At 61.3% G+C, this 56930-nt stretch carries 48 protein-coding genes (1 of these 48 running past the window's edge); 31 read left to right on the top strand and 17 right to left on the bottom strand.

Features of this window, described 5'->3' with window-relative positions:
- On the bottom strand, positions 1-843 hold the start of the coding sequence (locus PRZ01_RS15360) for an L-glutamate gamma-semialdehyde dehydrogenase (protein WP_409993859.1). Its footprint begins 2829 nt before the window's first position; only the first 843 of its 3672 coding nucleotides appear in the window; it begins with the start codon at positions 841-843; the stop codon falls past the left edge of the window.
- 100 nt (positions 844-943) lie between these two features.
- Between PRZ01_RS15360 and PRZ01_RS15355 the strand changes: the two genes are divergently transcribed.
- Positions 944-1414: an Lrp/AsnC ligand binding domain-containing protein gene (locus tag PRZ01_RS15355; RefSeq protein ID WP_273597680.1), complete on the top strand. Its 471-nt coding sequence runs from the start codon at positions 944-946 to the stop codon at positions 1412-1414.
- Positions 1415-1461: 47 nt separating this feature from the next.
- Here PRZ01_RS15355 and PRZ01_RS15350 read toward each other — a convergent pair whose 3' ends face one another.
- Positions 1462-2118: a phosphatase PAP2 family protein gene (locus tag PRZ01_RS15350; RefSeq protein ID WP_273597679.1), complete on the bottom strand. Its 657-nt coding sequence runs from the start codon at positions 2116-2118 to the stop codon at positions 1462-1464.
- 71 nt (positions 2119-2189) lie between these two features.
- Positions 2190-3074, bottom strand: coding sequence for a polyphosphate kinase 2 (ppk2, locus tag PRZ01_RS15345; RefSeq protein ID WP_409993862.1), 885 nt, complete (start codon positions 3072-3074; stop codon positions 2190-2192).
- A gap of 173 nt (positions 3075-3247) precedes the next feature.
- On the opposite strand from ppk2, the gene PRZ01_RS15340 reads away from it, so the two are divergent.
- Entirely contained in the window at positions 3248-5131 is a 1884-nt protein-coding gene (locus PRZ01_RS15340) for a DUF885 domain-containing protein (protein WP_273597677.1), read from the top strand.
- Between the two features lie 127 nt (positions 5132-5258).
- Positions 5259-6092: an HDOD domain-containing protein gene (locus PRZ01_RS15335; RefSeq protein WP_273597676.1), complete on the top strand. Its 834-nt coding sequence runs from the start codon at positions 5259-5261 to the stop codon at positions 6090-6092.
- A 70-nt stretch (positions 6093-6162) separates the two neighbouring features.
- On the opposite strand, the gene PRZ01_RS15330 is transcribed toward PRZ01_RS15335, so the two are convergent.
- On the bottom strand, positions 6163-8493 hold the full coding sequence (locus PRZ01_RS15330; RefSeq protein ID WP_273597675.1) for a putative bifunctional diguanylate cyclase/phosphodiesterase: 2331 nt from the start codon (positions 8491-8493) through the stop codon (positions 6163-6165).
- 255 nt (positions 8494-8748) lie between these two features.
- The gene (locus PRZ01_RS15325; protein ID WP_273597674.1) at positions 8749-10812 is read right to left on the bottom strand and encodes an NADPH-dependent 2,4-dienoyl-CoA reductase; all 2064 of its coding nucleotides are present in this window, start codon (positions 10810-10812) and stop codon (positions 8749-8751) included.
- A 192-nt stretch (positions 10813-11004) separates the two neighbouring features.
- On the opposite strand from PRZ01_RS15325, the gene PRZ01_RS15320 reads away from it, so the two are divergent.
- From PRZ01_RS15320 to PRZ01_RS15305, 4 genes are all read left to right on the top strand, one after another.
- On the top strand, positions 11005-12339 hold the full coding sequence (locus tag PRZ01_RS15320; RefSeq protein ID WP_273597673.1) for a DUF4397 domain-containing protein: 1335 nt from the start codon (positions 11005-11007) through the stop codon (positions 12337-12339).
- A gap of 375 nt (positions 12340-12714) precedes the next feature.
- Positions 12715-15729 (top strand): response regulator, encoded by a 3015-nt coding sequence (locus PRZ01_RS15315; RefSeq protein WP_273597672.1) that lies wholly within the window; start codon positions 12715-12717, stop codon positions 15727-15729.
- On the top strand, positions 15726-17342 hold the full coding sequence (locus PRZ01_RS15310) for a thioredoxin family protein (protein WP_273597671.1): 1617 nt from the start codon (positions 15726-15728) through the stop codon (positions 17340-17342). The genes PRZ01_RS15315 and PRZ01_RS15310 overlap by 4 nt, the downstream gene beginning before the upstream one ends.
- 88 nt (positions 17343-17430) lie before the next feature.
- Positions 17431-17883: a MaoC family dehydratase gene (locus PRZ01_RS15305; protein WP_273597670.1), complete on the top strand. Its 453-nt coding sequence runs from the start codon at positions 17431-17433 to the stop codon at positions 17881-17883.
- 39 nt (positions 17884-17922) lie between these two features.
- On the opposite strand, the gene PRZ01_RS15300 is transcribed toward PRZ01_RS15305, so the two are convergent.
- Positions 17923-18279 (bottom strand): PspC domain-containing protein, encoded by a 357-nt coding sequence (locus PRZ01_RS15300; protein ID WP_273597669.1) that lies wholly within the window; start codon positions 18277-18279, stop codon positions 17923-17925.
- Positions 18280-18524: 245 nt separating this feature from the next.
- Between PRZ01_RS15300 and PRZ01_RS15295 the strand changes: the two genes are divergently transcribed.
- Genes PRZ01_RS15295 through PRZ01_RS15285 form a run of 3 tightly spaced genes read left to right on the top strand, consistent with a single transcriptional unit; the run spans position 18525 to position 22125 of the window.
- Entirely contained in the window at positions 18525-20054 is a 1530-nt protein-coding gene (locus PRZ01_RS15295; RefSeq protein ID WP_273597668.1) for an alpha/beta hydrolase, read from the top strand.
- The gene (locus PRZ01_RS15290; RefSeq protein ID WP_273597667.1) at positions 20051-20899 is read left to right on the top strand and encodes an ABC transporter ATP-binding protein; all 849 of its coding nucleotides are present in this window, start codon (positions 20051-20053) and stop codon (positions 20897-20899) included. The genes PRZ01_RS15295 and PRZ01_RS15290 overlap by 4 nt, the downstream gene beginning before the upstream one ends.
- On the top strand, positions 20896-22125 hold the full coding sequence (locus PRZ01_RS15285; protein WP_273597666.1) for an ABC transporter permease: 1230 nt from the start codon (positions 20896-20898) through the stop codon (positions 22123-22125). Before PRZ01_RS15290 ends, PRZ01_RS15285 begins: the two co-directional genes overlap by 4 nt.
- A gap of 111 nt (positions 22126-22236) precedes the next feature.
- Here PRZ01_RS15285 and PRZ01_RS15280 read toward each other — a convergent pair whose 3' ends face one another.
- Positions 22237-22527: a hypothetical protein gene (locus tag PRZ01_RS15280; protein WP_273597665.1), complete on the bottom strand. Its 291-nt coding sequence runs from the start codon at positions 22525-22527 to the stop codon at positions 22237-22239.
- Positions 22528-22748: 221 nt separating this feature from the next.
- Here PRZ01_RS15280 and PRZ01_RS15275 point away from each other — a divergent pair, with 221 nt between their 5' ends.
- The 4 genes from PRZ01_RS15275 (at position 22749) to PRZ01_RS15260 (ending at position 27311) form a co-directional block, all read left to right on the top strand.
- Positions 22749-23486 (top strand): autoinducer binding domain-containing protein, encoded by a 738-nt coding sequence (locus PRZ01_RS15275; RefSeq protein ID WP_273597664.1) that lies wholly within the window; start codon positions 22749-22751, stop codon positions 23484-23486.
- A 130-nt stretch (positions 23487-23616) separates the two neighbouring features.
- Complete coding sequence (locus tag PRZ01_RS15270; RefSeq protein ID WP_273597663.1) at positions 23617-23802, top strand: hypothetical protein; 186 nt, start codon at positions 23617-23619, stop codon at positions 23800-23802.
- A gap of 72 nt (positions 23803-23874) precedes the next feature.
- Positions 23875-25125 (top strand): HlyD family secretion protein, encoded by a 1251-nt coding sequence (locus PRZ01_RS15265; protein WP_273597662.1) that lies wholly within the window; start codon positions 23875-23877, stop codon positions 25123-25125.
- Complete coding sequence (locus tag PRZ01_RS15260; RefSeq protein WP_273597661.1) at positions 25125-27311, top strand: peptidase domain-containing ABC transporter; 2187 nt, start codon at positions 25125-25127, stop codon at positions 27309-27311. Before PRZ01_RS15265 ends, PRZ01_RS15260 begins: the two co-directional genes overlap by 1 nt.
- A gap of 26 nt (positions 27312-27337) precedes the next feature.
- Here PRZ01_RS15260 and PRZ01_RS15255 read toward each other — a convergent pair whose 3' ends face one another.
- Complete coding sequence (locus PRZ01_RS15255; RefSeq protein ID WP_273597660.1) at positions 27338-27610, bottom strand: YkgJ family cysteine cluster protein; 273 nt, start codon at positions 27608-27610, stop codon at positions 27338-27340.
- A 165-nt stretch (positions 27611-27775) separates the two neighbouring features.
- On the opposite strand from PRZ01_RS15255, the gene mnmG reads away from it, so the two are divergent.
- The 4 genes from mnmG to PRZ01_RS15235 all read left to right on the top strand — a co-directional run bounded on the left by mnmG (position 27776) and on the right by PRZ01_RS15235 (position 32140).
- Positions 27776-29812, top strand: coding sequence for a tRNA uridine-5-carboxymethylaminomethyl(34) synthesis enzyme MnmG (mnmG, locus tag PRZ01_RS15250; protein WP_273597659.1), 2037 nt, complete (start codon positions 27776-27778; stop codon positions 29810-29812).
- A complete protein-coding gene (rsmG, locus tag PRZ01_RS15245) occupies positions 29812-30483 on the top strand; it encodes a 16S rRNA (guanine(527)-N(7))-methyltransferase RsmG (RefSeq protein WP_273597658.1) in 672 nt (223 codons plus the stop codon). The genes mnmG and rsmG overlap by 1 nt, the downstream gene beginning before the upstream one ends.
- Before the next feature lie 65 nt (positions 30484-30548).
- Entirely contained in the window at positions 30549-31319 is a 771-nt protein-coding gene (locus tag PRZ01_RS15240; protein ID WP_273597657.1) for a ParA family protein, read from the top strand.
- A complete protein-coding gene (locus PRZ01_RS15235) occupies positions 31319-32140 on the top strand; it encodes a GNAT family N-acetyltransferase (protein ID WP_273597656.1) in 822 nt (273 codons plus the stop codon). The genes PRZ01_RS15240 and PRZ01_RS15235 overlap by 1 nt, the downstream gene beginning before the upstream one ends.
- A 21-nt stretch (positions 32141-32161) precedes the next feature.
- Here the strand turns inward: PRZ01_RS15235 and argC are convergent, their stop codons facing one another.
- Positions 32162-33103, bottom strand: coding sequence for an N-acetyl-gamma-glutamyl-phosphate reductase (gene argC / locus PRZ01_RS15230; protein ID WP_273597655.1), 942 nt, complete (start codon positions 33101-33103; stop codon positions 32162-32164).
- 57 nt (positions 33104-33160) lie between these two features.
- On the opposite strand from argC, the gene PRZ01_RS15225 reads away from it, so the two are divergent.
- From PRZ01_RS15225 to PRZ01_RS15205, 5 genes are all read left to right on the top strand, one after another.
- Entirely contained in the window at positions 33161-33742 is a 582-nt protein-coding gene (locus PRZ01_RS15225; protein WP_273597654.1) for an RBBP9/YdeN family alpha/beta hydrolase, read from the top strand.
- Positions 33743-33806: 64 nt separating this feature from the next.
- Positions 33807-34709, top strand: a complete 903-nt coding sequence (locus PRZ01_RS15220; protein WP_273597653.1) for a ParB/RepB/Spo0J family partition protein — start codon at positions 33807-33809, stop codon at positions 34707-34709.
- A 528-nt stretch (positions 34710-35237) separates the two neighbouring features.
- Complete coding sequence (locus PRZ01_RS15215; protein WP_273597652.1) at positions 35238-37160, top strand: PrkA family serine protein kinase; 1923 nt, start codon at positions 35238-35240, stop codon at positions 37158-37160.
- Between the two features lie 118 nt (positions 37161-37278).
- Entirely contained in the window at positions 37279-38559 is a 1281-nt protein-coding gene (locus PRZ01_RS15210) for a YeaH/YhbH family protein (protein WP_273597651.1), read from the top strand.
- A gap of 83 nt (positions 38560-38642) precedes the next feature.
- Positions 38643-40187 carry a SpoVR family protein gene (locus PRZ01_RS15205; protein ID WP_409993861.1) on the top strand — a complete coding sequence of 515 codons (1545 nt, stop codon included), beginning with the start codon at positions 38643-38645 and terminating at the stop codon, positions 40185-40187.
- Between the two features lie 30 nt (positions 40188-40217).
- On the opposite strand, the gene PRZ01_RS15200 is transcribed toward PRZ01_RS15205, so the two are convergent.
- Positions 40218-41579 (bottom strand): FAD-binding oxidoreductase, encoded by a 1362-nt coding sequence (locus PRZ01_RS15200; protein WP_273597757.1) that lies wholly within the window; start codon positions 41577-41579, stop codon positions 40218-40220.
- Positions 41580-41613: 34 nt separating this feature from the next.
- Positions 41614-44109, bottom strand: a complete 2496-nt coding sequence (locus PRZ01_RS15195) for a penicillin acylase family protein (RefSeq protein ID WP_273597650.1) — start codon at positions 44107-44109, stop codon at positions 41614-41616.
- 162 nt (positions 44110-44271) lie between these two features.
- Between PRZ01_RS15195 and PRZ01_RS15190 the strand changes: the two genes are divergently transcribed.
- The 4 genes from PRZ01_RS15190 (at position 44272) to PRZ01_RS15175 (ending at position 47362) form a co-directional block, all read left to right on the top strand.
- On the top strand, positions 44272-45765 hold the full coding sequence (locus PRZ01_RS15190; protein WP_273597649.1) for an OmpP1/FadL family transporter: 1494 nt from the start codon (positions 44272-44274) through the stop codon (positions 45763-45765).
- Positions 45766-45884: 119 nt separating this feature from the next.
- Positions 45885-46115 carry a hypothetical protein gene (locus tag PRZ01_RS15185; protein ID WP_273597648.1) on the top strand — a complete coding sequence of 77 codons (231 nt, stop codon included), beginning with the start codon at positions 45885-45887 and terminating at the stop codon, positions 46113-46115.
- 127 nt (positions 46116-46242) lie between these two features.
- Complete coding sequence (locus PRZ01_RS15180) at positions 46243-46836, top strand: cob(I)yrinic acid a,c-diamide adenosyltransferase (protein ID WP_273597647.1); 594 nt, start codon at positions 46243-46245, stop codon at positions 46834-46836.
- A gap of 109 nt (positions 46837-46945) precedes the next feature.
- Positions 46946-47362, top strand: a complete 417-nt coding sequence (locus tag PRZ01_RS15175) for a DUF3597 domain-containing protein (protein WP_273597646.1) — start codon at positions 46946-46948, stop codon at positions 47360-47362.
- A 94-nt stretch (positions 47363-47456) separates the two neighbouring features.
- On the opposite strand, the gene PRZ01_RS15170 is transcribed toward PRZ01_RS15175, so the two are convergent.
- Positions 47457-48440: a helix-turn-helix transcriptional regulator gene (locus PRZ01_RS15170; protein WP_273597645.1), complete on the bottom strand. Its 984-nt coding sequence runs from the start codon at positions 48438-48440 to the stop codon at positions 47457-47459.
- Positions 48441-48560: 120 nt separating this feature from the next.
- On the opposite strand from PRZ01_RS15170, the gene PRZ01_RS15165 reads away from it, so the two are divergent.
- A complete protein-coding gene (locus PRZ01_RS15165; protein WP_273597644.1) occupies positions 48561-49664 on the top strand; it encodes a hypothetical protein in 1104 nt (367 codons plus the stop codon).
- 313 nt (positions 49665-49977) lie between these two features.
- Here PRZ01_RS15165 and PRZ01_RS15160 read toward each other — a convergent pair whose 3' ends face one another.
- From PRZ01_RS15160 to PRZ01_RS15140, 5 genes are all read right to left on the bottom strand, one after another.
- Positions 49978-50466 (bottom strand): PIN domain-containing protein, encoded by a 489-nt coding sequence (locus tag PRZ01_RS15160; protein WP_273597643.1) that lies wholly within the window; start codon positions 50464-50466, stop codon positions 49978-49980.
- Positions 50463-50972 carry a hypothetical protein gene (locus PRZ01_RS15155; protein ID WP_273597642.1) on the bottom strand — a complete coding sequence of 170 codons (510 nt, stop codon included), beginning with the start codon at positions 50970-50972 and terminating at the stop codon, positions 50463-50465. The genes PRZ01_RS15160 and PRZ01_RS15155 overlap by 4 nt, the downstream gene beginning before the upstream one ends.
- A 359-nt stretch (positions 50973-51331) precedes the next feature.
- Complete coding sequence (locus PRZ01_RS15150) at positions 51332-51850, bottom strand: GNAT family N-acetyltransferase (protein ID WP_273597641.1); 519 nt, start codon at positions 51848-51850, stop codon at positions 51332-51334.
- 145 nt (positions 51851-51995) lie between these two features.
- Positions 51996-52694 (bottom strand): 3'-5' exonuclease, encoded by a 699-nt coding sequence (locus tag PRZ01_RS15145; RefSeq protein ID WP_273597640.1) that lies wholly within the window; start codon positions 52692-52694, stop codon positions 51996-51998.
- 14 nt (positions 52695-52708) lie between these two features.
- Positions 52709-53023 (bottom strand): nucleotide pyrophosphohydrolase, encoded by a 315-nt coding sequence (locus PRZ01_RS15140; RefSeq protein WP_273597756.1) that lies wholly within the window; start codon positions 53021-53023, stop codon positions 52709-52711.
- A 518-nt stretch (positions 53024-53541) separates the two neighbouring features.
- Here PRZ01_RS15140 and PRZ01_RS15135 point away from each other — a divergent pair.
- The 3 genes from PRZ01_RS15135 (at position 53542) to PRZ01_RS15125 (ending at position 56812) form a co-directional block, all read left to right on the top strand.
- Positions 53542-54678 (top strand): SGNH/GDSL hydrolase family protein, encoded by a 1137-nt coding sequence (locus tag PRZ01_RS15135; protein WP_273597639.1) that lies wholly within the window; start codon positions 53542-53544, stop codon positions 54676-54678.
- 26 nt (positions 54679-54704) lie between these two features.
- Positions 54705-55376, top strand: a complete 672-nt coding sequence (locus tag PRZ01_RS15130; RefSeq protein WP_273597638.1) for an OmpW/AlkL family protein — start codon at positions 54705-54707, stop codon at positions 55374-55376.
- Positions 55377-55519: 143 nt separating this feature from the next.
- Positions 55520-56812 carry a dicarboxylate/amino acid:cation symporter gene (locus PRZ01_RS15125; protein WP_273597637.1) on the top strand — a complete coding sequence of 431 codons (1293 nt, stop codon included), beginning with the start codon at positions 55520-55522 and terminating at the stop codon, positions 56810-56812.
- The last annotated feature ends 118 nt before the right edge of the window (positions 56813-56930 follow it).

Here is a 56930-nt window from a genome sequence, read left to right as displayed (position 1 = left end):
CAATTCAATCAACTGCCAGACCCGGGGCAACAGCTCGGCAAAGACACGCTCGCGCTGCAACACTTCATAGCGTGAGAACAAAGCGCTCAGCTTGATGGAGATGCCGTCAGAGGATTCTGGCCCAGCGGCCTCTTCTTCACCCTTCTTGCCCAGCGTGCCCAGCTGCACCTTGGCACGGGCGGCAATCGCCTGGATGGCCCCGACGTAGGCGGCTTGATAGCGCTCGGCGTCGGCTTCGGTGCGAGCACCTTCGCCCAGCATGTCGTAAGAAAAGCGCAGCACGGGCAGCATCTTGCGGGCCGCGGCCGCTTCGTCCATGGCTTCGCGAATATTGCGCCCCAGCACGAATTGCCGCCCCAGCAACTGAATTGCGCGCACCGTGGCGGCCACCACGGTTTGCGCGCCCAACCGCGACATCAGGCCACCTTGGCCCTCCGCGTCAGGCAGGAATTTTTTGGACAGAGAAATCGCCGTGGCCGACAAGCCGGCCAGCATCTTGTGCGGGCCGTCAGAGCCGCCGTCGAACTGGCCACGTCCCAATTGGTCCGCCGTCAAGGCGATGGCAGTGGGCGCATCGGGCACGCGCAGCAGTGCCTCGGCCAAGCGCATCAGGGCCAGGCCTTCCGTGCTGGTAATTGGGTATTCGCGCAGCAGCGACTCCATCGCCCAGAACGGTGCCGGATTGGCTCTCACCTGCTGAACCCAGGGCGCCGCGAGCTGAATCACCTGAGGCCAGTCCAGTTGCTTGCGCAAGGCTTGCACCAAGGCGCTGACAACGGCCGGCTCCTCACGGTAGGGGCTGGGCAGGCGGGCGGCTTCGGGCGGAATGATGAATGTGCTCATGGGCGTATCTCTGGGTCAAGCTAGCGAGTAGACGGACTTTAGAGGCCTTCGCAATGAATTAAATTCGCAACATCGCACCGTTTGCAGCAGAAAATCCGGCATGACTGAAGAATTTCAACTCGACAAGATAGACGCTCGCATCTTGCGCGCCCTCCAGGCCGATGGCCGGATCTCCAACCTGAAGCTGGCCGAGGCGGTGCATCTCTCGCCCACCGCCGTGCTGGAACGCGTCAAGCGCCTGACGCGAGACGGCTTCATCCTGGGGTACGAGGCGCGCCTGAACCCCGAAAAGCTGGGCGCAGGCATGCTGGTGTTCATTGAGATCTTGCTGGACCGGACAGTACAGGACGTGATGGACAACTTCAAGGCCGCCGTGCAGTCCCGCCCCGAAATCCTGGAATGCCATCTGGTGGCTGGCGGCTTCGACTACCTGCTCAAGATTCGCGTGGCCGACATGAACGCCTACCGGCACTTCATCGGCAGCGCCATCTGGAGCCTGCCCGGCGTGCGAGAAACCCGCACTTACGCCGTGATGGAAGAAGTCAAAAGCACCACGGCGCTGCCTTTTTGAGGCGGAGAAGTGGCGCTGGATGAAATGGGAGGGTCGTCAACGAGTACTCAATCAGCCCAGTCTGCGGGCACCGGCCGGGCCAGCAGGTCAGCCCGGGTAAAGGCGCGTGCATGCCCGGAGAGCTTGAGCGCCAGGCGGGTGACCGCATCGTGGCTGCGCGAGGGGGGTGCACCGCCGGGGGATATCGCCAAGGCGAGGGCCACGCTCACTGGCAGCCACAGCGGAGGGCGCCGGTTCAAAGCTGGAGCCCGGCGCAGCACCATGCCACTGGCCCAGGCCCCCAGCACAAAGCCCAGCAGTGCTTCACTGAATGAGTGTGCACTCACCTCAACTCTTGAATAGGCAATCAGCGCCGCTGCGCCATAGGCCATCAGCACGCCCAAAGTCTGGCTGCGCGGCGCGTGCCCGCGCAGAACCACCCAGGCCAGCACCGGCAGCACTGCCGCTGCAAACATCGAATGGCCGGAGATGCCGGTGAAGTTCAAAGCCGCAACACCAACACCCCAGCCAATGAAGGCCAATTTGGTGGCCGTGGTGAGCGCGACAGCGAAGCCGAGCCAGCCCAGCCAGCGCCGAGCCAGCACATGCTCCCCAGCGGCCAGGGCCAGCCACAATATCGCGGCCAAGGCCAGGGGGAGAAGAATCTGGGCTTCACCCAGGCGGGTGAACCAGTGCCAGAAGGCGTGGAGCGTGAAAGCGGGCATGCCCGCCATGCTACTGGACGGCTGTGACGAGCACCGGGCCGCCGGAATGGGCACCCGAATTGGCAACCCGCTCAATACAACTCAGGCACCAGCATCTGCTCTGGCACCGGTTGGCGCGCATAGTCTTCATGCCGCTCGCGCGAGGGCAACACCACAGGCGCGTGCGGCACCTCGTGATAGGGCATCTGCGAGAGCAAATGGTTCATGCAGTTGAGACGCGCCTTTTTCTTGTCATCGGCCTGCACCACCCACCAAGGCGCCTCGGGGATGTGGGTGCGTTCCATCATCACCTCTTTGGCGCGGGTGTAGTCTTCCCAGCGACGGCGGGATTCAAGGTCCATGGGGCTCAGCTTCCACTGCTTCAACGGGTCATGGATGCGGCCCAAAAAGCGGGTGTGCTGCTCGTCATCACTGATCGAGAACCAGTACTTGATGACTTGAATGCCCGCGCGGGCCAGCATCTTTTCAAACTCCGGCACCGAGCGGAAGAATTCTTCATATTCGTCGTCAGAGCAAAATCCCATCACCCGCTCAACGCCGGCGCGGTTGTACCAACTGCGGTCAAACAGCACGATTTCGCCCCCCGCGGGCAGATGCGAGACATAGCGCTGAAAGTACCACTGCGTACGCTCGCGGTCGTTGGGCGCCGGCAAGGCCGCCACGCGGCAGACGCGCGGATTCAGCCGCTGGGTGATGCGCTTGATCACGCCGCCCTTACCCGCCGCGTCGCGTCCTTCGAAAATGATCACGGCCTTGTGGCGCGTCTCCACCACCCAGTCCTGCAACTTGACCAACTCGCCCTGCAGGCGAAACAGCTCCTGGAAGTAGGCCCGGCGCTGCTGACGCTGCTCCGGGGTGAAGCAACCTTCGGCCAAGGTGTCGGCCCGGTCGTCGATTTCCATCTCCAGTTCTTCGTCGTAGCTGTCGATCAAATCGGCTTGCATACGCTGCATCATGCGTTGATGGGCTTCGGCGCTATCAGGAGCATCGCGATCATTCGGGTTCATGGCGGAAACGGGGCGTGGAGTCAGTGTCGCCTGAGCCTGCTCGCACATTGTGACAAGGTCATGACGAATGGCGTTGAGCTCGCTTGGGCGCAAAATCCGGCTTTTTCAGCGCCCCTCTTTTCATGAAAAACATGACCACCCTGCCCGTGAAACTCAAAGCCCTGCCCACCCGCCTGGCCTTGTTGCTGTGCCTGGGCGCGAGCCTGACGGCCTCAGCGTTGGCAGCCCCCGTGAAAACGCCCGAAGCGCAAGCCCGCCACGCCGAGCGGGACCGTGCGGCGCAGGTGCAGCACACCTTCGACGCAGAAGTGGACGCCTTCTTGACGGCGTACTGGCAACTGCTGCCCGAGGCCGCGTCCGTGGCCGGCCGCTACGAGGCCTCCGCCCATCTGCCAGCACCCACCGAGGCGCGCCGCCAAGGCTTGATCCGCTTCGCGCAGCAGTGGCTGAGTCGCCTGCAAGCCCTGCCCGCCCGACTTCAGCTGGACGAGGGTCAAACCGGTGATCTGGCCTTGTTGGTCAACCATCTGCAAAACTTGCGCTGGTCACAGGAGCGCTTTCGCAGCGAGGTTTGGGATCCGACCGGCTACAACGTGGCCGACGGCTTCAGCGATTTGTTGAACAAGGGCGACTTCACGCCCGCGCAACGCGTGCAGATGATTGACCGGCGGCTGCAGCAGGTGCCGGCGTTCTACCGCGCCGCCCTGCAACAAATCAAAGACCCAGCGGCACCCTTGCTGAAGATGGCAATCTCGCAAAACAAGGGCGGCCTGGAACTCTTCAGCCATGACATTGCAGACTTGCTCCAGCGCACCGACCTTGAGCCGTCGAACCGTGCTCGGGTGCTGCAGCACCGCGATACGGCGGTTCGCGCCATCCAGCAATTTGTCACCGCGTTGGAAGCCATTGACGCCCGCCAGACCCGCGACGGCAGCGGCCGCTCTTTCCGCATCGGGCGTGAGGCTTATGCGCAGAAATTTGCCTACGAAATTCAAGCCACCGTTGACGCCCCCACGCTGTACCAACGCGCCCTGAACGAAAAGGCCCGCCTGCAGCAAGCCATGAGCGAGCTGGCCGATGGCCTGTGGCCTCAGTTGTTCCCCGGTGAAGCCCCTGCCACCAACCGACTGGACAAGATTGCCCGGGTGATCGACAAGCTGGCGGAAAACCATGTCAGCCCAGCAGGCTACATCGACGACATCCGCGCCCAACTGCCCGCCCTGGCCGCCTGGGTCCAAAGCCACGATCTGCTCGACCTCGACCCCAGCAAGCCCCTGCAGGTGCGTGAAACGCCAGCCTATATGCGCGGCCTGGCGGGTGCCTCCATCAGCGCCCCGGGCCCGCTGGACCCGCAAGGCGTCACCTATTACAACGTGGACCCCCTGGACCCGGCGCAGACAGAAAAAACCGAGTCGTATCTGCGTGAGTACAACCACTGGGCGCTGCAGGTTCTGAGCATCCACGAGGCCATTCCTGGCCATTACGTGCAGCTGCTGCATGCCAACAAATCGCCGTCCAAGGTCAAGTCATTGTTCGGCAACGGCGCCATGGTCGAGGGCTGGGCCGTCTACTCCGAGCGCATGATGATGGAAAGCGGCTGGGGCCAGGTGGACGGCAAACCCAGCCCCGAAATGGGCCTGATGTACGCCAAGTGGAACCTGCGCGTGGTCTGCAACACCCTTCTCGACTACAGCGTGCATGTGCTGGGCATGAGCGAGGCCGACGCGCTGCATTTGCTTGAAAAAGAGGCCTTTCAATCGCACACCGAGGCGACCGAAAAGTGGCATCGGGTGCAAGTTAGCTCCGTTCAGCTGACGAGTTACTTTGCCGGCTTCTCGGAGATCCTGGCACTGCGCGATCAGCTCAAGGCCATTCAGGGCCCGGCCTTCAACCTGAAGGCCTTCCATGAGGAGTTCCTCAGCTACGGCAGCGCGCCCGTTGCCATGGTGGCGCGTCAAATGCTGGCTCGGGCGCAAGGCACGTCGCTGCCAACTTCGTCACGCTGAACCTCGCTTCAAACCCTTGCCCCGCCTGGCTGCGGCCGTTTATGCCGGGGGGGCCTTTCATTTTTTTCACAGACCGCCGATATTGCGCTAACAGATCCCTGGATCAGCGGAATAGCGGAACAGCGGCATGCCACCCAATTTTCTGGAACAACCCAAAACCACCTTGAACGGTTGGGTGGAATTCTTTCGCCAAATCGACATTCCGGTGCAGGTTGACACCGCACAGCAGATCGATGCCCTCGCACAAGACGAGGACAGCGTGGACATGAACGATCTGGCCGCGCTGATCAACAACGACCCCTTGATGCTGCTGCGCCTGTTGCGGCACGCGGGCAGCCAGGCCCGCAACAAGGCCAACTTGCCCAAGACGGTGAGTTCACTGGAAACCCTGATCCTGATGGGTGTCAGCCCCTTCTTCAGAGCCTTCACCGGCTTGCCCGTGACCGACGATTGGCTGGCGCAACGCCTTGACGCCCTGTCGGGCCTGGAACGGGTTCTGGACCTGAGCCATCGCGCGGCGCGCTTTGCCCACGGCTTCGCCACCCAACTTGATGATCCGAATGCGCCGTTGATCCATGAGGCGGCCCTGCTGCACCATTTCGTCGAAATGATGATGTGGCTGCACGCCCCCACGCTGGCGCAGCGCATCGACATGCTGCAAGCCACCACGCCGGGACTGCGTACCCGCCAAGCCTGCCGCACGGTGCTGGGGATTGATCTGCTGGACTTGCGCCGGGCACTGATCAAGGCGTGGCAACTGCCTGACGTGCTGGCTCAGCTGACCGACGACGACCACGCCCACCGGCCACAGGTGCGCTGTGTCATCCTGGCCATTCGCCTGGCCCGCCACACACGCAATGGTTGGGAGCACCCGGCGCTGGAGCAAGATGTTCAGGACATCGCCGATTTGCTGCACCTGGGCGTGGAGCCCACGCTGCGCCTGCTGCCGCAGTTGGCCTGAGCACAGCCGCCGCGCCTGCCAATCGCTCGCGGGCTCAGCCCTGCCGCCCGCACAACGCGTATAGACGATCTCAGGCTGATAGCAACTCCGTGGCCGGGGTCTTGCGCACGATATCGAGCTGCGGTTTATACATGGGGCCTTGGTGAATATCAGCAGGCGCCATGGGTCGGCCAAAGTGCCAGCCCTGGGCCCAATCGCAGCCTTCACGGCGCAGCCAGGCGGCTTGTTCGGCGGTTTCAACGCCCTCGGCCAAGACATCGAGATTCAAGCTGCGGGCCAACACAATGACGGTGCGGGCAATCGCCGCCACATTGGCATCGCTGCCCAACTCGCTGACGAAACTGCGGTCGATCTTGAGGGTCTGGATGGGCATGCGGCGCAGGTAGGACAAAGAGCTGTAACCCGTGCCGAAATCATCAATCGCCACCCGCACGCCGCGCTGGCTCAAGGCCCCCAGCAATTCAATGGCGCCCTCGGCATCCTCCAGCAGCAGACTCTCCGTGACTTCCAATTCAAGCGCATGCGGCGGGCAGCCACTGGCGGCCAGCGTGGCGTCCACCAACTGGACAAATCCGGGTTGACGCAGCTGCCGTGCCGACACATTGACGGCCACTTGCTGCGGCTTGCCAGCAACGCCCTGCCAAGCCGCCGCCTGGGCGCAGGCCGTCTCAAGCACCCATTGGCCGATTTGTACGATCAAGCCGGTGTCTTCCGCCAAGGGTATGAATTCCACCGGCGAAATCGCGCCCCGCACCGGATGGCGCCAGCGTAGCAGCGCCTCAGCGCCGATCAGCGCGCCATCGGACAAGCGCACCTGCGGTTGGTACTCGAGGCGGAACTGCGCCAACTCATTGGCATGGCGCAAGGCATGGGTCAGCTCGAAGCGCAGTTGCACCGCTGCCGTCAATTCAGGGCGATACGCCTGCACAGTATTGCGCGCATGGGCCTTGGCACGGCACATGGCGGCCTCGGCATTGCGCAGCAGATCATCCACCGTCGTGCCGTCGGTCGGGAACAGCGCCAGGCCAATACTGGCGCCCAGCATGAAGCGCTGCATTTTGTCGGCCACCTGCAACTGCATGGGTTCGCGCATCGAATCGATCAGGCGTTCACCCAGGCGCATGGCGGTTTCCTCGTCCACCAGGCCCGACAACACAACCACAAATTCATCGGCCCCCACACGGGCCACCGAGTCGCTGACCCGCACCACTTTGAGGAAGCGATCTGCGGCTTCCTTCAGCACCGCGTCGCCCGCCGTGTGCCCGGCAATGTCATTGACCTCCCGGAAGCCGTCGAGATCGATGTACAGCACCGCCACACTGGTACGGTCGCGCTCGGCCACGCTGATCTGCCGGCTGATGCGGTCCCGCAGCAACGCCGCGTTAGGCAGGCCGGTGAGCCGGTCGTGCAACTCCTGGTGCAGCAGCTCGGCCTCGGTCTGCTTGATGCGGGAGATATCCGTCAACACGGCCAGGTAGTGCTGCTCGCCGCCCAGTTCGGCGGGCGGCACGCACACGATGGTGGCCCAAAGCGGAACGGCCAGCCCGGCCTTGTTGCGCTCCAGCAATTCGCCGCTCCATTTGCCCTTGGCAGCCACTTCGGCCCACAGATCCTGCAAAAAGTCAGGAGTCTGCCCGCCGATCTGCAGGTACTGCGGCATGCTGCCCAGCAACTCTTCGCAGCTGTAGCCGGTAATGGCGCACAGGGCGGGATTGACGTCGCGGATCAGCAGGTCGGCGTCCAGCACCATGATGCCTTCACCGCAATGCTCGAACACGGTCACGGCACGGTGCAACTGAGTCATCGCCTCACGCAGGCGGGTCACGTCCCGCGCCACGCCGACCGACCCCAGGTTTTCACCATCCACCATCACCGGTGCCTGCACCACGTCCAGGCACACCCGCTGGCCGTCAGGCCGGGTGGTCCAGCTGAGCGTGCGTTGAGGTGCAGGCGTCGTCAAAGCAAGGCTGGCAGCGCGCAGTGACTCCGGAAGGTCCGCCCACTCCAAACCCGCCACACCCTGTACGCCGCCCAGCGCGCGGAGCTGCAACTCACTCAAGCCGGTGCATTGCTCAAAGGCGGGGTTGCAAACCTCAAACGCCCCCTGCTGATCCCGAAAATACACGGGGTCCGGGATGGCATTGAGCAACGCGCTGAGTTTGCTCCGCTCACGCCGTACCGCCAGCAACTCCAGGCGGCGGCGACGCAAACGCAAACGCAATACCAGCAACAAGCGCAGCGCCAAACCCATGATCAGGATGGCGATCAGGCCCAAGCCGACCATCCATGCCCCAACCCCGCTCAGCGTCCACCGGTCCGCAGCCCAGGCAGGCTGAAGCCCGCTCAGCGCAGCCAGAAACACCGCCAGCGGTCTGGCCCGCTGAAAAAGTTGTTGTCCCATGCCTCACCCAAATTATGACGACAGCGTCGGCCAGTCCGGGCGGTTCACTCCCCCGAACGGGACGCCGTTCCGCACATCAATCGCCCAAAACACCGGGCGACCCCTCATGCATTCAAATGCCCTCGTATCTTTGACAAGATTTGGGTGGAGCCCCCCTCAGCCCACGTGCCGCTGCCGCGATATCGCGTCACCAGGACAAACCCATGCAATCAAAGTTTCGACAGTGTCAGTGCAGGGCTTGAGTCAGGGCCTGCCCTATAGGGTGCTGCCGAGGCGGGTTCCCTGCAAAATTGCACGTTTTGCGTCCAATTCTCCGGCTTCCAGGGCGCCGCCAATGAGATGAACCTGGGCGCCCGCGGCCCGCAGCGCGGCCTCCAGCGCGCGCACTGGCTCCTGGCCCGCGCACAACACGATGCTGTCCGCCGGAATCAGCTGGGTGTCCGCATGCTTTTCGCCGTAGCTGACCCACAGCCCTTCAGTCGTGATGGCTTCGTAGTTGACGCCAGAGAGCATTTCGACCTGCTTCATCTTCAGCGCCGCACGGTGAATCCACCCGGTCGTTTTGCCCAGGCCCGCGCCAAGCTTGCCGGATTTGCGCTGCAACAGCGTGATCTGACGCGCCGGTGCGGCGGGCTGCGGGCGAGCCAGACCACCGCGCACCGTTTGCGGATCAGTCACGCCCCACTCGCGGCGCCAGGCCTCAGCATCCAGCGCCAGCGAATGTCCGGCGTGCTCCACCAAAAATTCCGCCACATCGAAGCCGATGCCGCCGGCCCCCACAATCGCCACGCGCTGGCCCACCTTGGCACGGCCCAGCAACACGTCGGCATAACTGTGTACCTTGTCGGCGACAGCAGGATCATCCTGGCCCTTGATGTGCGGGTTGCGTGGCATCACGCCGCTGGCCAGCACCACCTCATCAAAGCCCAGCAGATCGGCCGCTTCGGCACGGTGATTCAAGCGCAGTTGCACCCCTGTGATCTGAATGCGGCGGGTGAAATAACGCAAGGTCTCGCTGAATTCCTCCTTGCCCGGAATGCGCCGTGCCAGATTGAACTGGCCGCCAATCTCCGCAGCGGCCTCGAACAGATGCACCTCATGCCCGCGCTCCGCCAGCGTGGTGGCCGCCGCCAAGCCCGCCGGACCGGCTCCGACCACCGCAATGCGCTTACGCTTGTGCTGGCTGGTGCTCAGAGGAATGATGGGGATTTCTTGCTCATAAGCAGCACGCGGGTTGACCAGACAGGTGGAAATCTTCTGTGCAAAAGTGTGATCCAGGCAAGCTTGGTTGCAAGCAATGCAGGTGTTGATCTCGTCCGCGCGGCTTTGCCGGGCCTTTTTGACAAATTCGGGGTCCGCCAAAAAGGGTCGCGCCATGCTCACCATGTCGGCAGATCCTTCGGCCAACACGTTCTCGGCCACCTCGGGGGTGTTGATGCGGTTGCTGGTGATCACCGGGATATGGATGCCCTCCGCGCGCAGTTGGGTGCGCAGTTTGTGCGTCACCCAGGCAAACCCGGCGCGCGGCACCGAGGTGGCGATGGTGGGCACCCGCGCTTCATGCCAGCCAATGCCGGTATTGATGATCGTGGCGCCGGCTTTGACCACGGCGCGAGCCAACTCCAGCACCTCGTCCCAGCTGCTGCCGTTCGGGATCAGATCCAGCATGGAGAGGCGGTAGATGATGATGAAGTCCGGCCCCACAGCCTCCCGCATGCGCGTGAGAATCTCGAGGGCCAGCCGCATGCGGTTGGCATAGCTGCCGCCCCACTCGTCGGTGCGCTGATTGGTGTGGGCCACCAGGAATTGATTGATGAAGTAGCCCTCCGACCCCATCACCTCGACACCGTCATACCCGGCTTCGCGGGCCAGCTTCGCGCAACGGACAAAGGCGCGGATCTGCCGCTCCACCCCGCGGGCCGACAACTCACGCGGCGTGAACGGCGAGATTGGCGACTGAATGCGCGAAGGCGCCACGCACAAGGGTTGATAGCCGTAGCGCCCTGTATGCAGGATTTGCATGGCGATCTTGCCGCCCTCGGCGTGAACCGCCTGGGTGATGGTCTGGTGGCGCCGCGCCGCGCCCGAGGTGGCCAGTGTTCCTGCAAAAGGCTTCGCCCAACCCTCGATATTGGGGGCAAAGCCGCCCGTGACGATCAAGCCGACTTCACCGCGCGCGCGCTCCGCGAAATACACAGCCATGCGCTCGAAATGCTTGCGCCCGTCTTCCAGCCCAGTGTGCATGCTGCCCATCAGCACACGGTTTTTCAGGGTGGTGAACCCCAGGTCCAGAGGTGCAAAAAGATGCGGATAATTCATGCTGGCAGCTTTCAAGCGAAGGTGCGGGGCATGCTAGCAGTGCCTTCCAAATAGTTTTTAGAGCCGCCTCCTGTAATATGAAGGCTTGTGCAGCTCCCGCACCTGCGGCTTCACAATAGCGAAACCTGAGCCACATGCCCCAGCAACAGGGGCTTGGCCCAATCGCGCAACACCATTCAACGGAGCTTTTCAATGCGATTCAAACCCTGGGCGCTTGGCCTGACCTTGGCCGGCGCCGCCCTTCTCTCCGCTTGCGGTGGTGGTGGGAGCAGCAATCACACCAATGTACGACTGCTGAATGCCAGCGTCTCTTATTCCTCGCTCGACTTTGCGGTCAACAGCACGACCATCAACTCCAAGGTGGCCTATGGCGCCGTGGGCGCTTACGGCAGCGTGGACACCGGCTCGACCTCCTCGCAACTGCTGGACAGCGTCAACGGCAGCGCCGTGCTGTCCTGGACCCCGACCCTGGCGGGCAACAGCAACTACACCGTGATTGCCTACGGCTGGGCCGGTGCCGTCAAGCAGACCCTGCTGCAAGAAACCGAATCCACGCCTGATGCCAACAAAGCCAAGCTGCTGCTGTTGAACCTGGCTGCCGATGCCGGCGCACTGGACCTCTATGTCACGGCTGCCAACAACACCGACAGCCTGAGCACCTACACCCCGGTTGCCACCAACATCCTGGGCAGCAGCGGCTACAACCTGATGACCAGCGGCACCTACCGCCTGACCCTCACGGGCACGGGCAAGCCGGCTGACGTTCGCCTCGACATCCCCAGCGTAGCCCTGGCCTCCACCTCGATTCAAACCCTGGTGTCCACCTCCACCGTGGGTGGCAAGTTGGTCAACGGCATGGTGTTGGTCCAGCAAGGCAGCGCCACCAACTATCCCACCACCTCGGCCCGTGCCCGGGTGGTGAACGGCGTGGCCTCGGCAACGCCTGCGAGCAACGGTGTCGCCTCCTCGGCCAATACCTTTGTCACGTCCACGCTCAACGGCAAGTCCTTGATGAGCGCCTCGCTGGCCCCCGCCATCGGTCAGTACGTCACCACCACAGCCGGCGCTGCCACCAGCTTCAGCGTGATGGTCAATGGCTCGCCCGTGACGGTGACCGCGCCGACCTTGGCCGCCGGTGGTGACTACACGGTGCTGGTCTATGGCCCGGCCGCAGCGCCCATGGTGTCGGTGATCATCGATGACAACCGCCTGCCCACCACCTCGGGTTACACCAAGGTCCGTTTGATGAACGGCGTGGCCAGCTCGGTCGGTGCCGGCATGCAGGTCGACTTCACCAACCAGGCCAGCAATGTGATGCCCGGTACGGCATCGACACCGCAGACCGTGGCCGGCCTGACCGCCGGTTCGCGCGTGTCCGTGACCCTGCCCACGGCCAACCCGGCCTTGTCGGCCCTGACCGGTGTGAACCTGGCCGCCAATACCGTGTTCTCAGTCTTCGTGCTGGGTGACTCGGTGGTGCCTTACACCGTGCAGATCAACCGCGACGACCTCGCGCCGCTGCAATAAGCTGCGCACTTGGATCAGCAACAAGGCCACCTTCGGGTGGCCTTTTTTTGTGCCCAAACATAACTGCAAACCCGTACATAAGAATGTGTTGCAGCGCCAGCGGCAAAGGCCGGCCGTCGCGGCAAACCGGTGGAAACAATGAGCCCCGCTCCAGGCGACCTGCCTATACTGAAGCCACATCAATGCCTGACACGGCACCGATGCGAAGTGATTGAACAGGTGGTGATCCCATGCCGTTGATACCGTGCCAACAGCGTGTTCCTGAAATGCTTGGCCGAAGTCCAAATCAACACCGATGCAGAGACAGACGCACAACGCCAAGGTGGCCGGGGCATCTCGCTTCCTTGCCGGCTGTCTGCTGGCAGGGTCACTGAGATGACCGGCCCCTCTGCGCGCGAAGTCGCCTACTACCGAGAGGCTCACAAACTACTGTTGGGCCTGGCGACCCTGCATGGCTTGTGGAGTTTGTACCAGGCACCGGCAACCCACACCGTGGCACTGGTGCTGGGCCTGGGACTGCCCGCGCTGCTGATACCCGCATGGCTATGCTGGCGGCGGCCCGAGGCGCTGATTGCGCGCATGGCCGTGGCGCTGTCCTTCGTGGTGTTTGTGAGCCTGGCGATCGAACAAAGTGGCGACAACCCGAACACACACCTGGGCTTTTTCGTGTTGCTGGGTGCCTTGGCTATTTACTGCGACTGGCGCCCCATCGTCGGCGCCGCAGCGATGATCTTGCTACACCATGCCCTGTTCGCGGAGCATTCCAGGCTGTTGGTGGGCACAGCGCTCCAGCCTGAAAACCATTCCACGGCGGCGATGCACGCGTTCTACATCTGCCTGCACGCCGGGGTGCTTTCATTCATTGCCATCCGCATGAAAAAGTTGGTGGCGGAATCGCATGCGGTGGCCGATGCCGTGCTGCGCATTGCCGCTGGCAACTGGGCGCTGCAGCTGCCGGACGCGGCCCAGCAAAAGTACGACACCCTGGCCGCTGTTGCAACCATGCAAGAGCAACTCACCCAGACCATGGCCGACCTCAACGCCGCCCGCGTCCGCGCCGAAGAAGCCACCGCGGCGAAGAGTGCCTTTCTGGCCGCGATGAGCCACGAAATCCGCACACCGATGAACGCCATCATCGGCCTCTCCCATCTGGCCAGCCGCACTGAAATGAGCGTGCAGCAGCGCGACTACGTCGACAAGATCAAGCTCGCCGGGCAGCATCTGCTGGGCATCCTGAACGACATCCTGGACTTTTCCAAGGTGGAGGCGGGCATGCTGTCCATTGAGCACACGCCCTTCGAACTCGATGCCATGCTGCAAAACGTGGCCAATGTGATCGCCGAAAAAGCCAGCGATAAAGGACTGGAGTTGATGTTCCAGGTGGCGCAGGACGTGCCGCCCTACCTGGTAGGCGATCCCTTGCGGCTCGGTCAAGTGCTGATCAACTTTGCCAACAACGCCATCAAGTTCACCGCGCAAGGGGAAGTCAGTGTCCATGTGACGCTGGATCAGTCCCTGGAGCCGACGCCTCACGCCACCTATGTCAAGCTGAAATTCGACGTCAAAGACACCGGCATCGGTTTGTCGCCGGAGCAAATGAGCCGCTTGTTCAGAGAATTCTCGCAAGCCGAAGACGCAACCGCCCGCCACTACGGCGGCTCGGGATTGGGGCTGGTCATCAGCAAAGGCCTGGCCGCGTTGATGGGCGGCGACGTTGGCGTTGACAGCACCTTGGGCCAGGGCTCGACCTTCTGGTTTACGGCCCGAGTCGAAGTCGGGCGCATGACCGCACGCCCCTTGCTGCCCGAAATCCAGCTGCGCGACCGTCGCGTCCTGGTGGTCGACGACAACCCCCATGCCGCCGCCGTCCTGGTTGACATACTCAGCAGCCAGGGCTTTGCCGTCGCAACAGTCAACACAGGCCCCTTGGCCATTCAGGCGGTGCACATTGCGGATGCCGGCGATCAAGCCTTCGACATCGTGATGGTCGACTGGCAAATGCCCCATATGGACGGTCTGGAAACCACCCGCCGCATTCGGGAGCTGACGCTCAAACATCGGCCGCTCCAGATCATGGTGACCGCCCACGGCCGGGAAGAAGCCGTCCGGGGCGCCGAATACTCCGGGGTGGACGACGTCTTGCTGAAGCCCGTCAACGCCTCGCTGCTGTTCAACACATTGATCCGGCTGCTCAGCGAGCGGCAAGGTGCGTCTGACGCCGTGCAAGGCACCGGCGCGCCCTCGGGCCCCGGCGAGCCGGCCATTGAAATTCCCAGCCGGTTGCGTCATCTGCGCGGCGCCCGCATTCTGCTGGTCGAAGACAACGACTTGAACCAGCAAATCGCACAAGAGTTGCTGAGCGATGCCGGTTTGCACGTCGACGTGGTGGAGAACGGCCAAGCCGCGCTGGCTCAAATCGAACAGCAGCCCTACGACCTGGTGCTGATGGACATGCAAATGCCGGTGATGGACGGCCTGGAAGCCACCTTGCAACTGCGCAAAAATCCCCGTCACGCGCTCTTGCCTGTCATTGCGATGACTGCCAACGCGCTGCCCAGCGACCGCCAACGTTGCTTGTTGGCGGGCATGAATGACTATGTATCCAAACCCATCGCCCCCGACGAACTGTGGGACGCCCTGGCACGCTGGATTCAACCCCGTGCCGGCTTGGGCGATAGTGCAAATGCTCAGCGGGTCGAGACCTCGCCCACGGTGTTCAAGTCCCCGCTGAAGTTCTCGCGGCAAGCGCAACAGTCCGTCCAGCTACCCGACCAGATCGACGGACTGGACTTGGCCCTGGGCCTGCGGCGCACAGCGGGCAGGGCTGCGTTCTACCTGGACTTGCTGCACCAATTCACAGCCACCCGCCGCACCGCGCTGCACGAAGTGCGCGACGCCCTGAACACCGAAGACCGCCCTCGGGCCGAGCGCCTGACCCACAGCCTCAAAGGGCTGGCCGGCACCCTCGGCGCGACGCCGCTGCACGAGCGCCTGCGTGCGCTGGAACAAACCCTGCAAGGGCAAATCAAAACTGCCCCCCTGAACGAAGCCCTGGACGAGGCTGAAGCAGCCCTAAACCATTTGATTCAATCCTTGAGCCTCCACCTGCCTGACCGTCGCAGCCACGAGCACGACGTCGCCCCTGCCGCTTCAGCCGAACGCAAGCCCGCCCTGAACGCCGTACAACTTCAAGCCTTGGTAGAACAGATCGACACCGCGTTGGCCCGGGACGACCCCGAAGCGCTGGACCTGCTGGCCTTGCATCACACCGCCTTACAGACAGCAGGTGAAGCTGATTTTGGCGCTTTACAGGCGGCAATTCAGCAGTTCCAATTCGACAGGGCACGCCAAATCCTGGCGCGCTTTCTCCGCCCACAGGATTTGCTTTGAACTTGAATCCCCCGCGCCGTCACCACATCCGGGCCCGGGCCCTCGGCGCAGCCTGTGCTTGTGCCGTCGCCGTCTGGACGGCCTGGCCAACGATTTGCACTGCCGCCGCTGCCCCAAGCACCCTCAGCGTGGCCTGGACCGACGCCAACGGAGATGCTGATATCGACCGCGCCTTTCAACAAGCCCGCAGCGGCAAAAAGCCCCTGCTGCTGTATTGGGGCGCCCAATGGTGCCCACCCTGCAATCAGCTCAAGGCGACCTTGTTCAACCGGCAAGACTTCATCGAGCAGACCCGCGCCTTCGTCACGGTCCACATCGACGGCGACTCACCCGGCGCCCAAAAGCTGGGCGCCCGCTTCAAGGTGCGCGGCTATCCCACGCTGATTCTCTTCAATCCCGATGGCGCGGAGCTGACTCGGCTGCCCGGTGAAATCGACGCCCCCCAAGTCATGCAAGTGATGCAGTTGGGGCTGGCCAGTGGTCGCCCTGTCAAAGCCGTGTTGGCGGACGCCCGTGCCGGCCGCCCGTTGACCGCCAATGAATGGCGCCTGCTGGGCTTCTATGCCTGGGACGTGGACCAAGGCCAGTTGATCGCTCCCGCCGATTTACCCAAACTGCTGAGCCAGCTGGCCACCCAAGCCCAGTCGGTCGACCCTGGGGCTGCCACCCGACTGTGGCTCAAGGCCCTGGTCGCCAACGCGGCGATCGACACCCAGCACAGCGCACCTGAGTCCACGGCCCAAAGCCGGTTGACCCAAGTCCTCGGCGATGCCCTCAGCACACGCGCCCTGGCCGACGTGCTCAGCAATGGCGCAGACGACATCGTGCGCACCCTCGCCCCGCAAGCTGGCCCAGCGCGCAAGGCCTTGCTAAGCCCGTTTGAGAGCGCCCTGATGCGCCTGGAAGCCGACACCACCCTCTCACGCGCCGACCGCCTGCAAGCCCTTCAAGCCCGGGTCGATCTGGCCCGACTGGACTTGCCCAAAAATGAACGCCATCCACGGCTCAGCCCCGCCTTGGTGGCCGATGTGAAAGAACAAACCGCCAAGGCTGACCGAGACATCGTGGACGGCTACGAGCGGCAGGCCGTCATCAGCGCCGCCGCCCACCTGCTGAGCCAAGTCGGGCTGTGGGCCGACAGCGACGCCCTGCTCAAAGCCAATATCGCCAAGAGCCACTCGCCCTACTACCTGTTGAGCGGCCTGGCCAACAACGCCCGCCAACAAGGCCGCACAGACGAAGCCCTGCGCTGGTCAGAAGCCGCCTTTAAGCAAAGCGAAGGCCCCGCCACGCGCTTGCAATGGGGCGCCAATTACCTGGCTGCGCTGGTTGAACTGAATCCGAAGGACAGCGCCCGCATCGAAAAAACCGCCGCGCAACTCTTCACCGAGGCGGGCCAAGACAAGGGCGCCTTTTACGAACGCAGCGCCCGTTCACTGCAAAAAATCAGCGCCAGCCTGAGGCAATGGCAGGCCCTGGGCCAAAGCACAGGCCAAAGCAGCGACCCGCGCACCGCCGCACTGAAGCGATTGAAAAATCAGCTCAACGCGCTGTGCCCCCAGGTCGACACCGCTGGCGGCCAACGCGCCACCTGCCAGGCCTTGATGTCCTGACGCTTTAGGGGCCCGAAAGCGCCCCGACATCCCGTAAAAGTCACCTGCGCGATACTGCGCTGACCCCATCTCTTGCAACAGTTCGCCCATGCCCACCTACGCCTTTGAAGACTTCACTCCCGGCCGTGTGTTCGAATTCGGCGGCCTGACGGTTGACCGGGAAGAAGGCTTGCGCTTTGCGGCCGCCTACGACCCGCAGCCCCTGCATCTTGATGAAGCAGCGGCCGACGCCTCGGTGCTGGGGGGGCTTTCGGTGAGCGGGTGGCACACCTGCGCCATGGTGATGCGCATGATGTGCGATGCCTATCTGCTCGACTCCACCAGCCAAGGCTCACCGGGCATTGACAAGCTGCGCTGGCTCAAGCCCGTTCGGCCGGGCGACACCTTGCGCGTGCGCATGACCGTGCAAGAAGCACGCGGCAGCCAAAGCCGCCCACAGATCGGTCTGGTCTTGTCCACCTGGGCGGTGTTCAATCAGCACGACGAGCAAGTGATGAGCATGGAAGGCTGGGGCATGTTCGGCCGCCGCGCTGCGGCCTGACGCTGCAGCCCTGCCCTGTCGGTATCAATCCGCCGTACTTCAATCTGCTTCAGGCACAAAAATCCACAGCAGCAGATAAACCAGCACGCCGCTGCCTGCGCAAACCACCAGCAGCGTGAACATCAGCCGCCACAACCAGGTGGGCGTGGCGGTGAGCTCGGCGATGCCGCCGCACACCCCACCCAACCAACGGTCGTCGCGGCTGCGCTTGAACTCGTTGAGGGACGGCTCCTCAGACGTGGCCCGCGCCGCATCGGCCGTGGCGCCGCCCTGTTGCGCACCTGGTGATCCACCATCACCCAGCACCCGCCCCTTTGCGCGCGCAAACTCTTCGTCCGACAACACGCCACGCTGATGCAATTCGGCCAGTTTGGCCAACTCGTCGCTGTACGACATGAACACTCCTTTGAAATGATGCCGGGCCGAAGCGTAACCTTTTGAATTCGCCTGACCAAGCCCGTGCGACCAAGCGCACCATGACATGGACAGAAAGAACGCATGGCAGACAAGTCGCTGATTCAAGGGGCAGCTTCAAAGGCCGTTCGTGCCCGCGTTCCTTCCCGTCGCCGCCTTTCTCATTAGCTAGGCGCAACAGGTCTCCATAATCCGCGTCACAGCAAAACTGAGGACGGACAAACGGCATGCATGCACCAGGAAGTCGATCGATCCGCAAGGACAACAGTCGCCGCCAGCGGAGGGGCGCCGTCAGCCTCAGCCTCGCGGCACTGTCCTGCACGGCTGCGTCGGCCGGCACCTCACCGGCCCATCCCTGCCGGGTTGAAGGCATCCCGACCGAGCTGCTGTGCGGCGCCCTGCAGCGGCCCCTGGACCCCAGCCGGCCGCAGGGCACGCAAATCGACATCCACTACCTGGTGGTACCCGCCCTGGCACGCAACAAACAGCCTGAGCCGGTCCTGATGTTGGCAGGCGGGCCCGGCCAAAGCGCATTGGCCGTAGCGCCCGCCGTGCTGCCCGCTTTGTCGCGCTTGAACAACCGGCGCGATCTGGTCTTCATCGACCAACGCGGCACGGGCCAGTCCGCCCCCCTGCAATGCGCGGACGACAGCGCGCTGCCCTTGGCACAAGCCCTGGATCTGCAAGCCACCCAGCAGCGCATTGACCAATGCCGCATCGACCTGGAAATGCTGCCGCACGGCAACCTGCGCATGTACACCACCACGCTGGCCATGCAAGATTTTGATGCTGTGCGTGAGGCCCTGGGCGCACCGCGCTGGAACCTCATTGGCGGCTCCTACGGCACGCGAGCTGCGCTGGAGTACCTGCGCTTGTTTCCGGGCAAAGTCAGGCGGACGGTGATCGACGGTGTGGCACCACCTGACATGGTGTTGCCCGCCAGCCTGTCCACCGACGCCCAGTCCGCCTGGGACGCTACTTTGCGCTTTTGCGACACCGATCCGCAATGCCAGCGGCAATTTCCACAGCTGCGGCAAGACTGGCGCCGGCTGCTGCAAAGCCTGCCGCAATCCATCACCGTGAATCATCCCCTGACGGGCAAGCCAGAGACCCTCACCCTGACCCGTGACCAGCTCCTGCGCACCGTGCGAGTACCGCTTTATGCCCCCGTACTGAGCGCCGCACTGCCCGCCGCCATGCATGCCGCCAGCGAAGGCCATTTTGAAGGCCTGCTGGGCCTGTCAAGCGTCATGGCATCCAGCAAGGGCAGCAAGCTGGCCGAGGGCATGCACTTCTCGGTGGTGTGCGCGGAAGATATGCCGCGCCTGTCTGACGCTGCAACTGCACAAGCCCTACAAAACGTTCCAGGCGCCGACTTTGGCCAAGGCGACGCGCAGTTCTACCAACAAGCCTGTAAAAACTGGCCGCGCGGCGCGGTGCCACCGGCCTTCTACAACGTGGCGGCCAGCGCATCGCCGGTGCTCTTGCTGAGCGGTGGCGCTGACCCCGTTACACCACCGCGCCACGCGGCGCGGGTGGCCAAGGCCCTTGGCGCAAGGGCGCAACACATCGTCGTGCCCGAAGCCGGCCACGGCGTGATGGCCTTGGGCTGCATGCGCGAGGTGATCTACCGCTTCATCGACACCCCGGACGACAGCACTGCCCTGCCCCAGGATGCCAGCTGCGCCAGCAAAATTCCTCACCCCACCGTCTTTGTGCCGGTGCAGGCCGGCCCTCAAAACAAGCGTGCGCCATGATTCAGATTGAACACGTCAGCAAACAATTTGTCGCCCGCTCCGCCGGGCTCGGCGGCCTGTTCAAGCGCCATGCTCCGCGCGCCAAGCAGGTGGTGCATGCCGTCAGCGATGTCAGTGTGCACGCTGCCAGTGGCTGCATCACCGGCCTGCTGGGTGCCAACGGGGCCGGCAAGACAACCACCTTACGCATGCTGGGCGGTCTCTTTCAACCGGACGCAGGGCGCATCACTGTGGATGGCCTGGCCGTTGCCACCCAAGGCCGTGAAGCGTTGGCCCGCATGGGCATTCTCGGCGATGCCCACGGGCTCTACCCACGCCTCTCGGCCCGTGAAAACATCATCTATTTCGGCCGCCTGCAGGGCATGGAGGCCGACCAAGCCAACGCCCGGGCGATCGAGCTGGCACGCTTGCTGGACATGAACGCGATCCTCGACCGGCGGGCCGAAGGCTTCAGCCAAGGCGAACGCATGAAAACCGCGCTGGCTCGCGCCCTGGTGCACGACCCCGCCAACATCGTCCTCGACGAGCCCACCAACGGCCTCGACGTGCTGGCCACCCGCGCGCTGCGCGAAGCCCTGCGCCACCTGCGCTCACCCGCCGGGGGCAGCAAAACCATCATCTTCTCCACCCACATCATGCAAGAGGTAGAACAACTGTGCGAACACGTGGTGCTGGTGTCCCAAGGCCGCAGCGTGGCTGAAGGCTCGGTGCCTGAATTGCTAGAGCTGGCCGGTGAGTCCCGCTTTGAAGACGCCTTCGTGAAGCTGGCTTACCCCGCTTCGCCCGCCTCGCCGCACACCCCTGTCGACAGCATTGCACTTGGCGGCCACAAGGGAGCTGCATGAACAAGCCGATCGCCCCTGGCAAGCGCCACGCAAACACCAACCCCCAAACTCAGCGCAAGGGCTGGCGCAACTTTCGCACCGTGTTCACCAAGGAAATCATCGAAGCGCTGCGCGACCGCCGCACCCTGCTGCGCATGAGCTTTTCAGCCGTGTTGATGGGCCCTTTGCTGCTGCTGGCCCTGTCAGGCCTGATCTCCTCGCTGGAGACACGGGCCGAACAGCGCGAGATCCTGGTTGCCGGCATTGAGCACGCCCCCACGCTGCGCAACTTCATCGAGCGGCAAACCTACACCCTCAAAACTGCGCCCGCCGACTACGAAGCTCGCCTGCGCAACAACACCCTGCTGGAGCCCGTGTTGGTCATTGGCAAAGACTTTGAAAACGCCTTGCTGAGCGGCCAGCAACCCGCGGTCGAAGTGGTCAGCGACAGCGCCAACCAACGCGCCAGCGCCGGCGTGGGGTCGATTCAACACCTGCTGTACAACTTCAACCGCGAACGCACCACGCTCAGCCTCGCCCTGCGTGGCGTCTCGGGTGCCTTGCTGCAACCCGTGCTCATCGAAGAGCGTGACCTGGCCAGCGCGCAGGCGCGTGCCGCACGCATCACCGGCATGATCCCGATGTTCATCATCATGGCGGTACTTTACGGCGCGCTAACGGCCGCACTCGACAGCACCGCCGGTGAACGCGAGCGGGGCTCGCTGGAGCCCCTGCTGATGAACCCGGTACCGTCCTTCGCGCTGGTGCTGGGCAAATGGGGCGCCGTGGCGTGTTTGGGCCTGTGCATGGCGCTGCTGTCCAGCCTCAGTTTCGTGCCAGCCCAATGGCTGCTCAAGAGCGATAGCTTGCAAGCCATGTTCCAGTTTGGCGGGCGCGAGGTGCTGGCGTTCATCCTGCTGCAGCTCCCCTTGGCTGCGGGCGCCAGCGCCCTGCTGATGGCCTTGGCGATTCGCACCCGCAGCATCAAAGAAGCGCAGGCCAGCAGCACCCTGGTGATCACCTTGATGGCGCTGGCCCCGATGGTCAGCCTGCTCAACCCCGGTGGCGACGCGCCCTGGTATTTGTGGGTGCCCGGACTCGCACAGAACACCTTGATGCTGTGGGTGCTAAAAGGTGAGGCGCTGACCCTGGCGCAAGTGTTGCCGGGCATTTTGGTGGGCGCGCTGCTGACGGTGGCCAGTCTGGCCGTTGTCGCCCGGTCCATGAGGGGTGCGGTGGCGCGATAGGCGCCGGGGCGGGTGTTCAACTTGTGCGCACTGAACACGTGCAGCTGACCCGTTAGTTGCGCGCTTGCATAGATCAGCAAATGTGCGGATGAACAGCGCGCAAAATCACCCTCAATGCAAGCCTGAAAGTGCCCGCTGCACCTCGTACTGCCACGGCAGGGTGTGGACGATTTCGTTAAGTTGGCGGGCCGACTCGAACGGCGCCAACACCTCCCCTTCAGCCGTGAGAAATTGAACATTGGTGATCAAAGCCATGGGGTCGACCATCGCCACCACGCCCGCTGGCATGCTGACCCAATCCCAGGCCACGCCAGCCCGTGTAAATCCGTCGTCACCTTGCCACAAGGTTTGCCCCAGCGCCGGATGTTTGGCGTCACCAGGAACCAACACTTGCGTGCTCAAATGCGCGAACTGCAAACGCTGAACGTGCAATGCTTTACACAAAACGCGGGGCCACGCATACACAATCCAAGCTGGGGTCATAAAAAACAATTTAAATTGCCAAGGAACAGCGCGAACGCTCGAAGAGCGCCCAGTGTGCAGATGCTGGCAACTTTCGGGTAGCTGTAAACCTTGTCAGGGATGCAACAGATTTGTCACTCGCTACATCGCGAGCGACACGCTTGAATTGGACGATAGCGATGCTGCAGGGAGGATACCAATCGGTACTCGAGGCGAAGTCTCGGGATCAGTTTCGAAGCGAAATCGTTCACTTCGCGCAGGGGCTTGGCTTTTCGACGGTGTCGGCGACCGCCGTGGTGGACCGTACGCCGGGAGTTTCTGATTTTGAAACGGTGGACAACACGCCGGCAGCCTATATTGCCCACTTTCAGGACAAAGAGACTTGGCGGAAGTGCCCAGTCATGCAGCACTGCAAGCGACAAAGTATCCCCATCGTATGGAATCAAGACACATACGTTGCTAGTGGCCAGGGTGACCTCTGGGAGGATCAAGCCAAATTTGGTTATCAGACAGGAATGGCGTTAGCCCTTCATATGCCTGACGGGCGTCATTTCATGCTGGGCATGGAAAGCAGCAGGCCATTGCCTACTGAATCAACAGTATTGACGCGCATGCTTGCTGATCTGCAGCTTTTTGCAGTCTACGCTCAAGAAGCAGCATGGCGCGTCATGCTACCTTCACCGCTGGGAACCTTTGGCCCCACACAACGCCTTACGCCGCGTGAATTAGAAGCTTTGCGTTGGACGATGGACGGCAAAACTGCGTGGGAAGTCGGCGTCATTCTTAGTATTTCTGAAAGAACAGCCGTTCTCCATATCAGCAACGCCATGCGCAAACTTGAATGCAATACGAAGCACCAAGCTGTCTTGAAGGCTCTTCGCCTAGGCCTCATCCGTTAACAACAACAGGCTATACATACTACGCTGACAACCCACAAGTGTCAGAGTTGACAGTTCCCGAACTAATCACCTTTTGTTGAAATTCGACCCAAGCACTCATTTGAGTGTGTTCAACAAACGGATGCTCAAAATGAACACTCAGACCCAATCCAAAGTCGTTACTCTCGAGATCACCGAAACTGCCCGCACTAGCGCGCCCGTTGAACTCAGCCTGGATCAACTGCAACAAGTGGGCGGGGGCATGCCTCGCGGCGGCTGGACCGACGAAACCGCCCTGGCTGTCGCAGCGACCACCACGGCCGCCAGCGCCCTGTAAATTCACAGCCCCGCGCTCTGCCGCCTCGGGCGGATGGGCGCGGAAGACGGCTGCTCCCGAGACCCGCAACGCATGCTGTTTCGCCCCGAAGCCTTGGCCGGTCAGCAAAAAAGCTGGCTCGGGCAGGTGCAGGTTTTGCCACCGCTGTCTCTCAAACTGCTCACCGCTGCGGCCGTGGGCAGTTTGTGTTTGGTCGCTGTCTTTCTGTGTACCGCTGAGTACACCCGCAAAGCCCGGGTGAGCGGCTATCTGGTGCCTGACCAAGGTGTGCTTCGCATCAGCACCCCTCAAACGGCAACGGTATTGACTCGCCTTGCAAGTGAGGGCCAACTTGTCAAGCAGGGTGATGTGCTGTTCGTGCTCAGTCTGGACAGTGCCAGCCAAACCCCCGAGGGCATTGCCCGCAATCTGAGTGCGCGCCAGCAAAGCCTGCAAGGGACTGCTGTGCAGCAACAGCAGTTGTTGCAAACCCAGTTGCAGGCGCTGAGTCAACGCCGCAGTGGCCTGCAGCGGGAGCTGGCCCAGTTGCAGGCCGAAAGCGCGTTGCATGCCGAGCGCCTGGCTTTGGCGGGCGAAGCGCTGGCGCGGCTGGAGTCGCTGAGCCGGGATCAATTCATTTCTGCAGCCCAAGTGCAGGCCAAGCGTGAAGAGGTGTTGGGCCTGCGCGGACAAGCCCAAGCCTTGGAGCGTCAGCATGAGGCCTTGCAGCGCGACCTGGAGGCCAGCGACGCCCAGGCCCGGGAGTTGCCGCTGCGGGCCCAGGTGCAGCAAGATGAAATTGGCCGCGATCTGGCTGCCCTGCAGCAGCAAGGTCTTGAAACTGAAGGCCGCCGCCGGCTGGTGTTGCGCGCCCCCAGCGACGGCGTCGTGTCCACCCTGCAGGCCGAGCCCGGCCAAAGTGTGAGCAGCGGCACGGTTTTGGCCAACGTGTTGCCGGCCCGCACGCAGATGTTGGCGCAGTTGTTTGCACCCTCCAGCGCGGTCGGATTTTTGCGCGCCCAGCAGCCGGTGCAACTGCGTTACCAGGCGTTTCCGTATCAAAAGTTCGGCCAGCAAAGCGGCCATGTGATGCAAATTTCCCGCACGCCATTGAGCCCAACGGAGTTGTCGGCACTGAATCTACCGCTCGTCTTGAGCCAGGGCGTGGCCAGCGAGCCGCTGTACCGCATCACCGTGCAGTTGGACCAGCAAACCGTCTCAGCCTATGGGCAGGCGCAGCCACTGGCAGCGGGCATGCAATTGGATGCCGATGTGATGCTTGAGCGGCGGCGTTTGATCGAGTGGATCTTCGAGCCCATTCTGAGCCTGGCACAGCGCGTCTGATGAATACCCTCAACACCGGCCTTTTGAAGCGCCTGAGCCTGGGTTGGCGGGGCGCACGGGGCGTGCCTGTGATTTTGCAGACCGAGGGTGCCGAGTGTGGCTTGGCCTGCCTGGCCATGATCGCGAGCGCCTTGGGCCACCATTGCGATTTGCGTCAGTTGCGCAGCCAGTTTTCCTTGTCGCTCAAGGGTGCCACCATGGCAGATTTGGTGCGCATGGCGGCGCAGTTGGGCATGAGCAGCCGCGCCTTGCGCGCCGAGCCAGAACAACTCGCGCAGCTGAACTTGCCCTGCATCTTGCACTGGGATTTCAACCATTTCGTGGTGCTGGACGCCGTGCGCGGCGATGTCGTCGAGTTGATCGACCCAGCGCACGGCCGCCGGCGTTTGCCCATGGCGGCGCTGTCACGCCATTTCACCGGCGTTGCTCTTGAGTTGAGGGCGAGCGCTGACTTCGCACCGCAGCCACGACCCGAGCCGCTGCACTGGCGGCAGCTGCTGGGGCGCATCACGGGGCTGCGGCGCTCGATGAGTTTGGTGCTGGGCCTGGCGCTGACCTTGGAGCTGCTGAATCTGCTGTCGCCCTTCTTGCTGCAATGGGTGGTGGACGGGGTGCTGGTGAGTGCCGACCACGATCTGCTGGTCACGCTGTGCATGGGCTTTGGCCTGTTGGTGCTGCTGCAGGTGGGCGTAGGTGCACTGCGCTCCTGGGCGGTGCTTTTTCTGTCTGCCACTTTGAACGTGCAATGGCTGAGCCAGGTGTTTGCCCATTTGCTGCGCTTGCCGCTGGCCTGGTTTGAGAAGCGCCAGATCGGTGACATTTGGTCCCGGTTCGGCAGCGTGCAGACCATTCAACGCGCCCTTTCTACCCAGTTTGCCGAGGCCTTGCTGGACGGCGCCATGGTGCTGGTCACGCTGGCCATGATGGCGGTGTACAGCTTGCGCTTGAGCGCGGTGGCCTTGGGTGCAGTCGCGTGCTACGCGCTGCTGCGGTGGTCTTTCTTCAAGCCGCTGCGCGAGGCGTCGGAAGAAGCTTTGGTGCATGAGGCACGCCAAAACGGCCACTTTCTGGAGTCGCTGCGCGGGGCGCAGGCGATCAAGCTCTTCAACGCCCAAGCGGAGCGCAGCGCCCGCTATGCCAATCTTGTGGTGGAGCAAATGAACGCGGCCATCGCCATTCGCCGCCTTGATTTGTGGATGGGGGTGGGCAACAAGCTGTTGTTCGGCCTGGAGCGCGTGGCCATCATCGGGCTGGGTGCCAGCCTGGTGCTGAGCCGCGAGCTGTCGGTTGGCATGTTGTTCGCCTTTCTCGCCTACAAAGAACAGTTCAGCCTGCGCCTGGCCAACCTGATCGACAAGACCGTGGAGTTGAGCATGTTGCGCTTGCAAGGCGAGCGCTTGGCCGACATTGTGCTGACCCCGCCCGAAGCCGCCGAGCAGGCCCTGGGCACGCAAGGGACGCTGCCGGGACAAGGGGCGCACCCAGTGACCGTGGTCGCCGCCAGCCTGGAGCTGCGCCAGCTGGCCTTTCGCTATGCCGACGGCGAGCCCTGGGTGATCCATGACTGCAACCTGCTGATCGAAGCGGGCGACTCCGTGGCCATCATCGGCCCCTCCGGTTGCGGCAAAACCAGCTTGTTGAAATTGATGCTGGGGATTCACGCGCCCCAGTCTGGTGAAATTTTGGTGGGCGGACAGCCCCTGCAAAAAATGGGGACCACCGCTTGGCGCAACTGCATCGGCACCGTGATGCAAGACGACCAGCTGTTTGCCGGCAGCATTGCGGACAACATCAGCTTTTTTGACCCCGACGCCGACCCCGCCTGGGTGCAAGAATGTGCCCGCATGGCCTGCGTGGCCGAAGAAATTCAGGCCATGCCCATGGGCTTTCAGAGCTTGATTGGCGACATGGGCCACAGCCTCTCGGGCGGCCAGCGACAGCGCGTGCTATTGGCACGGGCCCTCTACAAGAAGCCGCAGTTCCTGTTTCTGGATGAAGCCACCAGCGCGCTGGATGTGGAAAAAGAACGCCAGGTCAACGCCTCCCTGCGGGGCTTGAACCTCACCCGTATCGTGATCGCCCATCGGCCGGAAACCATTGCCGCAGCACGGCGGGTGATCGCACTACAAGGCGGCCGGGTGGCCCAGGATCTGCGCAGCGTGCCACCCACGGGCTTTCAGGCCTGAGGGGCCATGCCGTCTGCAGAGTGGGTTCAAGGCCCTGGCGCTGTCTCCCGCTCCATCCAACCCAGCCAATGCAGGGCTTGCTCGCGGCTGTCTCCGCACATCATTGCTGACGGCTGCAAAGAGCCGCACACAGCCGGCCGCTCCGGCTGACCAAAGATTTTGCAACGGTCATTCGCGTCGAGTTGTACACAGCGCACCCCGGCCGGCTTGGACACCCCATTGACCACCGGCATGCCCGGAATGGGGGAACTGATCGAAGGGGCGATACAACAAGCTGCGCAATGGTCACGGCATTTCATGGCGGTATTGTCTATGGCACAGGCCTTCAGCCGCCCGGAATTGACACTGCACGCGGCAATGACTTGCATCGGGCGGTGACTTATGACCCCCCGCGCCGTAAAATTCAAGGTTTGCCCGCGCAGCACTTTGCGCCCACCTGACCCAGCCGGCAACGGCCCGCACCCATGCTCTACCCCAAGGAATTCGACGTCATCGTGGTTGGCGGCGGCCATGCCGGCACCGAGGCCGCCCTGGCTGCGGCCCGCATGGGCTGCACCACCCTCTTGCTCAGCCACAACATCGAGACCCTGGGGCAGATGAGTTGCAACCCGTCGATCGGCGGGATCGGCAAGGGCCATCTGGTCAAAGAGGTCGATGCGCTAGGAGGCGCCATGGCGGCGGCCACCGATGAGTCGGGCATTCAGTTCCGCATCCTCAACGGCTCCAAGGGCCCGGCCGTGCGGGCCACACGGGCCCAGGCCGATCGTGTCTTGTACAAGGCAGCCATCCGTCATCGGCTGGAGAATCAAGCCAATCTGTGGCTGTTCCAGCAAGCGGTTGATGATTTGATGGTGGAGTCCGACGGCGTGCATGAGCGCGTGGTGGGCGCCGTTACGCAGATGGGCCTGCAATTCCGCAGCCGAGCGGTGGTACTGACCGCGGGCACCTTTCTCGATGGCCGCATCCATGTGGGCCTTGAAAACTATGCGGCCGGCCGCGCTGGCGATCCGCCCGCGGTGAGCTTGTCGGCCCGGCTGAAAGAATTGAAGCTGCCGCAGGGCCGACTCAAAACCGGCACCCCGCCGCGCATCGATGGGCGCAGCATCGATTTTTCCAAATGCGAAGAGCAGGCGGGTGACCTCTCTCCGGTGCCGGTGTTCAGCTTTCTGGGCAACGCGGCGCAGCACCCGCGTCAAGTGCCATGCTGGATCACCCACACCAATAGCCGCACCCACGACATCATCCGTTCGGGTTTCGACCGCAGCCCCATGTTCACCGGCGTGATCGAAGGCGTGGGGCCACGCTACTGCCCCAGCATCGAAGACAAGGTGAACCGCTTTGCCGACAAGGACAGCCACCAGATTTTTCTGGAACCCGAAGGGCTGACCACCCACGAGTACTACCCCAACGGCATCTCCACCTCCCTGCCCTTCGACATCCAGTTGGCCGCCGTGCGCTCCATTCCGGGCCTGGAAGACGCCCACATCTTGCGGCCCGGCTATGCCATTGAGTACGACTACTTCGATCCCCGGGGTTTGAAGTCTTCGTTCGAAACACGCGCTATCCAGGGCCTGTTCTTCGCCGGCCAGATCAACGGCACCACAGGCTATGAAGAGGCAGCCGCCCAAGGTTTGTTTGCCGGCCTCAACGCAGGCCTGCAGGTGCAGGGGCGCGACGCGTGGTTGCCTGGGCGCGATCAGGCCTATCTGGGCGTGCTGGTGGACGATCTCATCACCAAAGGCGTGACCGAGCCTTACCGCATGTTCACCAGCCGCGCCGAGTTTCGCCTGCAGCTACGGGAGGACAACGCCGACATGCGCTTGACTGAAATGGGCCGTGAATTGGGTTTGGTGGACGACATCCGCTGGGCCGCCTTCAATCGCAAACGCGACGCTGTTTCACGTGAAACAGAACGACTCAAATCAACTTGGGTGCACCCCAGCATCCTGCCCGCAGCGGATGCTGAACGATTGGTGGGCAAAGCGCTGGAGCGCGAATACAACCTGATCGACCTGCTCCGCCGCCCCGGCGTGGTGTTTGATACCGTGGCCGAGGTAGCAGCCCTTGCCAAGCCAGAGGCAGGTGTTTCACGTGAAACACTGATTCAAGAATTGGGCGACAACATGGCCGAAGCCGTGATCGAGCAAATTGAAACCGCCGTCAAATACGCCGGCTACATCAACAAACAAACCGAAGACGTGGCGCGCGCGGCCCACTACGAGAACCTGCGCCTCCCGGCCGAATTGGACTACAGCCAGGTGACCGCCCTCTCCTTCGAGGCTCGCCAGAAGCTGGCCAAACACCTGCCCGAAACCCTGGGCCAGGCATCCCGCATCTCGGGCGTGACGCCAGCCACCATCTCCTTGCTGCTGGTTTATTTGAAGAAAAAGCGCTTTAAGGGCTTCACTGAAAACACCTCGGCCTCTGCCCCTGCGGCTGTTTCGCCCCCCTCAACAGACATGCCCCCACACCTTCAACAACAGCCTGAAGGCGACTCTTGATGACTTCACACACCGCCTTGCGTGCACCCTTGTGCGCTGCAGCAGCCACCCTGAGCCTGAACCTCAGCGACGCGCAGATCGATCAATTGCTGGCCTATCTGGCCATGATCGAGAAATGGAACAAGGTCTACAACCTGACTGCCGTGCGCGACCCGCAGGCCATGCTCACCCAACACCTGGTGGACAGCCTCAGCCTCCTGCCCGCGCTGCGTCGCCATATCGCGGGCCAGCCCTTGCCACAATTGCGCCTGATGGATGTGGGCAGCGGTGGCGGCCTGCCCGGCGTGGTGGTGGCGATCTGTGAGCCCAACATTGACGTCACCTGTGTGGACGCAGTGGCCAAAAAGGCAACCTTCATCAAACAGGTGGCCGCCGAATTGCGCCTGCCCAACCTGCACGGCGAGCATTCACGCGTCGAGCAGTTGAAGACCCCGCCCTTTGACCTCATCACCTCGCGGGCCTTTGCCTCTCTGCTGGACTTCACCACCCTCACCCGCCAGCACCTCAAACCGAGCGCCATCTGGTTGGCCATGAAGGGCCAGCATCCGGCTGACGAGTTGGCCACCTTGGCTCAACTCAGCACTGACCTGGATGTGTTTCACGTGGAACAACTGCAGGTACCCGGCCTGGACGCCCAGCGTTGTTTGATCTGGATTCGCCCCAAAGCATGAGCTTCGCCGCCGCTCAGAAAGCGGATTCACCCGCTAATATTGCGAGTCACTAAAAAAACTATTCCATGGCCAAAATTTTCTGCATTGCCAATCAAAAAGGCGGCGTTGGCAAAACCACCACCACGGTCAATCTGGCGGCCGGTCTGGCCAAGGTGGGGCAGCGTGTGCTGGTGGTCGATCTTGACCCGCAGGGCAATGCCACCATGGGATCAGGCATCGACAAACGCGCGCTGGAGCTGAGCGTCTACGACGTGCTGCTGGAATCGTCCTCCGTGGCCGAAGCTAAGCAACACAGCGCCAAGGCGGGCTATGACGTACTGGGCGCCAACCGTGAACTGGCCGGTGCTGAAGTGGAGTTGGTGGAGTTGGAGCGCCGCGAGCGCCGCCTCAAAGCCGCGCTGGCTGTTGTCGACAAAGATTACGACTTCATCCTCATCGACTGCCCGCCCTCGCTGTCGATGCTCACACTCAACGGCCTGTGCTGTGCCCATGGCGTGATCGTGCCCATGCAGTGCGAATATTTTGCGCTGGAAGGTTTGTCGGACCTGGTCAACACCATCAAGCAGGTGCACGCCAACTTGAATGCCGATCTGCAAATCATCGGCCTGCTGCGCGTCATGTTCGACCCACGCATCACCTTGCAGAACCAGGTCAGCGACCAGCTCAAAGGCCATTTCGGCGACAAGGTGTTCGACACCGTGATCCCGCGCAATGTGCGCTTGGCCGAGGCACCCAGCTACGGTCTGCCGGGCGTGGTGTTCGACCCCTCATCCAAAGGCGCGCAGGCCTTTGTGGAGTTCGCCCGCGAAATGGTGCGCCGCATCGCCGCCATGTGATGCGCAAGCCGGACGCCACGCCTGACATGGCCCTCGCCCGCCGCGCCGAAGCGGCCGGACTCAACGCCAGCGCCCCGCCTCAACAAGCGTCCGTTGAGGGCTGGCTGATCCGCCTCTCGCCGGGCAAGGCCAAACGCTCGCGTTGCGTCAACGCCCTGGCCCAAGGCAGCCTTCCTCTGGATGATTTGCTGGCACGTTGCCAGGCCAGCTTCGACCACGCGGGCTTGCCTTTGATTGTGCGGCTGACGCCGTTCAGCCAACCGCTAGATCTGGACGCACGCCTGGCCGCCAAAGGCTGGCCCGCCTTTGATGCAGCGGATGTGATGGTGTTGGCTGATCTGCAAGCCTTCGGGCAAGCAACGGTGCTGCCTGCCGGCCAGCGCCTGCTTGCGGTGGATGCGCCGACCTATGCGGCGGCGGTCGGAGCCTTGCGCGGCTCCAGCGCCCGCGCTATTGAAGCGCATGCTGAGCGGTTGGCCGCCTCACCGGTGCCGTACCAGGGGTTTTTTCTGCAGCAAGTGGCAGAGCAGGCCGACCCGCGAACCGAACAACCAGCCGCTTTACTGGCCTGCGGCCAAATCGCCCAGGAAGGCCCGATAGCGGGCCTCTACGACATTTTTACGCCGCCGGAAGGGCGTGGCCAAGGTCACGCAAAAAACCTCTGCGCAGCGCTTCTGGCGCAAGCTCGCCGGCAAGGTGCCAGCGAAGCTTATCTGCAAGTGGGTTCAGACAACCTCACGGCCCAGCGCGTGTATGAGCGCCTGGGTTTTGTGTTTGCCTACCGCTACCACTACCGCAGCCCTCACGGCGTGGTGGACTGAACCCGTTGATACGCTGAGGCCTTACAAGCCCAGGCCTTCGTCCAGGCCCAGGTGCACATTCATGGCCTGCACGGCGGCACCGCTGGCGCCCTTGCCCAGGTTGTCCAGGCGGGCCATCACCAGAATTTGCGTGCCGCTGCCAAACACGAACAGGTCCACCCGATTGCTGTCATTGCAGGCCTGTACATCGAAGAAGCCTTCATTCAAAGTATCCGCATCCCGCAGCGGCATGACACGGATGAAGCGCTCACCCGCGTAATGCGCCACCAGCGCCGCCTGCACCTGCTCGGGCGTGGTGCCCGCGCGCAACTGGCTCAAATGCAAGGGCACGGTCACCGCCAGGCCTTTGTAGAAATTGCCGACGATGGGCATGAACACCGGGGCCATGCGCAGCCCCGTGTGCGCCATCATTTCCGGCAGATGCTTGTGGGCCAGGCCCAGCGCATAGGGTCGCGGCGACATCAGCCGGGCGTCACCGCCTGCCTCGTACTGCGCAATCATGGATTTACCGCCACCGGAGTAGCCGGTGATGGAGGTGGCCGTCACCCCTGCATCGGCACTCAACAAGCCGGCGTCCACCAAGGGCCGTACCGCCAGGATGAAGGCGCTCGCATGGCAGCCGGGGTTGGCAATGCGCTTGGCGGCGCGGATCTTGTCACGTTGGCCGGGCGCCAACTCGGGCAGGCCGAAGGCCCAGCCGGGCACCGTGCGATGCGCGGTGCTGGCGTCGATCAAACAGGTGTTGGGGTTGGTGATCATCGCGGCGGCTTCACGTGAAGCGTCGTCCGGCAAGCACAGAAAAGCCACATCGGCGGCGTTGAGCAAACGCGCACGTTCAGCTGCATCCTTGCGCTTGTCGGCATCGATGCGCAGCACTTCAACATCGTTGCGTGCTGCCAGATACTCGTTGATACGCAGGCCTGTCGTGCCTTCCTGGCCGTCCACAAACACCTTGAAACTCATCTTCACTTCTCCCGCACAATCGGCGCCAAATCAAATCAGCACGAAGCATACCAAGCGATGAAAACCCCACCCATTTATCTGCTTCCCGGTTGGCTCAACTCCGATCCCGATCACTGGCAAAGCCGCTGGGAAACCGCGCTGGGACACAGCCGGGTCGAACAAAGCGACTGGGAATGGCCACGGCGCGGCGACTGGATGGCACGCCTCGACGAAGTGCTGCTGGGCGACGCCCGCTTGAACGAAACGCCCGCCGTGCTGGTGGCCCATAGCCTGGGCTGCCAACTGGTGGCCAGCTGGGCCGCACACTCCCAGCACACCGCACGCGTGGCGGGCGCCCTGCTCGTGGCCCCGCCAGACAGCGAGCACCCACAGATGCCGCCCCAGCTGCACAACTGGCGCCCGATCGCGCGGCAACGCCTGCCCTTCCCCAGCGTGGCAGTCATCAGCACCGACGATCCCTTTTGCGCACCTGACCGCGCAGCGGAGATGGCCGCCGCCTGGGGCGCCAAGCTACTCGTCGCCGGGCCGCTGGGGCATTTGAACAGCGCCTCCGGCCTGGGCGACTGGCCAGAGGGTCAGGCCTTGCTGGCGGAGCTTTCGCAAAGCGCCGGCCCTGTGCACCGTGCAGGGCCGGCCTGAGCCCTGGCCGCCAATACCGCCGCAATACGGCCCCCACACCGCGAGTAAGAGACAATCGACGCTTATGGTCACAAAAAAACCCAAAGGCCTCGGCATGGGCCTGGAAGCCTTGCTAGGCCCCAAAGTCAGCGACACCCCGGCAACTGCCCGCGACGGTGAACCCAGCACCCTGCGCCTGGAGCAGATGCAGGCCGGCAAATACCAGCCGCGCACCCGCATGGATGAAGGCTCGCTGTACGAACTGGCCGAAAGCATCAAGGCGCAAGGCATCATGCAGCCTATCCTGGTGCGCCCGGTCACGCCCGACGGCCCAATCCGCTACGAAATCATTGCGGGTGAGCGCCGCTTCCGCGCTGCCAAACTGGCCGGCCTGCGCGAGGTGCCGGTGCTGGTCAAGGCGGTACCCGATGAAGCCGCGGCCGCCATGGCCCTGATCGAAAACATCCAGCGTGAAGACCTCAACCCGCTGGAAGAAGCCCAAGGCCTCAAGCGCCTGACCGAAGAATTTGGGCTGACGCACGAGCAGGCGGCGCAAGCCGTGGGCCGCTCGCGCAGCGCCGCCAGCAATCTGCTGCGCCTGCTGCAATTGGCCAGCCCCGTGCAGAACATGTTGATGGCCGGCGATATCGACATGGGTCACGCCCGCGCCCTGCTGCCGCTGGACGGCGCGCATCAAATCACCTGCGCCACTGAAATTGCCTCGAAAAAGCTGAGCGTGCGCGAAGCCGAGAAATTGGTGTCGCGCCAAGGCGCCGGCCGCCAAACCCCGCTGCTGCGCGTCAAAAACGACAAAAGTCGCGACGTGTTGCGGCTGGAAGAAGAGCTGTCCGACCTGCTGACCACGGTGGTGGAGGTGCGGGTGAAGAAGCGCACCAAGCGCGGCGAACAAGGCGAGTTGTCCATCCAATTCAGTTCGCTGGATGAACTCAACGGTTTGATCGACAAGTTAAGAGCACCGTCGACATAACCCGTCAGTCACCTACCCCCAAAAAGCCGTGAACCAAGACACGGCTTTTTCATTTGCGCGTGCAAACAACAAGACCACACGGCGCCGAGCTGATCAAGAATAGACTGCAAGCAAGGCCTGAGTGATGGGCCGTTGACGCGGCTGGCGAAGGGCCCGTCAGCAAGTTTTCAAAGTTACTCGTAGGATGATGTCAACCTGATGCGGGGCTCGAAGGTTGAAGAACCACAGAGAAGCCCAAGCTTATCAAGGCATGACAGCGCACGATCAGGATCAAGCTTTCAAGCAAGACACCTCTCAAATCGTCAGAACACCAAAACCAAGGAGAAGCCGCTACCCGTTCAGACCCTCACGAATCAGGCATTGATTCAGGTGCAGTTTCAGCTTCGCTGAAATTCGGAAAGCTCTGATGACGCCCTCTGGCCCAAGCCTTGCTAGGGATACATAGGACGCCATCAGAACTTCCCAGACGTTAGCGCCGGACTCTGCCGAGTACGCCGCGTGACGCCAGGGACCTTACAGGAGGTCAACATGGACGTGATCAGCAGTTTCGCCGCTCGCTACGAGCGGACCCGGGTCGAAGAGATGTCGCTGGAGGACTACCTTGCCGAGTGCAAGCGCTCACCTCTGGCCTACGCGACAGCGGCTGAGCGCATGCTCAAGGCGATTGGCGAGCCGCAGATGATCGACACGCGCAACGACACCCGCCTGTCGCGCCTGTTCGCCAACAAGACCATCAAAATCTATCCAGCCTTTGCCGAGTTCTACGGCTTGGAAGAGGCCATTGAGCAGGTGGTCAGCTACTTCCGCCACGCCGCGCAAGGGCTGGAAGAAAAGAAGCAAATCCTCTATTTGCTGGGACCGGTCGGCGGCGGCAAAAGCTCTATCGCCGAACGGCTCAAGCAGTTGATGGAGCAGGTGCCCTTCTATGCCCTGGCAGGTTCGCCGGTGAATGAATCGCCCCTGGGCTTGTTCGACACCGCCGAAGACGGCCCGCTGCTTGAGCAAGAGTACGGCATCCCGCGCCGTTATCTCAACCGCATCCTGAGCCCCTGGGCGGTCAAGCGCCTGGAGGAGTTCGGGGGCGACATCCGCCGCTTCAAGGTGGTCAAGCGCTACCCCAGCGTGCTCAAGCAAGTGGGCGTGGCCAAGACCGAGCCGGGCGACGAGAACAACCAGGACATCTCCTCCCTGGTGGGCAAGGTAGACATCCGCAAGCTCGAGACCTTCTCGCAGGACGACCCCGATGCCTACAGCTATTCCGGCGGTCTCTGCCTAGCCAATCAGGGCTTGCTGGAGTTCGTGGAGATGTTCAAGGCACCCATCAAGGTGCTGCATCCTCTGCTGACCGCCACGCAGGAAGGCAACTACAAGGGTACGGAAGGTTTTGGGGCGATTCCCTTCGACGGCATCGTGCTGGCGCACAGCAATGAGAGCGAGTGGAAGACCTTTCGCAACAACAAGAACAACGAGGCTTTTCTCGACCGTATCTACATCGTCAAAGTACCGTATTGCCTGCGCGTTAGCGAAGAGGTGAAGATCTATGAGAAGCTGATCCGCAGCAGCTCGCTGGCCGAGGCCAAGTGCGCCCCCGGCACGCTCAAGATCATGAGCCAGTTCGCGGTGCTGACGCGCTTGAAGGAGCCTGAGAATTCATCGCTGTACTCCAAGATGCTGGTGTACGACGGTGAGAACCTCAAAGACACCGACCCGCGGGCCAAGAGCTACCAGGAGTACCGCGATTACGCGGGCGTGGACGAAGGAATGAGCGGCATTTCCACCCGCTTCGCCTACAAAATTTTGTCGCGGGTTTTCAACTTCGACAGTGCCGAAGTGGCCGCCAATCCGGTGCACCTGATGTATGTGCTGGAGCAGCAAATCGAGCGCGAACAATTTCCGCCCGAGACCGAGCAGAAGTACATCGGCTTCATCAAGGAGGCGATTTCGCCGCGCTACGCCGAGTTCATCGGCAAAGAAATCCAGACCGCTTATCTGGAGAGTTATAGCGAATACGGGCAGAACATTTTCGACCGCTACGTCACCTACGCCGACTACTGGATTCAAGACCAGGAGTACCGCGACACCGACACCGGCGAGGTGTTCGACCGCGTGGCCCTGAATGCCGAGTTGGAGAAGATCGAAAAGCCAGCGGGCATCAGCAACCCGAAAGACTTCCGCAACGAGATCGTCAACTTCGTGCTGCGCGCGCGTGCCAACAACGCGGGCAAGAACCCGGCATGGACCAGCTATGAAAAGCTGCGCACGGTGATCGAGAAGAAGATGTTCTCCAACACCGAGGAGTTGCTGCCCGTCATCAGCTTCAATGCCAAGGCCAGCGCCGACGAGGCCAAGAAGCACGAGGATTTCGTCAACCGCATGGTGGGCAAGGGCTACACCGCCAAGCAGGTCAGGCTGCTGTGCGAGTGGTATTTGCGTGTGCGCAAGAGCTCCTGATCAGGCGCTGGAAAAGGCCGGCAGGGCTCACTGAGGACGGCGGAGCACCCCTGACATGGGCTCTGCACCTCAGTGCCACCGTGCTTGCATTTCAAATCGAGCCTCATGAGGTCAGCCCATGCTTCAGCAAATCATCGATCGACGGCTCTCCGGCAAGAACAAATCGATAGGCAATCGGGAGCGCTTTTTGCAGCGCCACAAAGAGCAGATCCGCGAGGCGGTGCGGCGCGCGGTGGACGGCCGCGGCATTCGCGACCTGAACCGCGGCGAAGATGTGCACATCCCCAAGAAAGACCTCAACGAGCCCGTCTTCGGCCATGGTGACGGCGGCCGCCGGGAAGTGGTGCGCCCAGGCAATACCGAGCATGTGAAGGGCGACCGCCTGCCCAAGCCCAAAGGCGGCGGCCAGGGCCAGGGTGGCGGGCAGGCCAGCGACTCCGGCGAGGGTGATGACGACTTTGTCTTCCACCTCAGCCGCGAAGAGTTCATGCAAGTGTTTTTCGACGATCTGGCGCTGCCCAATCTGGAGCGCACCCAGCTCGCCGACACGCCGGAATGGAAGAGCCACCGCGCCGGCTTCACCAGCGACGGCACACCCACCAACCTGCACGTGATTCGCAGCATGCGTGGCGCTCTGGGCCGCCGCATCGCCCTGGGCACGGGCAAGCGCCGTGAGTTGCATGAGTTGGAAGAACGCCTCGCCCTGCTGAAAAAAGAAGACAACCGCGACCCCGAAGTCTTGCATCTGCGCAAAGAGACCGAGGAGCGCATCCAACTGCTGCGAGGCCGCATCGAGGCCATTCCGTTTCTCGACCCCATCGATCTGCGTTTTCGCAACCGCGTGCGGGTGCCCGTGCCCACCAGCCGCGCTGTGATGTTCTGCCTGATGGATGTGTCGGGCTCCATGGACGAGAGCCGCAAAGACCTGGCCAAACGTTTTTTCATCCTGCTCTATCTGTTTTTGACCCGGCATTACGAGAAGATCGACGTGGTCTTCATCCGCCATCACACGCAGGCCCAGGAGGTGGATGAGCAGAACTTTTTCCACGCCACCGAAACCGGCGGCACCGTGGTCTCCAGCGCCCTGGTGCTGATGGAAGACATCATCCGCGAGCGCTACCCGCGCAGCGAATGGAACATATACGGCGCCCAAGCCAGCGACGGCGACAACTGGCACCACGACAGCGGCAAATGCCGCGAACTGTTGGCCACCCAGATCCTGCCGCAATGCCGCTACTTTGCTTATGTGCAAGTGGCCGAGCAAGAGCAAAACCTGTGGGAAGAGTACGAAAAACTCAGTGAGGAGGTCAGCCACTTCGCCATGCGCAAAGCCACCGAGGCCGCGCAAATCTACCCGGTCTTTCGCGAACTATTCAAGAAGGAAGGGGCCCAACCATGAACGCCTCCACCCGTACCCATCACACCCACACGCCGGCAGACAGCAGTAGCCACGCCTCGCCGCCACTGCACGCCGATGAGCAAATGCGCGAATTGCGCAACAAACCCGCCCTGCGCCAGATGCTGCCGCTTGAAAAGCGGCCCGAACAGCCCCTGCCCTCGCCCAGCGACTGGACCTTCGAGTTGATCGAGGATTACCACGAAGTGATCCGCAACACCGCCCGGCGCTATGGCCTGGACACCTATCCCAACCAGTTGGAGATCATCACCGCTGAGCAGATGATGGATGCCTATGCCTCAGTAGGTATGCCGGTGAACTACCGCCACTGGAGCTACGGCAAGGAGTTCATCGCCACAGAGCGCAACTACAAGCGTGGCCAGATGGGGTTGGCCTACGAGATCGTCATCAACTCCGACCCCTGCATCGCTTATCTGATGGAAGAAAACACCATGGCCATGCAGGCGCTGGTGATTGCCCACGCCAGCTATGGCCACAACAGCTTCTTCAAGGGGAACTATCTGTTCCGCATGTGGACCGATGCCTCGTCCATCATCGATTACCTGGTCTACGCCAAGAACTTCGTGGCCGAATGCGAAGAGCGCCACGGCCTGGCGCGGGTGGAGGCCCTGCTCGACTCCTGCCACTCCTTGATGTCCTACGGCGTGGACCGTTACCGTCGTCCTGCAAAGTTATCCCTGGCGCAAGAGCGCAGCCGCCTGATGGAACGTGAAGCCCACGCGCAACAGCAAGTCAACGACCTGTGGCGCACCCTGCCCAAGCGTGCCGGCAAGGCCGACGATCCCGCAGCGGCGCGCCGGTTTCCCGAAGAGCCGCAAGAAAACATCCTCTACTTCGTTGAAAAGAATGCACCTCTGCTGGAGCCCTGGGAGCGTGAAATCGTACGCATCGTGCGCAAGATCGCTCAGTACTTCTACCCGCAGCGCCAAACCCAGGTGATGAACGAGGGCTGGGCCACCTTCTGGCACCACCGCCTGTTGAACCAGATGTATGACGATGGATATTTGAGCGACGGCATGATGATCGAATGGCTCAAGTCGCACACCAATGTGGTGGCCCAGCAGCCCATGGCAAACTTGAACCCCTATGCGCTCGGTTTTGCGATGTACACCGACATCAAACGCATCTGCGAGCACCCGACCGAAGAAGACCGCCGCTGGTTCCCGGACATTGCCGGTGCAGACTGGCTGCCCACCCTGGACCATGCGATGCGCAATTTCAAGGATGAGAGCTTCATTGGTCAATACCTCAGCCCGCACCTGATGCGGGAGTTTCGGCTGTTCTCCATCGTCGATGACGAGGCACTGAGCGAATACGAAATCTCCGCCATCCATGACGATGCGGGCTACCAGCACGTGCGCGAGGCACTCTCCCGCCAATACGACCTCAGCACCCGGGAGCCCAATATCCAGGTCTGGAACGTCAACCTGCGCGGCGACCGTTCACTGACCCTGCGCCATACGCAGCACCAAAACAGACCCCTGCATGAAAGCGCGCAAGAAGTGCTCAAGCACGTGGCACGTCTGTGGGGTTTCGGCGTTCATTTGGAGAGCGCCAACGACAAAGGCGATATCACCCAGCGCTGGCAAGTGCCGGCGCCGCCGCATTGAGGCCCGCCATCTGAACGGCAAGGTGGCGGATCAAGGCTGGGTGAATATCTTGCCCGGATTCATGATGTTGTGCGGGTCAAGCGCCTGCTTGAGTTGGCGCATCACGTCCACCGCCGCCTCCCCTGCCTCTTCAATCAGGTAGGTCTGCTTGTGCAGGCCAATGCCGTGCTCGCCCGTGCAGGTACCGTCCATCGTCAGGGCGCGCCGGACCATCTGGTGGCTCAGGCGTTCCGCCGCTTCACGTTCGGCCGGCACGGTGGGATCGATCAGGTAGCCCAGATGAAAGTTACCGTCCCCCACATGCCCGACGATGAAGTAGGGCAAGCCTGCTGCTTCCACCTCGGCCACGGCGGCATTGATGCTCTCGGCCAAGCGGGATATCGGCACGCAGATGTCAGTGGTGACGCAGCGGCAGCCCGGCCGTGTCTGCAAGGCCGACAGGTAGGCGTGATGCCGGGCCGTCCAGAGCTTGCTGCGGGCCTCCGGCGTGGTGGCCCAATCGAAATCCGCACCCCCCAACTCCCGCACGATCTCCTGCACGGCTTGCGCCTGCTCGGCCACCCCGGCCGGGCTGCCGTGAAACTCCATCAACAACATGGGTGCTTCACGCAAACCCAGATGGTCATGCTGATTCACGGCGCGGACCGCATGAACGTCCAAAAGCTCGCAGCGCGCAATCGGCACCCCCATCTGAATGATTTGGATGGTGGCCTGCACCGCCGCGTCCACGCTGCCAAAAAAGCACACCGCCGCTGACACCGCTTCTGGCAGAGGATAGACGCGCAGGCACAGGTCAGTGATGACGCCCAGCGTGCCTTCACTCCCGACAAACAAGCGCGTCAGGTCGTAGCCGGCGCTGCTCTTGCGCGCCCGCGTACCCGTGCGCAAGACCTTGCCCTGGGCGGACACCACGGTCATCCCCAGCACGTTTTCCCGCATGGTGCCGTAACGCACCGCATTCGTTCCACTGGCCCGCGTGGCCGCCATGCCGCCCAAGGAAGCATCCGCACCCGGATCGATCGGAAAAAACAGGCCTTGATGACGTAACTCGGCATTCAGCTGGTTGCGGGTCACGCCGGTCTGCACCGTGACGGTGAGATCCTCGGCATTGATCTGCTGGATCAGATTCATGCGAGATACGTCCAGGCACACGCCGCCCTGCACCGCCAAAATGTGCCCTTCAAGAGAAGTCCCCGTACCGTACGGAATGACCGGCACCCGGTGCTGATGCGCCAAACCCAGCACCTCCACCACGTCATCCACCGATTCGGCAAACACCACGGCCTCAGGGGGCGGCATGTCAAAGGGCGATTCATCCCGGCCATGCTGCTCGCGCACCGCCTGGCGGGTGCTCAAGCGCGGCCCGCAGTACTGCCGCAAAGCCGTGAGCATCTCTGCGGGAATCGCCCGTCGCTTACTCACCGCTTCACTCGCTGATCTTGACGCTCTTGTAAGCGGTATCGGCCTGAATTTCGGCGTCGCTGAAGGGCAGTTTGATCCATGAGGTACCTTTCAAATAGATGTCGGAATAAGCCCGGGTCTGATCCGCGTTATGGGCTGAAAAAACATGGCTCGATTGCGAGTACGTCAGCATGCCTTGCGCAACCGGCCCGTTGGCATCAAAGGTGACGAACTGCATATAGCTGTTGCCATACACCGGATCACCGTACAAGCCACCGCTCCAACTGCCCCGCACATTGTTGAAGGTGTAGCGGCCGCCCGGCAAGACCACCGGGGCGCTGCCACGCACCACCACCTGGCGCTTGGCATTGATTTCCGCCAAGGCCATGTTCTGCGCCGCAAACCAGCCCACCGCATCGGCCAGCGAGGTGGCAGCCTGGGTGTTGCTGGTGTTGAAGCCCTTGGGCGTGTAGATCGGGTCCGCCGGGTCAAAGGGCACGCGCCAATAGCTGGCAGCCTTCAACTCACCCGACAACTCATAGAGCTTGCGAAACAGCAGTGCGCCGGGATCGGCCAGGCCTTCCGTCTTCTTCCAACCGGCCAGCACCGCGCAAGCCGCCGTCAAATCGGTGATCACGCCCGAGCTGTTTGCGGCTTTGGGGGCAGCGCCAGTGCAAGTTGCGGCGAGGAATTCATCCAACCACATCTCGGCCTTGAAGAAGCGGCTCTTCTGATAAACCTGCTGCAAGTTGGCCAGCGTAAACCCCGTGCCCGGCAGCCCATCGGCCCCGCTCATACGGTCCAGCACCTGCACGTGGCCGGTACGCGTGCGTTCACCCTGCACGCTGCCCTCGGCGTCAGGCCCGGTTGCAATGATCTTCGGGTAGCCCGTCAGCCGTGTGTTTTGGTTGGGAAACCAGTGGCTGTCATTGGCGTTGACGATGTAGTCGTCGCGCAGCACATAAGGCCGCTGCGCCGCCGGGAGCGACCCCGTCCAATTGCAACTGGATTGGCTGCCATCCATCAGCACCACACCATTGCTCGCCATCAGGTAACGCGCCATGGGGCTGTTGACGCAGGCACCCAGCTTCGCATCACTGACATTGGCGGCCACCGAGTAGTTGGCAAACAAGGCCTTGCCCGTGCGGTCCGCCGCCATGGTATTCACCCAGGGCATGGCGTTGTAGGTTGCCAGCGCCTGGCGCAAGCCATCCGCACTGCTGGCCTTGCCGTTGAGCAGGGCCTGATCCAACAACTGGTAGTTGCTGTAGTTGGCATCGCGAATCGCGAACGCAGCAGCGCTGGTCCAGCCGAAGGTAGCGCCATCGCTGAGCAAGGGGCCAAAATCGGTGCCATACATGGTGCGCTGCACCACCGCCAAGCTGCCGTCTGCCTGCAAGACCTGCACGCTCAGCGGGGTCTGCGTCATTGCCTTGTAAATACCGTCCACCTGATAACGCGTGGCATCCGCGGGGTCAAGCTTGAGTTGGAACAAGGTGAAACGGTTATCCGTCGAAAACGTGTGGGTCCAAGCCACGTCTTTGTTGAAACCAATCAGCGGTACGACCGTGCCCAGCAGGGTAGCTCCCATCACGTCGTATTTGCCCGGCACCGTGATATGCAATTGATGCAGGCGCAGCGCGCCCCACCACGGAAAGTGCGGATTGCCCAGCACCATGCCCGCCCCACTTTGCGTCACGCCCTTGCCCAAGCCATAACCGTTAGAACCGATGGCGTGCTCCTGCAACCAGCGGGTGTTTTGCATCAGCGGCGAATTCAACAAGGCCAGCTGGGTCGACTTTTTCGTCAGTGCTATGGCGCTGAACTTCACCGGGCTGGCCGCTGCGGGCTTGGCCAACGGCGGTTGCGCGCTGCCGATCGCATTGATGAACTGCATGGAGCTGCCAGCCATGGCCGCCTGGCTGAAGCGGTAGTAGGCGTCGTCTTCCGTCATCGGTTTGACCCAGGCGGCGCCCTTGCACTCGGTGGGCAAACCATTCACGCCCTGGTCGCGCAGATAGCGGTTGTAGCCCGCCACGAAGCCGGTGACCATGTCGCGCACCTCTGCCCCGGTTGCGGTCCGCATCGCCTGCGCCAGCGCCGGCGTCATCAGCGCCTTGTAGAAAAAGTCGGATGACAGATTGGGCGTGAAGTCCCCAAACTGACCCAGGTAGGTGATGGGCACGCCGTTGGCATCCGTGGCACCGAAGTAACGTGAACGTTCCCCGTGCAGGGTCACCAGTTCCTGTGCAAACAAGCAGATGTGATCGGTGGCAAAAGCAAAACCGTAACCGTAGCCGGCGCCCTTGAAGTCGTCCGCCTTCACATGCGGCACACCATAGCTCGTGTAGCGAATTTCGGCCGAAAACGCGGGACTCGCCGGCGCGCTTGGCGCGTTGGGGTTGCTGTCGCTCGATCCGCCACAGGCGGCCAAACACAACAAAACCGCCCATACAGCGACCCTCGGCACGCACGCAACGCAAGCCGTCCAAGCACCCTCAAGAGAATCAGACTTCAGCATCAAGGTCTCCAAGTGTTGTGTACGTTTAACGCCGCACGTCTATTTGCACCGTTTGGAATGCATCGCACGGCTTATTCGTTCATCTTCAATTACCAGCGCAGGCTATCATCAAACCAACCTTGTCCACCACCGTGGGCAACCCCCAAACATACGGAGAAATGAATGCGATTCGCACTTTCCGTGCTGAGCCTTGCGCTGTTCGGCACACTCAGTCCTGCCCATGCTTCGGGCTACCACTTCGGCTCACAGTCTGCCGCTTCGCAAGGCACCGCCAACGCCAACGGCGCTGAAGCTGTCGACGCCTCGGCCCTGTTCTACAACCCCGCTGCATCCAGCCGTCTGCAAGGTACCCAGGCGTCGGGCGTGTTGAACATCGTGGTCCCCAGCGGCAGCTACCAAGATCAAGGATCCACCACACAGTTCGGTCTGCCCACCAATGGCGGCAATGGTGGCAAATTCGTCGCCACCACCGCAGTGCCGCATGCCTACCTCACGCATCAACTCAATGATGCCTTGAGCCTCGGCTTTGGTGTCTTTGTGCCCTTTGGTTCCAAGAGTGACTATTCACCCGATTGGGCCGGCCGCTACAACACCATCGGCACCGAGGTCAAAACCATTGCCTTGAATCCTTCCATCGCGTTCAAGCTGAATGAGCGGCTGAGCCTGGGCGCGGGCGTCACCGCTCAATACATGGAAGGCAAATTGTCCAAAGGTGCCGACTTTGGCTCTGGCGCCATGGCCCTGATCGTGCAACAGCAGGTGGCTGCCAATGCGGTGGCTGGCGTGCCGACCTCGGTGATCCAGGCAGCAGTGCTCAACAAATTGAGTGGCCTGATCCAGGCGGTTTCCGGCAACCCTTCCTACTCAGGCCGCGTGGATGTTGACGGCACCGGCTGGGGCTATGGCTTCAACCTCGGCTTGCTGTACAACTACGACGACAACACGCGCTTCGGCCTGGCCTACCGCTCCAATATTTCGCACACCCTGAAGGGACAAGCCAACTGGCAAGTCCAGACGCCCGCCGCCAATCTCGCCGCCGTGCTCAACGGCGCCCTGCCTGGTGCCGGCACGTTGGTGCAACAACGTCTGTTGGCGGCCTACACCAACAGCGATGCCAGCCTGAATGTGGACACGCCTGAATCGGTGTCTCTCTCCTTCTTCAAGCAGCAGGACAAGCTCGCGGTCATGGGCGATCTGACCATCACCAGCCATTCCCGATTCAATGAATTGCGCGTGGATTTCTCCAACAACCTGCCCGACTCGGTCACGCCCGAACGCTGGAAGAACACCATTCGCGCGTCCTTCGGTGCGAATTACCAATGGAGCGATCAATTGAAGTTGCGCGGCGGCCTGGCCTTTGACCAGTCGCCCGTGACCCTGGCCACCCGCACGCCCTCCATCCCCGACGCCGACCGCGTCTGGGTGTCCGCCGGCATGAATTGGAAGTTCGACAGCAAGCGCTCCGTCGACTTGGCGCTAAGCTACATCTCCGTGGCGGCCAGCCAGATCAACAACTACGACAACGGCGGCCAAGTCAATGCCTCAGGTTCGGCTGTGTGCAACCCCACCGCCAACACCTCCAGCTGCGCCACTGTGCGGGGCCGTTACTCGGTGAGCTCAGCCTTGCTGGGCGTGCAGTACAACCACCAGTTCTGAAGTGATGGGTCAAGCGTCTCGCTTGACCTTCGGCAAGACGGCCGCAAATGCCGCTTGCCCGCAGGCCGCTCCGGTGCCAATATCGACTCCAATATTTCGACTTGGCACTGGAGATTTTCATGACCGACCTGACGCTGATTCTCATCGTGCTGGCTGCCGTACTTGCCGTGCTGGGTGCCATCCGATTTGACCTGTTCGGCCTGATCCTGCAGGAATTTCGCCGCACCCCTCCCGGTGCGCAACCCCCGGAGCAAGTGCAGCGCACGCACGCCCCGCTGAAAAACGGCCACGCCCCTGAGCACACACCCGTCAGCAAACCTCCCATCCACCGCAGTGGCCATCGCCACTGAATCGCCCTTCTGAGGGTCAGTTCATGGCTGCCTCTGCAAGCGCCCGGGCGTTAGACCCAAGCCACTGCATCTTCAGGCAAGATAACGCGCTCAACAAACTTGCGCGTACTGCGTGCACGACATCGCCATGGCCAACCGACTCTCCTCTATTGCCACCCGAACCGGCGACGACGGCAGCACCGGCCTCGGTGACGGCAGCCGCGTGCCCAAAGACCATTTGCGCATTCAAGCGATGGGGGATGTCGACGAGTTGAACTCCCAGTTGGGCGTGTTACTCGCCGAGCCTCTGCCCGCTGATGTCCGTGAACTGGTCATCACGATTCAGCACGAACTGTTCAACCTCGGCGGTGAGCTTTGCATGCCGGGCTACGAGTTGCTCAAGCAAGACGCGGTGCTGCGCCTCGACGAAGCGCTGGCTCACTACAACGAGGCCCTGCCTCGCCTGCAAGAATTCATCCTGCCCGCTGGCACGCGCAGCGCAGCCATCGCCCACGTCTGCCGCACGGTGGCACGCCGGGCAGAGCGGGCCGTCGTCACACTAGCCACAACAGAAGCCATCAACGCGGCTCCGCGCCAGTACCTCAACCGACTTTCCGACCTGCTGTTTGTACTGGCCCGTGTACTCAATCGCGCCAATCTGGACGGCCTCGGCGGTGACGACGTCTACTGGCACAGCGAACGCCTGAAACGCTACGAAGAGCAAGAGGCGAGCGACGACTGAGCCCGTTGAAGCGCCCCCCTCGCAGCGCTCCCCCCTAACTTCAGTCACAAGCGTGACCTGAACTTGAGACAGACTGGGACTTCCAACCACTCTCTCAAGCGAGGGCACGATGAGCTTCTTCGGCAAGATTCTTGACAAACTGGGCCTGGGCACTAAAGACGCAGCAGCGGCGACGCCTGCCGCCAGCGATGCGCCAGCACCCGATAACGCGGGCATTAGCGCCACCGCCCCGGCCGTCCCCACACCATCTGTCCCGGTCGCCATCACCGAAGTCGACGTGGAGACACAACTCAACACTCTGGCCGCGGCAAATGCCGAAAAACTGAACTGGAAAGTCTCCATCGTCGACCTGCTCAAGCTGCTTGACCTGGACAGCAGCCTGACCGCCCGCAAAGCCCTCGCCACCGAGTTGGCCTGCCCGACCGAAAAAATGGGTGACTCCGCGCAAATGAATATGTGGCTGCACAAGACCGTGCTGCAAAAGCTCGCAGCCAACGGCGGCAAGGTTCCCAGCGATCTGCTGTAACCCGGGCCAATCACACGCTACAAAGCCTCGGCAAGGGCCTTGAAAGGCCCCTCACACCCTTCTTGCGAAAAACCGGGGGGTCAGTTGGCCCGGATCATTCCAACAAGGCGACAGCCCGCTTCAAACGCTTGGCGTAAGCGCTGCGCAAATCGGCCGGGCTGACAATCTCCACCTCGCCGGCGTGCCTGAGCAAGTCCATCAGCAATTCGGTGGCATCCACATACGGTACCCGCAGCTGCCAACAACCGTCCGGCAGCCAATCACTCCGCTGTGCAGGATGCCACTCCTCTCGGGCCACCCATTGCGCGGCTTCGGCGCTGAAAATCAAATTCGCCTCCCGGGTCTTGGCACCGGCAAAAATGCCATAACCTTGATCCAGTTCCGCCTCCAGCTGCTTGAGTGGCACGGCCTTGGCTTTCTCCTCCAGCAGCTTGACTGCCTCCACCGCGTCCAACGCAAACCGGCGAAAGCCCTCGCTTTGATGGCACCAGGCGTCCAGGTACCAGGTATTGCGGTAGTGCACCAGGCGTTGCGGTGACAACACGCGCTCCTTGGGACGCGATTCAACTCCTGCCTTGCCACGGCTGCGGTAGACCACCGCCAAGCGCAGCCGCTTCACCACCGCACTGCCCACCAATTCAAAAAATTCTGACGGCACCCGTCGTTTGGCCGTGCTGATCAACTTGATGCGCTGCGTGAGCGCCTTGGCTTCGGCTTCATCGGCGCCCAACATACCCGTCAATTTGTCGAACATGGGTTGAAGGTGCCGGCTCAAAATTCCGTCCTCGTCCATACCCGCCAACATCTGATGCATGGTCAGCAAGGCATGCAATTCGCTCTCGCTGAACCAGACACCTGGCAACTCGTGCTGTTGGCCGCGGTACTGCTGACCAAACCGATAACCCCTACGCGCAGCGTCGTACTCAATGGGTGCATCCATACGCTCACGCAGGTATTGCAAATCCCGCTTGAGTGTTGCGGGCGACACCTCCAAGGCATCCAACAAGGCAGCAAAGCTGACGCATTCACGATTGCGAATCATCAGCTCGATTTTGTAGAAGCGCTCGGTCCTGTCCATCGGTTCTCCGATTTTCCGATCAGTCGATTTTTCTAGCTCACGCTATGAGCCAGTGCCGGCAGACACTGTGCCACAAGGTCGGTGCAAAGGGTGCACAGGCCGGCATCACCGGAGCAAGAAATGGCACAGATCACCGCAGCAGCAAGCGCTCAACAGGTCTTGAGCTTTGAGGGCCAGCCCCTTATTCAAACTCATCAAACGCCTCAATTGGCCCTGCCAGCTCACCAAAGCCTGGGCCTGCGCCTGGGTTGGGACTTCGCCCGGCACGGCCTGACGCCGCCTGTTGAACATCTCTTCGCCACCTCACCGCTGCGGCAAGGCTGGCAAGCGGGCTGCGCCACCTTCGGCCGCCGCACCCTGCGTGCCAATGCTCATGCACAACTCTGGCTGCAAATACGCACCCATGCCTGGGCACGGGGCCGCAGCTTCGAAGACATTCAACTGACCCCGAACTTTCTGCAACAGATCGAAGCGACGGTTTGCCCCATCACCCGCCAGGCCTTGAACAACAAGGGCAGCGCCCGCAACGAACGCTCCATTGACCGAGTGCGAGACGATGCCGGCTACGCTGCCGGCAATATCGTCATGATGAGCCTGGCTGCCAATCAGGCCAAGGCCCAGCACAATTGGCACAGCGCAAACGCCGTGGCGCAAAGCGTCAGACAAGGCCCGATCCATCGCATTGCCGGTCTGGACGCTCAGGAATGGCAACGGATTGCTGTGCTGTGCAGCTTGGTTACCGAGATGCCGCATGAGGAAGCCTCGCAAATTCCCATGACAGTGCTGCCGCCCAACCGGCTCCGCCTGTTCAACCCGATTCAAGCTTTGCAGGCCCTGATCACCCGGCAACTCTCCAAGCCGGGCTGGAGCCAACGCCTGGCACGCATTGAAAGCCTCTTGCCGGGCGATGCCGTGCGGGCCGACTTCAACCGCTTCATCATGGCCCTCGCCCCGCGGGTGCTGGCTGTCCAGGCGCTCCACAGCGATCTTGAAATTCGGTGGGCGCTTGAAAACGCATGGACTCAGCCACTGCTGCAAAAGCGCTGGGCTCGCTTTGCGTTGCAACTCACAGCCAACCAGGCCGAGGCTTTGGTGCAGCGTGCCGCCGCCAAAGGATTGAGTACCTTGCACGTGCAGCAACACAGCATGCCCAACGCCACCGATGGCTGGGCGCTTGAACACAAGGGCTTTCGTGCGTCGGCAAGCAAGACCGTAATGGATTGAAGTTAGCTTAAATTCGCGCTCTGGTCGGCCATTCGACGATTACCAGGCGCGTTCAAAATTCAAGCCGGGCTCATCCTCACCAGCTCGCCGGCTTGATCTTGCAAAGCCACCTGGTAGCCTCGCTCACAAAACCAGTTGGCCCAATTTTGAGCCACTTTCCGCGACGGCAACCACGGCCCCGTCCGGTCCATGCGAACACGGCCCTCTACGCGATCGTAGAAAACCACCCTCCACATGTCCGAAGACATTCCCCGATCAATACCTCTCATAATTGAAACAAATTTACCAAACTAATTCGTTACTTCGGCGGTGCTTACCCTTGCTGGAGAGCCAGAAAGGATGCCGTATCAAGAATCCGGCAAAAGCTCACGTCTGATGGCTTGCCCCGACCTTTCCGCGCCGGACTGCTGTTGCTTGAATCACTCACGAAGTACTGCACCTTCCCCTCGGCAGCAACCATGAGCTCCAGAATCGCCGGGCTCAAGACCTGACCCGTCCTATCGGTCAAGATTTTTTTCTGAGTCGGTGAGACCTTGACCGCTTCCAGCGACAGAACTTGCGCATAAGGCAGAAAGTCAGTCAACAACTCCTGCTGCTGCATTTCATTGAGCGAAAGCGCGGGATACCGCAGTGCATCGATCAAAGCACGCGCACTGCTTTTTGCAATCAATGCTTGGCAGCCTCCACTTTGCCAGGCCGACCGTAAGCGCCTTGCAGTCTCGTCATTGAGCAGCAAGGCATGCAAGATGACCGCTGTATCAAAAACCACTGATGGCGCCGCCGACTTACCAGCAGCGTTCATATGGGTCGCACCACGCTTAACGCCTTCTTCAACGTCGGCTTGGCCAAGCCCGCTTTTATACGCGGCTGGATCTGTGCAGTGCTAATTCTCTGCTTAGACGCAGTCTTAACAGGTTTGGCACTTGCTTTGGCCTTTGTCGAAGCGGGTGTCTTGAGCGCAGGCTTCTTTGGCCGGGAGTCTGAAGTGGCAGCCAGAGGAGTTGAACCACTCAATGGTTTTGAGCGCGTTTTTTTCAACGCCGGCAAAGGCTCAGCTGCAAGCTCTTTTTTTACACGCGGCTGTGTCTGCGCTTTTCCAGCCCATCCCAAAGCCGACTCAATGGTTTTGACATCGATTTCAAGCTCCGCCAATTTGGCCCTCAACGCGTCGCCGCGCTGAATTCGAACGGGAGTGAGGATGATTTGCCCGGCTTTTTCCTGTACTTCAAAGTACTGCACAGGTCCGAGTGATTGGGTGACGCTTTTGGGCAGGGTCAGTTGGTTCTTGACGGTTAGCTTGGCCAGCACGAGAGATCAGTTTCTGAAAGTAAGGGGCCATTACTTTACCCTGTCCTTGTATCCTAAAAGTTAGAAATCCAGACTTCCAAAAAGTATCGCCATCGCAAAACAAGGTATGCCGACAAATGACCCAATCCCACAAAAATGAAAGCGCAGGCAAGACATGGCCCTCATTGATCACCCAGCGCACCAAAAGGCGTATCAATGAGCAGCCCGCTGGCGTCGAACACGCATGAAGACAAAACAAAAAGGCCCTGGCCATTTTCATGGACAGGGCCTCAAAATTCGAGACAGTGAAAACCATCGGGTGCAAAAGCCCAAAAGGGCTCGCCTTCCAATGAACCCTCTCAAGAGAGGGGCTTGGGGGATCAAACCAGGGAGCGATGCAGGCGCAATTCTTCCAGACGGCAGCCACCTACCTCTGTGGTCTTGGCGCTACCCAGTTCACGCTTGAAACCGGCCAGATCAAAAAAGCGCAGCGCGCGCTCATTGCGCAAATAACACCACAAGGTCACCTTGGTGCAACCTTCTTCCTGAAGACCATCACGGGCGGCATCCCACAAGGCTAGGCCCACGCCCTTATCCCAATGGATCGGGTTCACGTACATGGCCCAGATCTCACCCGTGCTGGACGGCGTGCCCTTGTCACGCGAGCGGTCAAATCCGACGAAACCCATCAACTCGTTGTCGATATGAGCAACCACCACCTGAGGCTCACACAGGTCGATGGCTTCACGCCAAAAAGCCTGACGCTTTTGCACAGACATGGCGTCCAATACGGCGTCGGGCAACAAGCCCTTGTAAGCGTCTTGCCAAGCCGCGACATGAATCTCTGCAATGCCCTTGGCATCACGCAAGGTGGCGGGGCGAACCTGAATACTCGACATACGAAAAAGCTCTGGGAAACAGCCAACAAGCCCTGCTCAAACGACTGGGCCACTCAAGGCAAGCAGGGTTCATTGATCTATGAAACGGAAGGGCGAGATTCTGCGCGTCAAACAGCGCAGGACGGGCTCTTGACAGCATAATTTTTTAGACCCCTGCTTCCGCAGAGGCCCTGGCGAAACCCCTATTTGCTGACGTAGCCCCCTCCGAAAGCTTCATTTTTCGAACGAAATCCTGGACTGAGCGCTTCAAGGCCGACTTGTTTGCCCGCTGCAAATGCGCCAGCAAAGCATGATCAACTGGCCAATCTTCAAGTTCATCAGCAAATTGCGCAGCCACATCTTGCTGGATGCGCAGCAACAAATGAGCGGTGGTCATGGCGTCGGCCAAAGCCCGGTGAGCACGTCCTGAATCAGGCAAGTGATGGAATTGCGCCAGCATGCCTAATTTGCAACTCGGCGCCTCCGGGTACAGCCTGCGGGCCAAAAGCACCGTGCAGGCAAATTCATGTGCGGGGTCAGGATCGCATCCAGCCAAAGCCATTTCAGCGTGCCAAAAACCCCGGTCAAACGGTGCGTTATGCGCCACCATGGCGCAACCTTGTGTGAACACGGCCATCTGCCTCATCACCTCTTCAGCAGCAGGTGCTTGTTCCAACATTTCATTGCTGATGCCGGTGAGTTGTTCAATGAACGGAGGCACCCAAACGCCGGTTTTCATCAGACTGGAAAAGCTACCCTCAATCCGGCCGTCACGCACCAGTACAGCAGCAATTTCGGTGGCTCTCCCGCCGCCGCCAGGCGCAAGCCCACTGGTTTCAAAGTCAATAACGGCAATCGTCTGCATGCAAGTCGAAAAGGTCAGGCCACGGGGTATTTGAGCGCATTCAGCGTCAGTTTTCTCTCTACGGCTGTTTGCACATCAACACCGCTGTGATCTGCAATCTGTAGCAGGTACAGCAACACATCAGCAATTTCCTCACCCAGATGCTGATGCTGTTCAGGCATGTCTTTGATCTGCTGAGAGGCCTCAGGGGTCATCCATTGAAAAATTTCCAGCAATTCAGCCGCCTCAACCATCATGGCCATAGCCAGGTTTTTAGGCGTTTGATAGGGCTGCCAATTGCGCTCCTGGGCGAAGACGCGCAGTCTTTGTTGCAAACCATCGATGTCCATGGACTGAAGTGTGGCATGACCCAAGGGGTGGATGCGATCTTGTAGTGGGGTCGTATCCACGCGAAATTTTTAGTTGTTCTTCTATCTTCATAGATATTTTGTAATTCAAATTAGTAGTCTTAGTAGAGGGTCATTTTTTTTGTGGATAAGCGGGTTTTCTTTAGTCATGACAGTCACTTGGCGGCTGCCAAAGCATGTGGGTGAGCGTCTTGTTTTGAGGAGCATGAAATGACAACAAGTTCGAAAAAGTGGGTCACCCTGTGGATAAGCCCCCACTTATGCTTTTTTTATCCACAGCCTTGTGCGTTGACAGCAAAAATTTGACCCTGGGGCCTGAGGTGTTGCGTCTAAGTCAGAGACGTTGGCAAGTAGTTCACGAGCTTTTGTAAAGCAGGGCATATTCAGCAGGCTTTGCACCACAGTCGGGGGCAAATACGCAGACTCAGGCAGGCAATTAGTGCCTAGAGTTCCGGCTGGTCAAGGATCTCAGGGCGAAAGCCTATCGACGGAGACAAGAGATGAAACGATTTGAATTTAAATACCTGGCGCTTGCAGCCTCTTTGGCCCTGGCCGCTTGCGGTGGCGGTGGCACGGCAGACACTTCTTCCAAACTGAAGATTTCAACGGTCAAAGTGTTCGGTGACAGCTTGGCGGACTCGGGCACTTTTGGCATCAAGTTCACAGTGCAGGCGGCTGACACGCTGATCTACCCTGAGCGGGTTGCGGCCAGCTATGGCCTGTCTCTGTGCAACTTCTATGTGTTCACTGGCACCACATTTGCAGCCAATTCCAAAGCGGGTTGCAGCAATTTCGCCATTGGTGGCGGCGTGATCAATATGAGCAATGCCGCTGACCCGCGTGGCATTCCGCTGCAATTGGCGACGGCGGGTTCTATGGGCTTTTCAGCCACTGATCTGGCCGTGATCGACGGCGGTGGCAATGATGCGGCGGCTTTGATTGGTGCGTATCTGAATGCGCCCAAAGACAGCGCTGCGGCTTATTCCAGCTTGTTGCTGACCTTGTTGACCCCCGCGCAAGTGACGGCGGCATTGACGGGTGGCGCCACGACGACGGCGGCCATCGGCACCACCTATATGACGGCCCTGGCGGACAAGTTTTACGCTTCGATCAAGGCCAGCGTGTTGGACAAGGGCGCGCAGCAGGTGGTGGTGTTGAATATGCCGGGTGTGACTAACACGCCGCGGTTCCAGATGGTGCTTGACGCCATTTCGGCAGCCTACGGTGGCGGCACTGCAGGTGCAGCGGCCCGTGCTCAGTCTGAAGCCTTGTTCAAGAGCTGGATGGCGGCTTACAACACTGAGCTTGATGCCAAGTTTGCCGGTGAAAGTCGTGTCGCGGTGGTTGATTTCTACACAGCCTTCAACGACCAGATTGCCAATGCTTCGCAATATGGCTTGACCAATGTGAAGACACCGGCTTGCCCTATCACCGGCGTGGACTCAAGTGGCTTGCCGACCTACACCTTCTCGACTTGTACGGCTACAGCCTTGTCGGCGGCGCCACCTACCGGGGTGACGGGTGCTGACTGGTGGAAGTCCTATGCCTTCTCCGACAGTTTCCACCCCACGCCTTACGGCCATCAGTTGACGGCTCAACTGATTTCCAAGACGCTGGCCATCAAGGGCTGGCTGTGATTGCGGCAAACATCAGGAGAAATTGCATGAAAAAGACCCACATTCTCTGTGCTGCCGCGACCCTGCTGGCCCTGGCAAGCACTGCACACGCCCAGTCTGCCGGAACCTTCATGGCCCGCATCGGCGCCACGTCCATTCATCCGGACGTCAACAGCGGTGACCTGAGCGCACCCAGTCTGACCGGCACCAAGGTCGATATCAACAGCGCAAGTCAGGTGTCGGCCGGTATCACCTGGATGTGGACCGACAACATTGCCATCGACCTGCCCTTGTCCATCCCGTTCAAACATGAAGTGACGGGCGCGGGCGCCATTGCAGGCACGGGTAAATTGGCGGAAGTGCAGGCTTTGCCCGCCACATTGACCGCGCAATATCGGTTTGGTGTTCCAACCAGCACCTTACGGCCTTATGTGGGTGCAGGTTTGACTTATGCCATGTTCATGAAGCCCAAGAGCACGGCGGCTTTGTCTGGCTTGACCGGCGGGTCACCCAGCAACCCGACCATCATGACCATGGAAAACCGCTTCGGCCCGACAGTGCAAATGGGCTTCACCGCCAAGTTCACCGACCGTTTGTCGCTCGACGCCACCCTGACCAAGGTGTTCGTGAAAACCAAGGGCCATTTGTCCACCGGGCAGAGCATTGATGTGGAACTGAACCCGCTGGCTTACACAGTCGGCTTGGTCTATACGTTCTGAACACGTACCGGCATTCAAAAAAGCCAGCGCCACAAATGGCGGCACCATTGAAGGAACCTTCGGGTTCCTTTATTTCGTCTTGAATCTGCAAAACCCCGTATATCCAGCGGGCCTTTGAGGGGGGAAGATCGCGACAAGCCCTGATGGAGACAAGCTTGAGTACGTCAAAACCCTTTTACAAATCGCTTTACCTTCAAGTCATCACTGCCATTGTTGCGGGGGTGCTGCTGGGTCATTTCTACCCGGAAAGTGGCGCGGCCATGAAGCCGCTGGGTGATGGCTTCATCAAACTCATCAAGATGATCATCGCGCCGATCATCTTCTGTACCGTGGTGGTGGGCATTGCCGGCATGGAGGACATGAAAAAGGTCGGCAAGACCGGCGGCTTGGCCTTGCTGTATTTTGAAGTTGTTTCCACCGTGGCCCTGGTCATCGGTCTCGTGGTGGTCAATCTGCTGCAACCGGGTGTGGGCATGAATGTGGACCCTGCCGCGCTGGACACCAAGGGCATCTCGGCCTACACGGGGCCGGGCAAGCTGGCCAGCACCACAGATTTTTTGTTGGCCATCATTCCCAACACCCTGTTCGATGCCTTCGCCAAGGGCGAGATGTTGCAGGTCTTGCTGATTGCTGTGCTCTTCGGGTTTGCGCTGCATCAGTTCGGTGGCCGCGGCACGTTGGTGTTTGACCTGATCGAAAAGACCTCGCACGTGTTTTTCGTGATCGTCGGCTACATCATGAAGCTGGCACCCATTGGCGCTTTTGGCGCCATGTCCTTCACCATTGGCAAGTATGGTGTGGGCTCTTTGGTGCAATTGGCCAAGCTGATGGGCAGCTTCTATCTGACCTGCCTGCTGTTTGTTTTCATCGTGCTGGGGGCCATCGCCCGCTTTCACGGGTTTTCGATTCTGAAGTTCATCCGCTACATCAAGGAAGAACTGCTGATCGTGCTGGGCACCTCGTCTTCTGAATCTGCCTTGCCGGGCATGATGGCCAAGATGGAAAAGCTGGGCGCCAATAAATCCACCGTGGGTTTGGTGATTCCCACGGGCTATTCATTCAATCTTGACGGCACGTCTATCTACCTGACCATGGCCGCCGTGTTCATCGCACAAGCGACCAATACGCCCATGAGCCTGACGCAGCAGATCACCTTGCTGGCGGTACTGTTGCTGACCTCCAAAGGCGCAGCCGGCGTCACAGGCAGCGGCTTCATCGTGCTGGCGGCGACGCTGAGCGCCGTGGGTGGCGTGCCGGTGGCGGGTCTGGCGTTGATTCTGGGCATTGACCGCTTCATGAGCGAAGCGCGCGCGCTCACCAATCTGGTCGGCAACGGTGTGGCCACGCTGGTGGTTGCGAAGTGGACGGGCGAGTTGGATGAAGCGCGCCTGCAATCGCAACTCAGCCTTGGCGCAGATGATGACGCCTTGACGTAGTCTGACCTGCAATACCTCGCCAACCCGCATGAACACTGGTGATTTGGGGTGAATGCCGATGGTCGGAACTCCCAGGAAGATATCCAATCGATATTGATTTCTGGGAGTTCTGGAGGGG

The sequence above is a fragment of the Roseateles koreensis genome (assembly GCF_028595305.1).
In the GTDB taxonomy this organism is placed as follows: Bacteria; Pseudomonadota; Gammaproteobacteria; order Burkholderiales; family Burkholderiaceae_C; genus Paucibacter_A; species Paucibacter_A koreensis.
The sequence above is the reverse complement of the archived record's forward strand: the minus strand, read 5'-3'. Positions and strand labels throughout refer to the sequence as shown.

What these genes read in the sequence shown, in the direction of transcription:
- PRZ01_RS15355 (WP_273597680.1), top strand. Translation starts at nt 944, where the DNA reads ATGACTGAAGAATTTCAACTCGACAAGATAGACGCTCGCATCTTGCGC.
- PRZ01_RS15350 (WP_273597679.1), bottom strand. Translation starts at nt 2,118, where the DNA reads ATGCCCGCTTTCACGCTCCACGCCTTCTGGCACTGGTTCACCCGCCTG.
- ppk2 (WP_409993862.1), bottom strand. Translation starts at nt 3,074, where the DNA reads ATGATGCAGCGTATGCAAGCCGATTTGATCGACAGCTACGACGAAGAA.
- PRZ01_RS15340 (WP_273597677.1), top strand. Translation starts at nt 3,248, where the DNA reads ATGAAAAACATGACCACCCTGCCCGTGAAACTCAAAGCCCTGCCCACC.
- PRZ01_RS15335 (WP_273597676.1), top strand. Translation starts at nt 5,259, where the DNA reads ATGCCACCCAATTTTCTGGAACAACCCAAAACCACCTTGAACGGTTGG.
- PRZ01_RS15330 (WP_273597675.1), bottom strand. Translation starts at nt 8,493, where the DNA reads ATGGGACAACAACTTTTTCAGCGGGCCAGACCGCTGGCGGTGTTTCTG.
- PRZ01_RS15325 (WP_273597674.1), bottom strand. Translation starts at nt 10,812, where the DNA reads ATGAATTATCCGCATCTTTTTGCACCTCTGGACCTGGGGTTCACCACC.
- PRZ01_RS15320 (WP_273597673.1), top strand. Translation starts at nt 11,005, where the DNA reads ATGCGATTCAAACCCTGGGCGCTTGGCCTGACCTTGGCCGGCGCCGCC.
- PRZ01_RS15315 (WP_273597672.1), top strand. Translation starts at nt 12,715, where the DNA reads ATGACCGGCCCCTCTGCGCGCGAAGTCGCCTACTACCGAGAGGCTCAC.
- PRZ01_RS15305 (WP_273597670.1), top strand. Translation starts at nt 17,431, where the DNA reads ATGCCCACCTACGCCTTTGAAGACTTCACTCCCGGCCGTGTGTTCGAA.
- PRZ01_RS15300 (WP_273597669.1), bottom strand. Translation starts at nt 18,279, where the DNA reads ATGTCGTACAGCGACGAGTTGGCCAAACTGGCCGAATTGCATCAGCGT.
- PRZ01_RS15295 (WP_273597668.1), top strand. Translation starts at nt 18,525, where the DNA reads ATGCATGCACCAGGAAGTCGATCGATCCGCAAGGACAACAGTCGCCGC.
- PRZ01_RS15290 (WP_273597667.1), top strand. Translation starts at nt 20,051, where the DNA reads ATGATTCAGATTGAACACGTCAGCAAACAATTTGTCGCCCGCTCCGCC.
- PRZ01_RS15285 (WP_273597666.1), top strand. Translation starts at nt 20,896, where the DNA reads ATGAACAAGCCGATCGCCCCTGGCAAGCGCCACGCAAACACCAACCCC.
- PRZ01_RS15270 (WP_273597663.1), top strand. Translation starts at nt 23,617, where the DNA reads ATGAACACTCAGACCCAATCCAAAGTCGTTACTCTCGAGATCACCGAA.
- PRZ01_RS15265 (WP_273597662.1), top strand. Translation starts at nt 23,875, where the DNA reads ATGCTGTTTCGCCCCGAAGCCTTGGCCGGTCAGCAAAAAAGCTGGCTC.
- PRZ01_RS15260 (WP_273597661.1), top strand. Translation starts at nt 25,125, where the DNA reads ATGAATACCCTCAACACCGGCCTTTTGAAGCGCCTGAGCCTGGGTTGG.
- PRZ01_RS15255 (WP_273597660.1), bottom strand. Translation starts at nt 27,610, where the DNA reads ATGAAATGCCGTGACCATTGCGCAGCTTGTTGTATCGCCCCTTCGATC.
- mnmG (WP_273597659.1), top strand. Translation starts at nt 27,776, where the DNA reads ATGCTCTACCCCAAGGAATTCGACGTCATCGTGGTTGGCGGCGGCCAT.
- rsmG (WP_273597658.1), top strand. Translation starts at nt 29,812, where the DNA reads ATGACTTCACACACCGCCTTGCGTGCACCCTTGTGCGCTGCAGCAGCC.
- PRZ01_RS15240 (WP_273597657.1), top strand. Translation starts at nt 30,549, where the DNA reads ATGGCCAAAATTTTCTGCATTGCCAATCAAAAAGGCGGCGTTGGCAAA.
- PRZ01_RS15235 (WP_273597656.1), top strand. Translation starts at nt 31,319, where the DNA reads ATGCGCAAGCCGGACGCCACGCCTGACATGGCCCTCGCCCGCCGCGCC.
- argC (WP_273597655.1), bottom strand. Translation starts at nt 33,103, where the DNA reads ATGAGTTTCAAGGTGTTTGTGGACGGCCAGGAAGGCACGACAGGCCTG.
- PRZ01_RS15225 (WP_273597654.1), top strand. Translation starts at nt 33,161, where the DNA reads ATGAAAACCCCACCCATTTATCTGCTTCCCGGTTGGCTCAACTCCGAT.
- PRZ01_RS15220 (WP_273597653.1), top strand. Translation starts at nt 33,807, where the DNA reads ATGGTCACAAAAAAACCCAAAGGCCTCGGCATGGGCCTGGAAGCCTTG.
- PRZ01_RS15215 (WP_273597652.1), top strand. Translation starts at nt 35,238, where the DNA reads ATGGACGTGATCAGCAGTTTCGCCGCTCGCTACGAGCGGACCCGGGTC.
- PRZ01_RS15210 (WP_273597651.1), top strand. Translation starts at nt 37,279, where the DNA reads ATGCTTCAGCAAATCATCGATCGACGGCTCTCCGGCAAGAACAAATCG.
- PRZ01_RS15205 (WP_409993861.1), top strand. Translation starts at nt 38,643, where the DNA reads ATGCGCGAATTGCGCAACAAACCCGCCCTGCGCCAGATGCTGCCGCTT.
- PRZ01_RS15200 (WP_273597757.1), bottom strand. Translation starts at nt 41,579, where the DNA reads ATGCTCACGGCTTTGCGGCAGTACTGCGGGCCGCGCTTGAGCACCCGC.
- PRZ01_RS15195 (WP_273597650.1), bottom strand. Translation starts at nt 44,109, where the DNA reads ATGCTGAAGTCTGATTCTCTTGAGGGTGCTTGGACGGCTTGCGTTGCG.
- PRZ01_RS15190 (WP_273597649.1), top strand. Translation starts at nt 44,272, where the DNA reads ATGCGATTCGCACTTTCCGTGCTGAGCCTTGCGCTGTTCGGCACACTC.
- PRZ01_RS15185 (WP_273597648.1), top strand. Translation starts at nt 45,885, where the DNA reads ATGACCGACCTGACGCTGATTCTCATCGTGCTGGCTGCCGTACTTGCC.
- PRZ01_RS15180 (WP_273597647.1), top strand. Translation starts at nt 46,243, where the DNA reads ATGGCCAACCGACTCTCCTCTATTGCCACCCGAACCGGCGACGACGGC.
- PRZ01_RS15175 (WP_273597646.1), top strand. Translation starts at nt 46,946, where the DNA reads ATGAGCTTCTTCGGCAAGATTCTTGACAAACTGGGCCTGGGCACTAAA.
- PRZ01_RS15170 (WP_273597645.1), bottom strand. Translation starts at nt 48,440, where the DNA reads ATGGACAGGACCGAGCGCTTCTACAAAATCGAGCTGATGATTCGCAAT.
- PRZ01_RS15165 (WP_273597644.1), top strand. Translation starts at nt 48,561, where the DNA reads ATGGCACAGATCACCGCAGCAGCAAGCGCTCAACAGGTCTTGAGCTTT.
- PRZ01_RS15160 (WP_273597643.1), bottom strand. Translation starts at nt 50,466, where the DNA reads ATGAACGCTGCTGGTAAGTCGGCGGCGCCATCAGTGGTTTTTGATACA.
- PRZ01_RS15150 (WP_273597641.1), bottom strand. Translation starts at nt 51,850, where the DNA reads ATGTCGAGTATTCAGGTTCGCCCCGCCACCTTGCGTGATGCCAAGGGC.
- PRZ01_RS15145 (WP_273597640.1), bottom strand. Translation starts at nt 52,694, where the DNA reads ATGCAGACGATTGCCGTTATTGACTTTGAAACCAGTGGGCTTGCGCCT.
- PRZ01_RS15140 (WP_273597756.1), bottom strand. Translation starts at nt 53,023, where the DNA reads ATGGACATCGATGGTTTGCAACAAAGACTGCGCGTCTTCGCCCAGGAG.
- PRZ01_RS15135 (WP_273597639.1), top strand. Translation starts at nt 53,542, where the DNA reads ATGAAACGATTTGAATTTAAATACCTGGCGCTTGCAGCCTCTTTGGCC.
- PRZ01_RS15130 (WP_273597638.1), top strand. Translation starts at nt 54,705, where the DNA reads ATGAAAAAGACCCACATTCTCTGTGCTGCCGCGACCCTGCTGGCCCTG.
- PRZ01_RS15125 (WP_273597637.1), top strand. Translation starts at nt 55,520, where the DNA reads ATGGAGACAAGCTTGAGTACGTCAAAACCCTTTTACAAATCGCTTTAC.